Annotated in this window: 46 protein-coding genes and 2 pseudogenes (2 of these 48 cut by a window edge); 26 read left to right on the forward strand and 22 right to left on the reverse strand. The window is 60.1% G+C overall.

Annotation, left to right across the window (positions count from 1 at the left end; genetic code table 11):
- From FNU76_RS22565 to FNU76_RS22610, 10 genes are all read left to right on the forward strand, one after another.
- Positions 1-3,691, forward strand: the 3' portion of a protein-coding gene (locus tag FNU76_RS22565; protein WP_144280294.1) for a glycosyltransferase. It extends 1,055 nt beyond the left edge of the window; the window shows 3,691 of its 4,746 coding nt (coding positions 1,056-4,746); its start codon lies beyond the left edge, outside the window; its stop codon occupies positions 3,689-3,691.
- Between the two features lie 150 nt (positions 3,692-3,841).
- Positions 3,842-5,107, forward strand: coding sequence for a leucine-rich repeat domain-containing protein (locus FNU76_RS22570; RefSeq protein WP_179958250.1), 1,266 nt, complete (start codon positions 3,842-3,844; stop codon positions 5,105-5,107).
- Between the two features lie 331 nt (positions 5,108-5,438).
- Positions 5,439-7,043 (forward strand): flagellin N-terminal helical domain-containing protein, encoded by a 1,605-nt coding sequence (locus tag FNU76_RS22575; protein ID WP_144280296.1) that lies wholly within the window; start codon positions 5,439-5,441, stop codon positions 7,041-7,043.
- Positions 7,044-7,125: 82 nt separating this feature from the next.
- Positions 7,126-7,509 (forward strand): flagellar protein FlaG, encoded by a 384-nt coding sequence (locus FNU76_RS22580; RefSeq protein WP_144280297.1) that lies wholly within the window; start codon positions 7,126-7,128, stop codon positions 7,507-7,509.
- A gap of 46 nt (positions 7,510-7,555) precedes the next feature.
- Positions 7,556-9,964, forward strand: a complete 2,409-nt coding sequence (gene fliD / locus FNU76_RS22585) for a flagellar filament capping protein FliD (protein ID WP_144280298.1) — start codon at positions 7,556-7,558, stop codon at positions 9,962-9,964.
- 5 nt (positions 9,965-9,969) lie between these two features.
- Positions 9,970-10,437, forward strand: a complete 468-nt coding sequence (fliS, locus tag FNU76_RS22590) for a flagellar export chaperone FliS (protein WP_144280299.1) — start codon at positions 9,970-9,972, stop codon at positions 10,435-10,437.
- Entirely contained in the window at positions 10,430-10,768 is a 339-nt protein-coding gene (locus tag FNU76_RS22595; protein ID WP_179958251.1) for a flagellar protein FliT, read from the forward strand. The genes fliS and FNU76_RS22595 overlap by 8 nt, the downstream gene beginning before the upstream one ends.
- A 45-nt stretch (positions 10,769-10,813) precedes the next feature.
- Positions 10,814-11,176, forward strand: a complete 363-nt coding sequence (locus tag FNU76_RS22600) for a DUF2802 domain-containing protein (RefSeq protein ID WP_144280301.1) — start codon at positions 10,814-10,816, stop codon at positions 11,174-11,176.
- Positions 11,177-11,188: 12 nt separating this feature from the next.
- The gene (gene fliK / locus FNU76_RS22605) at positions 11,189-12,334 is read left to right on the forward strand and encodes a flagellar hook-length control protein FliK (RefSeq protein WP_144280302.1); all 1,146 of its coding nucleotides are present in this window, start codon (positions 11,189-11,191) and stop codon (positions 12,332-12,334) included.
- 1 nt (position 12,335) lies between these two features.
- Positions 12,336-12,647 (forward strand): EscU/YscU/HrcU family type III secretion system export apparatus switch protein, encoded by a 312-nt coding sequence (locus FNU76_RS22610; RefSeq protein ID WP_144280303.1) that lies wholly within the window; start codon positions 12,336-12,338, stop codon positions 12,645-12,647.
- A gap of 10 nt (positions 12,648-12,657) precedes the next feature.
- On the opposite strand, the gene FNU76_RS22615 is transcribed toward FNU76_RS22610, so the two are convergent.
- Positions 12,658-13,158: a hypothetical protein gene (locus FNU76_RS22615; protein ID WP_223879147.1), complete on the reverse strand. Its 501-nt coding sequence runs from the start codon at positions 13,156-13,158 to the stop codon at positions 12,658-12,660.
- A 245-nt stretch (positions 13,159-13,403) separates the two neighbouring features.
- Positions 13,404-13,946: a hypothetical protein gene (locus FNU76_RS22620; protein ID WP_144280305.1), complete on the reverse strand. Its 543-nt coding sequence runs from the start codon at positions 13,944-13,946 to the stop codon at positions 13,404-13,406.
- A 680-nt stretch (positions 13,947-14,626) separates the two neighbouring features.
- Between FNU76_RS22620 and FNU76_RS22625 the strand changes: the two genes are divergently transcribed.
- The 3 genes from FNU76_RS22625 to FNU76_RS25100 all read left to right on the forward strand — a co-directional run bounded on the left by FNU76_RS22625 (position 14,627) and on the right by FNU76_RS25100 (position 17,382).
- The gene (locus tag FNU76_RS22625; RefSeq protein ID WP_308418580.1) at positions 14,627-16,225 is read left to right on the forward strand and encodes a flagellin N-terminal helical domain-containing protein; all 1,599 of its coding nucleotides are present in this window, start codon (positions 14,627-14,629) and stop codon (positions 16,223-16,225) included.
- A gap of 303 nt (positions 16,226-16,528) precedes the next feature.
- Positions 16,529-16,807, forward strand: a complete 279-nt coding sequence (locus tag FNU76_RS22630; RefSeq protein ID WP_308418581.1) for a type II toxin-antitoxin system HigB family toxin — start codon at positions 16,529-16,531, stop codon at positions 16,805-16,807.
- 2 nt (positions 16,808-16,809) lie between these two features.
- Entirely contained in the window at positions 16,810-17,382 is a 573-nt protein-coding gene (locus FNU76_RS25100; protein WP_308418582.1) for a helix-turn-helix domain-containing protein, read from the forward strand.
- A gap of 163 nt (positions 17,383-17,545) precedes the next feature.
- Here the strand turns inward: FNU76_RS25100 and FNU76_RS22640 are convergent, their stop codons facing one another.
- Positions 17,546-18,391 (reverse strand): 23S rRNA (adenine(2030)-N(6))-methyltransferase RlmJ, encoded by an 846-nt coding sequence (locus FNU76_RS22640; RefSeq protein ID WP_144280307.1) that lies wholly within the window; start codon positions 18,389-18,391, stop codon positions 17,546-17,548.
- A 129-nt stretch (positions 18,392-18,520) separates the two neighbouring features.
- Between FNU76_RS22640 and cysD the strand changes: the two genes are divergently transcribed.
- From cysD to FNU76_RS22665, 5 genes are all read left to right on the forward strand, one after another.
- Positions 18,521-19,498: a sulfate adenylyltransferase subunit CysD gene (gene cysD / locus FNU76_RS22645; protein WP_223879385.1), complete on the forward strand. Its 978-nt coding sequence runs from the start codon at positions 18,521-18,523 to the stop codon at positions 19,496-19,498.
- Entirely contained in the window at positions 19,498-20,928 is a 1,431-nt protein-coding gene (cysN, locus tag FNU76_RS22650) for a sulfate adenylyltransferase subunit CysN (RefSeq protein WP_144280309.1), read from the forward strand. Before cysD ends, cysN begins: the two co-directional genes overlap by 1 nt.
- A gap of 274 nt (positions 20,929-21,202) precedes the next feature.
- Positions 21,203-21,493 (forward strand): type II toxin-antitoxin system Phd/YefM family antitoxin, encoded by a 291-nt coding sequence (locus FNU76_RS25345; RefSeq protein ID WP_144280310.1) that lies wholly within the window; start codon positions 21,203-21,205, stop codon positions 21,491-21,493.
- 101 nt (positions 21,494-21,594) lie between these two features.
- The gene (locus FNU76_RS22660; protein WP_144280311.1) at positions 21,595-23,673 is read left to right on the forward strand and encodes a RecQ family ATP-dependent DNA helicase; all 2,079 of its coding nucleotides are present in this window, start codon (positions 21,595-21,597) and stop codon (positions 23,671-23,673) included.
- A complete protein-coding gene (locus FNU76_RS22665; RefSeq protein WP_144280312.1) occupies positions 23,670-25,118 on the forward strand; it encodes a DNA-processing protein DprA in 1,449 nt (482 codons plus the stop codon). Before FNU76_RS22660 ends, FNU76_RS22665 begins: the two co-directional genes overlap by 4 nt.
- Before the next feature lie 154 nt (positions 25,119-25,272).
- Here FNU76_RS22665 and dnaE read toward each other — a convergent pair whose 3' ends face one another.
- From dnaE to metG, 5 genes are all read right to left on the reverse strand, one after another.
- Positions 25,273-28,701, reverse strand: a complete 3,429-nt coding sequence (dnaE, locus tag FNU76_RS22670) for a DNA polymerase III subunit alpha (protein WP_144280313.1) — start codon at positions 28,699-28,701, stop codon at positions 25,273-25,275.
- A 92-nt stretch (positions 28,702-28,793) separates the two neighbouring features.
- Positions 28,794-29,069 carry an acylphosphatase gene (locus FNU76_RS22675; protein WP_144280314.1) on the reverse strand — a complete coding sequence of 92 codons (276 nt, stop codon included), beginning with the start codon at positions 29,067-29,069 and terminating at the stop codon, positions 28,794-28,796.
- Entirely contained in the window at positions 29,066-29,743 is a 678-nt protein-coding gene (locus FNU76_RS22680; RefSeq protein ID WP_144280315.1) for an HAD family hydrolase, read from the reverse strand. The genes FNU76_RS22675 and FNU76_RS22680 overlap by 4 nt, the downstream gene beginning before the upstream one ends.
- Positions 29,740-30,336, reverse strand: coding sequence for a GNAT family N-acetyltransferase (locus FNU76_RS22685; RefSeq protein WP_144280316.1), 597 nt, complete (start codon positions 30,334-30,336; stop codon positions 29,740-29,742). The genes FNU76_RS22680 and FNU76_RS22685 overlap by 4 nt, the downstream gene beginning before the upstream one ends.
- 72 nt (positions 30,337-30,408) lie before the next feature.
- Complete coding sequence (gene metG, locus FNU76_RS22690; protein WP_144280317.1) at positions 30,409-32,451, reverse strand: methionine--tRNA ligase; 2,043 nt, start codon at positions 32,449-32,451, stop codon at positions 30,409-30,411.
- Between the two features lie 192 nt (positions 32,452-32,643).
- Between metG and FNU76_RS22695 the strand changes: the two genes are divergently transcribed.
- The 4 genes from FNU76_RS22695 (at position 32,644) to FNU76_RS22710 (ending at position 35,936) form a co-directional block, all read left to right on the forward strand.
- The gene (locus FNU76_RS22695) at positions 32,644-33,486 is read left to right on the forward strand and encodes an isopenicillin N synthase family dioxygenase (RefSeq protein ID WP_144280318.1); all 843 of its coding nucleotides are present in this window, start codon (positions 32,644-32,646) and stop codon (positions 33,484-33,486) included.
- A 39-nt stretch (positions 33,487-33,525) separates the two neighbouring features.
- Complete coding sequence (apbC, locus tag FNU76_RS22700) at positions 33,526-34,614, forward strand: iron-sulfur cluster carrier protein ApbC (protein ID WP_144280319.1); 1,089 nt, start codon at positions 33,526-33,528, stop codon at positions 34,612-34,614.
- A gap of 11 nt (positions 34,615-34,625) precedes the next feature.
- Positions 34,626-35,201 carry a dCTP deaminase gene (gene dcd / locus FNU76_RS22705; protein WP_144280320.1) on the forward strand — a complete coding sequence of 192 codons (576 nt, stop codon included), beginning with the start codon at positions 34,626-34,628 and terminating at the stop codon, positions 35,199-35,201.
- Between the two features lie 132 nt (positions 35,202-35,333).
- On the forward strand, positions 35,334-35,936 hold the full coding sequence (locus FNU76_RS22710; RefSeq protein ID WP_144280321.1) for a peroxiredoxin: 603 nt from the start codon (positions 35,334-35,336) through the stop codon (positions 35,934-35,936).
- A 289-nt stretch (positions 35,937-36,225) separates the two neighbouring features.
- Here FNU76_RS22710 and FNU76_RS22720 read toward each other — a convergent pair.
- The 9 genes from FNU76_RS22720 to FNU76_RS22760 all read right to left on the reverse strand — a co-directional run bounded on the left by FNU76_RS22720 (position 36,226) and on the right by FNU76_RS22760 (position 50,388).
- A protein-coding gene (locus FNU76_RS22720; protein ID WP_444542064.1) for an IS3 family transposase occupies positions 36,226-37,397 on the reverse strand; the annotation gives its coding sequence in 2 pieces (ribosomal slippage) (positions 36,226-37,130 and positions 37,130-37,397; 1,173 coding nt in all).
- A 21-nt stretch (positions 37,398-37,418) separates the two neighbouring features.
- Positions 37,419-38,315: a ParA family protein gene (locus FNU76_RS22725; protein WP_144280322.1), complete on the reverse strand. Its 897-nt coding sequence runs from the start codon at positions 38,313-38,315 to the stop codon at positions 37,419-37,421.
- Between the two features lie 268 nt (positions 38,316-38,583).
- Positions 38,584-39,204: an alpha/beta hydrolase gene (locus tag FNU76_RS22730; protein WP_144280323.1), complete on the reverse strand. Its 621-nt coding sequence runs from the start codon at positions 39,202-39,204 to the stop codon at positions 38,584-38,586.
- 10 nt (positions 39,205-39,214) lie between these two features.
- Complete coding sequence (locus FNU76_RS22735; RefSeq protein ID WP_144280324.1) at positions 39,215-39,523, reverse strand: (2Fe-2S) ferredoxin domain-containing protein; 309 nt, start codon at positions 39,521-39,523, stop codon at positions 39,215-39,217.
- Between the two features lie 2 nt (positions 39,524-39,525).
- Positions 39,526-40,632 (reverse strand): hypothetical protein, encoded by a 1,107-nt coding sequence (locus tag FNU76_RS22740; protein WP_144280325.1) that lies wholly within the window; start codon positions 40,630-40,632, stop codon positions 39,526-39,528.
- A gap of 198 nt (positions 40,633-40,830) precedes the next feature.
- Positions 40,831-42,429: an ATP-binding response regulator gene (locus tag FNU76_RS22745; protein WP_144280326.1), complete on the reverse strand. Its 1,599-nt coding sequence runs from the start codon at positions 42,427-42,429 to the stop codon at positions 40,831-40,833.
- Positions 42,422-43,609: a response regulator gene (locus FNU76_RS22750; RefSeq protein WP_144280327.1), complete on the reverse strand. Its 1,188-nt coding sequence runs from the start codon at positions 43,607-43,609 to the stop codon at positions 42,422-42,424. Before FNU76_RS22750 ends, FNU76_RS22745 begins: the two co-directional genes overlap by 8 nt.
- A 10-nt stretch (positions 43,610-43,619) precedes the next feature.
- Positions 43,620-48,422, reverse strand: a complete 4,803-nt coding sequence (locus FNU76_RS22755; protein WP_144280328.1) for a response regulator — start codon at positions 48,420-48,422, stop codon at positions 43,620-43,622.
- Between the two features lie 373 nt (positions 48,423-48,795).
- Positions 48,796-50,388 (reverse strand): peptide chain release factor 3, encoded by a 1,593-nt coding sequence (locus FNU76_RS22760; protein WP_144280329.1) that lies wholly within the window; start codon positions 50,386-50,388, stop codon positions 48,796-48,798.
- 243 nt (positions 50,389-50,631) lie between these two features.
- Between FNU76_RS22760 and FNU76_RS22765 the strand changes: the two genes are divergently transcribed.
- Positions 50,632-51,297 (forward strand): substrate-binding periplasmic protein, encoded by a 666-nt coding sequence (locus FNU76_RS22765; protein WP_179958252.1) that lies wholly within the window; start codon positions 50,632-50,634, stop codon positions 51,295-51,297.
- The gene (locus FNU76_RS22770) at positions 51,260-52,072 is read left to right on the forward strand and encodes a substrate-binding periplasmic protein (RefSeq protein WP_223879148.1); all 813 of its coding nucleotides are present in this window, start codon (positions 51,260-51,262) and stop codon (positions 52,070-52,072) included. The genes FNU76_RS22765 and FNU76_RS22770 overlap by 38 nt, the downstream gene beginning before the upstream one ends.
- Positions 52,073-52,115: 43 nt before the next feature.
- Here FNU76_RS22770 and FNU76_RS25400 read toward each other — a convergent pair whose 3' ends face one another.
- The 3 genes and pseudogenes from FNU76_RS25400 to FNU76_RS25410 all read right to left on the reverse strand — a co-directional run.
- Complete coding sequence (locus FNU76_RS25400; RefSeq protein ID WP_444542090.1) at positions 52,116-52,478, reverse strand: ABC transporter C-terminal domain-containing protein; 363 nt, start codon at positions 52,476-52,478, stop codon at positions 52,116-52,118.
- 201 nt (positions 52,479-52,679) lie between these two features.
- Positions 52,680-52,991, reverse strand: a pseudogene (locus FNU76_RS25445) (ATP-binding cassette domain-containing protein); the annotation flags it as partial.
- A 207-nt stretch (positions 52,992-53,198) separates the two neighbouring features.
- A pseudogene (locus tag FNU76_RS25410) lies at positions 53,199-54,020 on the reverse strand (ABC-F family ATP-binding cassette domain-containing protein); the annotation flags it as partial.
- Positions 54,021-54,373: 353 nt separating this feature from the next.
- On the opposite strand from FNU76_RS25410, the gene FNU76_RS22780 reads away from it, so the two are divergent.
- Both FNU76_RS22780 and FNU76_RS22790 read left to right on the forward strand, forming a co-directional pair.
- Positions 54,374-56,047 (forward strand): flagellar assembly protein A, encoded by a 1,674-nt coding sequence (locus tag FNU76_RS22780; RefSeq protein ID WP_144280332.1) that lies wholly within the window; start codon positions 54,374-54,376, stop codon positions 56,045-56,047.
- 149 nt (positions 56,048-56,196) lie between these two features.
- On the forward strand, positions 56,197-56,412 hold the full coding sequence (locus tag FNU76_RS22790; protein ID WP_444542074.1) for a PIN domain-containing protein: 216 nt from the start codon (positions 56,197-56,199) through the stop codon (positions 56,410-56,412).
- A gap of 50 nt (positions 56,413-56,462) precedes the next feature.
- On the opposite strand, the gene cobA is transcribed toward FNU76_RS22790, so the two are convergent.
- Positions 56,463-57,215: a uroporphyrinogen-III C-methyltransferase gene (cobA, locus tag FNU76_RS22795; protein WP_144280333.1), complete on the reverse strand. Its 753-nt coding sequence runs from the start codon at positions 57,213-57,215 to the stop codon at positions 56,463-56,465.
- Positions 57,216-57,241: 26 nt separating this feature from the next.
- Positions 57,242-57,671, reverse strand: the 3' portion of a protein-coding gene (locus FNU76_RS22800; protein ID WP_144280334.1) for a nitrate reductase. It continues 2,300 nt past the right edge of the window; 430 of the gene's 2,730 nt are visible here — the last part of the coding sequence; its start codon lies off the right edge, out of view; the stop codon is at positions 57,242-57,244.

Genomic DNA, 57,671 nt, shown 5'->3' on the forward strand with positions numbered 1-57,671 from the left:
TTGGTTTGGCTTGCGGCTGGGCCCCAGTTTCGATGCCGATTCGGGGGTGCTGGAAGCGACCGAAGAGGAGCTGGCGCCCATCCTGGCGCATCTATTGGCCTCGGCCGAGACGCGCGCCCATCTCTCCGCCAAGCTGCAGGCCGCCGCGCCGCGCTATAACGCGGGGGTGGACGGGCTGGCCGGCCAGCGTACGGCCGAGTTGATGCGGCAATTGCTGCGTCCGGTCGAAGCCTCGCAATATATCTGGCAGCAATTGCTGGATGTGGCCCATATCGATGCTACCGGTTACCACGACGGACGCCGTCCCGACCTGGTCGATATGTTCAGCAATGAACCCAGGCTGCTGCTGGATATCGGTTGTGCCGCCGGCGGTACCGGTCTGTATTTCAAACAGAAGTATCCGGATGCCAGGGTCTGGGGCATCGAAATGAACGAAGCCGCGGCAGCCAAGGCCACGACCCGGCTGGACCGGGTGCTGGTCGGCAAGTTCGAGGACTTCGACCTGGCCTTGGAAGGTATCGAGCCGGGGACGCTGGATGCGGTGATCGTAGCCGACGTGCTGGAGCATATGTACAACCCCTGGCAGGTCTTGACCGCGCTCAAGCCGCTGCTATCGCCCCGGGCCCAGATCGTTTCCAGTATTCCCAATGTGCGCAATATCGGCCTGATGGAGGACCTGGCGCAGGGCTATTGGCGCTATGACTCGTGGGGGCTGTTGGATATCACCCATATCCGCTTCTTTACCTATAAGGAAATGCTGCGCTTCTACCACGAGACCGGCTACCACGTGGTGCGTTCGGTGCCGGGCATCGACCCGCGCCTGGCCAATCTCTACCAGCTCTTCCTCAACAAGGTACCGTGCGATATCGATGCGGGGCGGATGATCCTGAAGGGCGTGACGGCGGATGAGCTGGCCGAGCTGTGCGCGTTGCAGTTCTATATGCTGGTGGAACCCGGCGCCCAGGCCCTGGATAACTACGCGCCGCCGGCCTTGCCGGCGCCGCAGCCGGCCGACCGTTATCAGCGCTTTCTGCAGGAGCATCGGTTGTCCACGCCGGAGGCCAACCTGTTCGAAGCGCGCATGGCGCAGTGGGGCAAGCACCCGCAGATCCATATCGCCATCGTCGGCACCGAAGAGACCTTGCCGGCGCTGACCACCACCATTTCCTCGCTGGCCAACCAGCTCTACTACGCGATTCGCTTTACCGTGCTGGCGCCGGTCGAGCCGCCGGCGGAATTCGTCGCCGGCGAGCGTTTCGACTGGCTACGGCACGACGGCAATGTGCATGCCGGCCTCAATCAGTTGTTCGCGAGCTCGAGTGCCGACTGGCTGACGGTGCTGCAATGTGGCGATGAGGTGGCCGGACAAGCCTTCCTTTATTTGATGGAGGCGGCCTACAGCCACCCGGACTGGCAACTGCTGTACGCCGACGAAGACCGGATCGACGCCCCGGGCCGTTACGAGGGGCCACATTTCAAACCGGATTTCAGCCCGGACTATTTTTACGAACTGCCCTATATCGGCGATTTTTATTTGATCAGTCGCCCATTGTTCGGCCAGATTGGCGGCTACGACCTGAATCTGCTGGGCGCCGGCACCGCCGATCTATTGTTACGCGCCCTGGAAGCGGTGGGGGAGCAAGGCATAGGCCATGTAGCCGATGTGCTGTATCACCGTGCGGCCAAACGCAGCCTGGATCTGTTGCCCACCGACGAATCGCTGGCCGCCGGCCGTATCGCACTGACCGACCATTTCCGCCGTACCGGCGTCGCCGCCGAGGTGGAGGCCGGCCGCTTGGCGGGCACCTACCGGGTGCGGTATCAACACCCCGATACCCCGCTGGTCAGCATCATCATCGCCACCCGCGAGCATTTGCAGGATCTGCAAAACTGTCTGGAATCGGTTTCCAAGCAGACCAGCTGGCCGCAGATGGAAATCCTGATTGTCGATACCGGCAGCCAGGACGAAGCCACCTTGGCCTATCTACTGGAGCTCGATAGCCTCAACAGCAACCAGTTGCGCGTGTTCCACCTGCCCGAGGCCCTCAATCTGGCCCATATCCGCAATCTGGCGGCGGACCAGGCGCAGGGCGACTATCTGCTCTTCCTCGATAATGACGTGCAGGCGATCAACGCCGACTGGTTGCACGAAATGATGGCGGAAGCACAGCGGCCGGAAGTGGGCGTGGTCGGTGCCAGGCTGATCAATGGCGACGAGACGATCAACGAAGCCGGCCGGATTCTGGGCTTGCACGGCGTGGCCAATACGCCTTATCGCGGCCATCGCTTCGACGCCCCCGGCTATTTCGGACGCTTGCAGACGGTGCAGAACTACTCCGCCGTCGCCGCCAGCTGCATGCTGGTCAAAAAGGCCTTGTACCAACAATTGGGCGGCATGAACGAGGCCTTCGACCTCTACCACGCCGACCACGATTTCTGCCTGCGGGTGGGCGAGGCCGGTTTGCGCGTGCTATGGACGCCCTATGCCAATCTTTATCACAAAGGCGGCAGCAGCCTGTGCGACCCCGCCCTGATCAGCGAAGCCGACCGCAGCGAACGCGAAGAGCAGAATAGGGCGCTGCTGTACGAGAAATGGTTGCCGCGTCTCAGCAACGATCCGGCCTATAACCGCAATCTGTCGCTGCAGAACGAGCCTTTCCATATCGAACCGCGCCTGCTGCTGACCAAGCAGGCCCTGAGCTGGAAGCCGTTGCCGCGCCTGCTGTCCATGCCTGGCGACAGCGCCGGTTGTGGCAACTACCGGGTCATGCAACCGCAGCGCGCCGCCTATCGCAAGGGTTTGATCGACGGCTGGTCCAGCTTCGATCACTACAGCATCACCGAAATCGGCCGGGTGGCGCCCGATACCATCGTACTGCAGCGGCAGATGATGGACCACCAGCTGCCGTTCCTGCGCGAATACAAGCGCCATTACAACGCCAAGCTGGTTTTCGAGACCGACGACCTGTTCACCGACGTGCCCAGCAAGAGCCTGCACCGGCCGGATGTCCCACGCCAGCTCGATGCCAAGCTGCGTAATGCGCTGGCCTTCTGTGACCGCTTTATCGTTTCGACCGAACCGCTCAAGCAAGCCTTCGGCGACTTCCACCCCGATATCCGGGTCGTCAAGAACAGCATGGACTTCACCATCTGGGGCGATCTCAAACCCAAGCGGCGGGCGGGTAGAAAACCGCGCGTGGGCTGGGCGGGCGGCATGAGCCATTCCGGCGACCTGGAGATCATCTACGACGTGGTGCGCGAGCTGGCGGACGAGGTGGACTGGATATTCTTCGGCATGTGTCCGGAACCCATCAAGCAATATATCAAGGAGGTGCCGCCCGGCGTCGGCTTCGACGATTATCCGGCCGCGCTGGCCAGCCTCAACCTCGACCTGGCGCTGGCGCCGTTGGAATACAACGCGTTCAACGAGTGCAAGAGCAATTTGCGCATCCTGGAGTACGGCATCCTCGGCTATCCCATGGTGGCGACCGATATCCTGCCCTATCAGGGTGACTATCCCATCACCTTGGTACCGAATGATCCGGCCCGCTGGGTCGCGGCCATCCGCGAACACCTGGCCGATCTCGACGCTACCGCCAGGCAGGGCGACAAGCTGCGGCAGTACGTCATCGACCATTGGCTACTGGATGACCATTTGCCGGAATGGATGGCGGCCTGGTTCGAGTTCTGACGAAATAGGGTGGCTGTTGCCGGCCACCCTATGGACAGAAAATCCATAAATCCTTAAACAAGGAGAAGCGTCCCAAGTTTTCGTCCATGCATGTTCGCAGAGCCAGATGGCCGCCACCCGGCGGCTATTTCGGATTTTGGAGGGCATATCATGGAAAATATCAATCCGGTTCGTGGTTCCGACTTCTCGACAACGCCAAACGAACCGCCGGCGGACGATAGCGTCCCGACGCACTGCGAGGTGCTTCTTGAAAATCTGATGAACAACGACCCCGGGCTGGTAGGGCTCCATCTGAGCGGGCCGCAATTTACCGATGCCATGGTGCAGGACTTGGCCGCGGTATTGGTGCTGAATAATCAACTCACGTCATTGAAGCTGGCGGACAACGTGATCAGCCCAGCTACGACGGAGGCTTTATTCTACATGCTGATCGCCAACGTCACGCTTAAAGAGCTTTGTTTGCTCAATAATCAGCTCGACATCATCGGCACATACAATATTTGTACGGGCGCTGCTGCAAATCTATCCCTGCAATCGCTCGAACTGAGCAATAACAGGCTCGGTCTGGCGGGGGCGACGCAAATAGGCGTATTGCTGCAAAGGGAGAATGTGCGGCTGAGAGAACTCAGCTTGAATGAATGTCAATTGGACTTCCCCGCCACGCGCTTTCTCGCCAAGGGGCTTGCCGTGAATACGAGCCTGGTCAAACTCGAACTGCGTGCCAATTCCATAGACGACAACGGAGCGGAGGAATTGGCGGATGTGCTTCATTACAATAGTACGCTGACCGCGCTGGATTTAAGCGACAATCCGATCGGTGACCGGGGACGAAGCGTGCTGCTGGGCGCCGTGCAGAAGAATCGTCACTTATGCTACCTTGCCTTGAGTGAAACCCCTGCCCCCAATGCATCGCAAAGACGGACGATGGCCGCAATGGCAGCTGCATTGGAGAGCAATCAGCTATTGGCGCAGGCTGGCGCGGTGGAAGATGAGGCCAGCGGTGACGAAACCCGGACACGGCAATTTTACGAAGACGCCTGTCAACAATTTGCCCGCGGCAATTTCGAGAGAGCCAGAAACCTGTTCAATGCAGCCACGATGAATGGGGAAGAACAAGCTATGCGGTCCTTGGGTGGTTGGAAATACGCGAGTTTCGGCACCATGGCGACGCAGTCCCAGCGCGTTATAGATTCTGCCAAGGTACGGTTGGATGGCGGTATGGCTCTGGTAGCCCAAGGTGACCTCATGCAGGCTCAGGAAGCGTTCGTGACGGCCCTCGTGCTCTGCCCCGATCTCGGCTCCGCATGGGAAGGGCTGGGGGTGGTTCATTTGGGTATACCACCGTCGGCCAGGAAATTACCTGCCGCGCCCCTTGTGCCCGCAATCACCCGGCATTGCGCATGCAACCTGGTCTAGCACAGCCGGCATGACTGTCTCTATCCCGAGGTCTTCCCTCGTATTGCGCGAGGGAACCCCCTGGCTGTCGGTAAGGCTACTCACCACGCTTTTCCGCGCGTACACTGTCCGACTTGGCTAGGTACTTGTTTCTTAAGGTGGCCAGGTGGCGCGGATGGGTACGCCACGCTGCCAGCGCACCAGGTTCCAGGCCCAGGCCGGGATGATTCGAGCACCAGCATGAGAATTTCCTGATTGACCCCTAAAGTTTTGAAAACGGTCGCCGATAAGTAATCCAGAGGCGTTGATCGCCTAGCGTTGAACGTATTTTAAATCTGACAAGGAGTCGATCATGGCGTCCGTTATCAACACCAACATTCCGTCGCTGAATGCCCAACGGAATCTCAACAAGTCGCAGGACAGCCTGTCGACTTCGCTGCAACGGCTCTCTTCCGGCCTGCGCATCAACTCCGCCAAGGACGATGCGGCCGGCCTGGCCATCTCCGAGCGTTTCACCGCGCAGATCCGCGGCCTGGACCAAGCCCGCCGCAATGCCAACGACGGCGTGTCGCTGTCGCAGGTCGGCGAAGGCGCGCTGTCCCAGGTCAGCGATATCCTGCAGCGTATTCGTGAGCTGTCGGTACAGTCGATCAATGCCACCAATTCCTCGTCGGACCGCAGCGCGATCAACTCCGAAGTACAGCAGCTGACTTCCGAGCTCGACCGCTATGCGCAAAGCACCGACTTCAACGGTTCCAAGCTGTTCAACGGCTCGTTCGGCACCTCGATCTACCAGATCGGCGCCAATGCCAACGAAGTCCTGACGGCGACCACCGCGAACTTCCGTACCACCAACTACGGTACCTTCCAGCAAGGTAACAATGCCAACGCCGTGTACGCGACCACCGGTGTCGGCCTTGGCCTCAATACCTCCACCACGGCCGGTATCGTCGCCACCTCCGGTACCACCTACTCCGGTACCACCAGCGGTACGCTGACCATCAACGGCGGTAATGGCGTCGGTACGGTAACCACCCTGAATTCCGGTTCCACCGCCCGCAACCTCGCCGATGCGATCAACGGCGTGGGCCAGACCGGCGTGCGTGCCATCGCGCGTACCACGGCAACCATCACCTTTACCGGTGTGACCGGCCAGACCTATTCCTTGAATGTGTCGGGCTCGAACTCCAACACCGTCAACATCAACTTTACCGTGTCCAATGCGACCACCGCCGACGGCCTGGCGGATGCAGTCAGCGCTTTCAATAACAACTCTTCGCAGACCGGTATCACCGCGCGCCTCAACGCCACCAACAATGGCCTGATCCTGAGCAACGACGGCGGCGACGACATCATCCTGCAAGCGGCGGCCAATGCAGCCAGCGGCGGCTTTACCCTGTCGGGCGCCAACGGTACCAACTTCGCGGTCTCGGCTGCGGCTACCGGTACCAATGGCACCACCACCTTCTCGGGCAACGTGATAAGGGTCGCCGGCCAGGTCACCCTGGACTCGGACAAGAGCTACTCGATCTCCACCAGCGGCTTCAATTTCGCCTCGGGTATCATCGGCACCAGCGGCCAGCCCGGCGCGGTATCCGGCGTATCGCTGGCTTCCGGTGTGGTGCAAGGTTCGACCTTGCAGGCGGTCGCGACCTTGGACGTCAGCACCAGCGACAACGCGACCCGCGCACTGCGCATCATCGATAGCGCGCTGGCCACGGTCAACGGTCAACGTGCCGCCTTCGGTGCCTTGCAGAGCCGCTTCACCGCGACCATCGCCAATCTGCAGACCGCCGGCGAAAACATCACGGCCTCGCGCTCGCGGATCCGGGATGCGGACTTCGCTTCGGAAACGGCTAATCTGACCCGCTCGCAGATTCTGCAGCAGGCCGGTACCGCGATCCTGGCGCAGGCCAATGCCTTGCCGAACCAAGTGCTGTCGCTACTGCGTGGCTAAGCGCAAAGCGAGTTGATTGCATAGCAGCACGCCCCGGCAACGCCAGCAGGCCTGCCGGGGCTTTTGCCAAGGAGAAGCCAACATGCCAGTTCAGGCCCTTAACAACAGCTTGGTCGCGCCAAGCACCAGCCAGATCGATCCGAATTTGGCACGTTCCTTGCTGCAGAGTGAACCTGCGGCCAAAGCGGTCGATGGTGGGCAACAGCTTGCCGCCACCGCCAAAACCACCCAGACGGAACAGAAACAACCCAGCGTGGAAGATTCGGTACGCAAGCTGAACCAGGCGATTTCCGCCTCCGGTCGCAGCATTCAATTCAGTATCGACGATGACACTAAGCTGAAGATAGTCAAAGTGGTGGATCTGGAGTCGAAAGCGGTCATTCGGCAGATACCCACCGAAGACGTGGTCGAAATCGCCCGCGCGATCGACAAGCTGCAAGGTTTGCTGATTCGCGACAAGGCATGAAGACCGTGCCCGGCAAGTGTTGCCGGTCACGGTGGAGGAGTTTGCAATGGCACTCACATCTACTGGCCTCGGTTCGGGGCTGAACGTCGAGGATCTGGTTTCCAAGCTGGTCGCCGCCGAGCGGGAGCAACCACAGAGACAGATTACCCAGAAGGCCGCCTCCGCGACCGCCAAGTTGACCGCATTGGGCACCCTGCGCGGCGCGCTGGCCAATTTCCAATCGGCTGCCCGCGCACTCAATTCCACCGGCCAGTTCCTGCAACCCGTCGCCAGTTCCTCCGACGCCAGCTCGGTCACCGCCAGTGCATCGCCCATCGCCGGCATCGGTAGCCAGTCGATCGAAGTATCGCAACTGGCACAGAGCCAGCGTATCAAGACCGGGGTGTACAGCAGTGTCGATGCGGTGATCGGCACCGGCACCCTGCTGATCGACTTTGGCAGCATCACCGATAATACCGGCGGCGTGATCAATGCCGACGCGAACGGTGTCTATAGTGGCGCCAAGTTCACCACCAACCCGAAGAAATCGGCGACATCCATCACCATCGATGCCCAGCACAACACGCTCAACGGCGTGCGTGATGCCGTCAACAGCGCCAATGCCGGGGTGACCGCCTCCATCATCAACGACGGCTCCGGCTATCGGCTGGTACTGTCGTCCAACGATACCGGCGCGTCCAACGCCATGCGTATCACCGTGGCCGACGGCGACGGCGCCAGTTCGGATACCACAGGCTTGTCCAGTCTCGCCTACAATCCGGCGCAAGCTGCCGGTGCCGGCCAGAACCTCACCGAAGTACAGGCGGGCAAGAGCGCCAAACTGAAGGTCAACGGCATTGCCGTGACCAATGAATCCAATACCGCTTCCGATATCGTTACCGGCCTGAGTTTCAATCTGCTCAAGGTCACCACTGCACCCGTTACCATCAATGTCGGGCGTGATTCGACCAACGCCGGCAAGAACATGGAAGCTTTTGTAAAATCCTATAATGAACTTAAGCAAAACCTGACAGATCTGTCGTTCTACGATCCTGCCAGCAAGCAAGCCGGCGTATTGCAGGGCGAGGCCATCGTCCGCACGGTCCAGTCGCAACTGCGCGGCGTGATGAATGGCGTGCTCAGCGGCGGCTTTACCCGCTTGGCGGATGTCGGGGTCGGCTTCGCCAAGAGCGGCGCCATGACCTATGACAGCACCAAGTTCGCGGCAGCTGTCAGCAGCAATGCCGGCGCGGTTGCCAGCCTGTTCGGCTCCTACGGTGTCAGTACCGATAGCCAGGTACGGTATTTCAGCGCCACCACCGGCACCCAACCCGGCAACTACGCGGTCCAGATCAGCCAGATCGCCACCCAGGCCAGCCTGGCCGGCAGCGCTGCCGTGCCGGTGTCCAATATCGTGGTGGATAGCAATAACGACAGCCTGACGGTCAATGTGGACGGCACCGCCTCGGGCGCCATCACCCTGACCGCCGGCACCTACGCCACGCCGGCGGCCATGGCCGCGGAGCTGCAGAGCAAGATCAACGCCGATGCCACCCTGAGCGGGGCAGGCGTCAGCGTGGCGGTCAGCTACGACAATGGTGCACGCAAGTTTATCGTGACCTCCAACAGTACCGGCGTCAGCTCGAATGTCTCGGTATTGTCGGTCGACACCAATACCGCCTCCACCTTGGGCTTGACGGTTGCCAGCGGCACGGCGGGTTCGCCTGGCGTGTCCGGCGCCCTGACCGCCGCCCAGCCGCTTACCGGCTCCGTGCTGATCGATGCCGACAACGACACCTTCACCATCAAGGTCGACGGGATCTCCTCGGCAGCCATCAGCCTGAACCAGGGCACGTATGCCTCGCCCAGCGAGCTGGCCAACGCCATGCAGTCGAAGATCAACGGGGATGTCACCCTGAAGGCTGCAGGCGCAGCGGTGTCGGTGGTCTACGATAGCGCCACCGGCAAGTTCCAGATCAATTCCAGCCGCTACGGGGCCGCTTCGACCGTGGCCATGACTTCGGTGGATACCAATAGCGCCGCAACGCTGGGCCTGGATGTCGCCACCGGTACCGCCGGACTGGACGTGGCCGGTTCCATCGGCATGACGGCGGCGGTCGGCAACGGTCAATACCTGACCGGCGCCGGTGCTGCCAATGGCCTGAAAATGCTGATCAATGGCGGCTCGGTCGGCAATCGCGGCAGCGTTGCCTTCAATCGCGGCTTCGCCTTCCAGCTCGATGGCGCCCTGGATACCATGCTGTCCGCCAACGGCTCGCTGACCACCCGCACCAATAGCCTCAATACCGGGCTAAAGGACCTGGAAGGGCAGATGACCAAGCTCAACAAGCGGCTTGGCGACGTGGAAAAGCGCTATCGGACCCAGTTCACTTCACTGGACGTGACCATTTCGCGTTTGCAGCAGACCAGTAATTTCCTGACTCAACAATTGTCGGCATTGTCCGCCCAAAGCTGATCGATATGGCCAGCAATATCAAGAACGCATTGAACGCCTACGGGCAGAGCAGCATCGAGCTGGAGGTGGAGCATGCCTCGCCGCACAAGCTGATCAGCATGTTGTACGAAGGCGCCTTGAAAGCGATATTCCTGGCCAAGGCGCATATGCAGAATCGAGAAATCGGTCCGAAAGGGGTGGCGATCTCCAAGGCAATTGCCATAATTGAAGAGGGACTGCGGGTCAGCCTGGACGTGGGCAAGAGCGGCGAGATCGCCGGCAACCTCGACACCCTCTACGACTATATGAGCCGCCGCTTGTTCGATGCTAATCTGAACAATGACCTAGCGGCCCTGGAAGAAGTACAGGGGCTGCTGTCGCAATTGAGGGAAGCCTGGGAGTCGATAGAGAAGCCGCAAGCGACGCTCGGTACGCCCACCGAAGAACCAACACAGCACGCTGATCGGAAGCCCCTGAGTTATGGCCGTGTCTGAACTCGCACAGTGGCAGGAATTGCATGTGGCGCTGCATAAGATCACCTTGGCGCTGTTACAGCTTGCCAGGCAGGAAGCCTGGGATGAATTGCTCGAAGCGGTACCCCAGCAGCAGGCTGCATTGCAAAGGCTGGAGTCCAGCCCGGTGCCCGTTGGCGTGGAGACCGAGCTGGCCAAGCAAATGGTCGCGCTGATTCAGGAAACCGATGGTGCCAATCAAGAAGTCGTGGCGCGTTTGGCCGCATGGCGAGGCGAAGTTTCGACTATTCTGGAGGAAATCGACCAAACCCGGGTCAATGGCAAAAAATTGGTCCGAGCTTATGGTGCTTAGCGCGTTTCACTAAGCAGCAGCAAGCTATCGTAGAGGCTTTCAGACATGAATGGCTTATTGATGCAAGGCTGGCAGTGGCTGCTGCCGGTTTCCCTCACCCTGGTGGCGCTCGCATTGATACTGCTTTGGCGGCAAGCCCGCCAGTTCAAGTCCGGCGATGAGCTGTCGCAGCGGCTGGAATTGCTGGAAGACCAGTTGTCCGCCTTGCGACGGGAGTTGGCCGGCCTGCGCGAGACGGAACCGAAAATCCGTCCGCCCGAACAAGCCCCTCAAGAAACAGCTTATTCCCAAGCCATGCGGCTGGCGCAGCAAGGTTTGGACTCATCGGCCGTGGCGCTCGGCTGCGGCATTTCCCGTGGCGAGGCCGAGCTGATCGTAGCGCTGTACCGGGCCGCGCCGCGCCTGTGAGGCGGACCGGCAATGATCCCAGCCAACGCACTCGTCGCCCAGCTACAAAGCTATGTCAAACCCAGCGATCTGCCCTTGGTCCAGGTGGTCGATGCGGTCCAGGAGATCCAGCAGCTTTTCACGGTGGGCGAGCAGGTAAGGGCGACCGTTACCGGTCAACTAACCAGCGGCCGATTCGCCGTGCTGGTCAAGGAACAGCTGCTCGATCTCAACCTGCCTCGCAATACCCAGCCCGGCGAATCCTTCGATATGCGGGTGCTGGGCAACACCCCCCGCCTGACATTTTTGTTGCCGCGCCAGCAGGGCATGGGCGACGTGCCCTTGCCGCCACCGCCCAAGGATGGCTCCACCGCTGTCGAACTGAGCGAAACGGCTCGTTTTCTGGGCGGCTTGCTGGCCGAGGCCGCCGAAGAACCCGCCCAGGCTAGTTTATTGACGCGTAACGCTGCATTGCTGAGCGCGGGCGAAGGCATCAACACACCCAAATTGGCCGATACCCTCAAGCAGGTGCTGAGTGAAAGCGGGCTGTTCTATGAGTCGCACCTGGCCGAATGGACCGATGGCGAGCGGACCTTGGCACAGCTGTTGAAGGAGCCGCCGGCCAATTGGAGCGACCCGGCAAGAACCGGCAAGGCGGCCAATTCTGCCGGTGCCTTGCCGCGTGAGCGGCTGGATGGCGGCGTCGGCCAGAATATGCAAATGGCGGCCGGGACGGATGAAACCGAAGCGGTGCGGACGGAGCAGTTGGCGGTTGAACGAAGCCTGCGAGAGCTGGAGAATATGCCTAGCTCGGCACGGCAACTGGTACAGCAGCAGCTGCAGTTGCTGGATCAGCGGCACCTGGTCTGGATGGGCCAGGCCTGGCCGGGCCAACCCTTGCGCTGGGAGGTGGAGGAGGAAGGCCGTCGCGACAGCGAAGAACCCGATGCCCCTACCGTCTGGCGCACACGCCTGCGGCTGACCCTGCCGAACCTGGGCGAAGTGGATGTGCTGGTGAGCCTGATGGACCGTAAACAGGTCGATGTGGGCTTTCGCGTGACCGACCCGGAAACGGCCGACCGCATCAGGACGGAACAGCACCGTCTGCAAGCCCAGCTGGATGCCGCCGGCCTGCAGCTGAGCGGCAACCAGGTCGCCGTCGTGAGCGGGAAGGGCTGATATGGCCGCCCCGCCACGGCGTCCGCCCCAGCCGCAAGCCGTTGCCCTGGCCTATCGCGAGGGGGCCAACGCGCCTACCGTGGTAGCGAAGGGGCGTGGACTGGTGGCCGGGACCATTATCGAAAAAGCCCGCGAAGCCGGCGTATTCGTGCACGAGTCGCCCGAATTGGTCGCCCTGTTGATGCAGGTGGATCTGGATCAGCATATTCCGCCTGAACTCTATCGTGCGGTGGCGGAGCTGCTGGCCTTTATACACTTCCTGGAACAGGGCGCGGAGGCGCAGGCGCCGGTGTTTGAATTGCCGCGTGCGTGAGCACTATGGCTTAAACAATATGCGCACTCAGGTTTCTGGCGTGACGTTTCGCATTATAGAGCGTCTCCAATTTTGTCATGTATTGATTGTGAGACCTGTTTTCCTCCTCAACTGCCGCGTTGAAATCCACTTCATTTTGTATATATTGCTTTTCCAGCCTATCTATATTCGCATTCAACCGTGCGACTTGCTCTTTCAGTGATTCGCAGTCTTCTTGCAGGGACTTCTCAAGTACATCTGCTTGTTTTGGCTCTTTTTCAAGTTTTTCCCAGTCCGGGGAAGGCCGCTTCCCCAGGCTGGGAGTGGGAGTGGCTGCAGCCGAAGGATTGAAAATATTCCTTGGTTTGGGTATATAATTTGGATTTTCACGAAATGCCATCACGTTATTATATGTCAGTGTGATGTATTTCTCGGTCGGGCCGTGGTCATGCACCCTTTTAACTAATCTTAAAGGTTGATTGCAATAATTGGTTGGGCTGCAAGAGTTTGTTGAAATAGAGGCAATGTTCATTATTAAAACCTTTAAAAATAAATTAATATAAAATAAAATTGGCACTATTGAATTTTTCAGCAAGCGCCAGTTTCATTGGTCCACTGATATGCGGCGAAGTTCCCGGTAGGCGTTGGGTTTCGTAGCGTCCCGCCGGATGACCGCGAAGCCGATGTATTCGTGCACGAGTCGCCAAGCGGGCCACTTTTGATATGAGTGGATATGGAATAGTATATTCCGCCTGAACGCCACCGTGCCCGGCGGAACTACTGGCCTTTTTCCGTTACCGGATGAAGGCGCCAATGCGCACGCTCTGGTGATTGATTTGCCGGACGGCTGAGCGTCGTGCGTTTATCCTCCTTCTGTATGGGGCGATATTCTTGCTGCAGCAGCCCGGACACAACCGTGAGATGCTGCGCGTGTATCTTCTTAAGCTGCTGAAGCTGCGTGTGATAATCAGATTTATTTTCTTCACGGCGGTTTCGTGATTTTTTTTCTGCCTCGGTCAATGCCCCAACTTGCTTTTTTAGTGCGTCCAATTTTTCTTTTAGCCGCTTCACCGCATTTTCTTGCTCTTGCTTGTCCATTTTTTCAACATTTGCCGGAGCTTGGTCCGGCGGAGTGCCAGGCTCGCCGGTACCGGCTGCGGGGTTGGCAGCGATTGTGTTAATTGGCAGAGGTGTTTCGACCGAACTGATTTTACCTATCGATACTTCAAACACTTCCAGTCCGCCGGGGTCGTGATTATTTTTTTTAAAAGGATCTTCGGGAAATTTGTTAGGGTCGAATTTGGTTGTGGTGGTTTCCATTGTCAGGTCCTTCCATGATATAGAATCATGCATTTAAATTAATAGGATGCAAAAAAACTGAAAAATACTGGCGCCCATTTTTCTCGCATAAGCGCCAGTTTGCTTGGGCCGACCCCATGAGCTTCGGTTCCCAGCAAGCGATCGATTCCGTGGTGTCCCGCCGGGTGACCGGCAATCCCTGCCACGATGCTTGCCGGTCACCCTGCGCGATGGGCAGTCCTTGCCGCTTGCGCGGCGATCCGGGTGAATTTCTCTCTTTTTCTCTGCCGAATCAGGCTGTTCTGACCAATTTCCACCGCTTACGCGCCATTTTTCGCGCTGGCACACCCTTTGCATATAGTCACCCGTCCCAACCGTCTAGCGGACTCCGGCAATCGCAGTAGGCCGGAACGCAAGACCGAAACGATTACAGGCGTTTCGCCACCGGGCCGCAGCGTCGGCCAGGCAGGGATGGGACAGGGATACGCAGAAGGATGGGCCAAATCTACGCGAAAGCGAACGGCTCCTCCCGTGCCGGATGGAGAGAATCCACGGCGTGCGGTCTTTGGCAGTCGGTTTGTTGCCCGGGGGCATGGGTGGCAACCGTGGGGAAGCGCAGGCGATCGACGCGACGCTTCCATTCGGTGATCGAGTTTGACCGCGTCCTGCTACCCAGGGCACACGGCAAAAGGAGAGTAATCATGCAAGTCATCAACACCAATATTCCGTCGCTGAACGCGCAACGGAACCTGGACAACTCGGCCCAGGGCCTGTCCACTTCCCTGCAGCGCCTTTCATCCGGGCTGCGCATCAATTCCGCCAAGGACGATGCCGCCGGGCTGGCCATCTCGGAGCGCTTCAGCGCCCAGATTCGCGGCGGCCAACAAGCCTTGCGCAATGCCAACGACGGCGTTTCGCTGGCTCAGGTGGGTGAGGGTGCCTTGCAGCAGATGGGCGACATCCTGCAACGGGTGCGCGAACTGTCGGTGCAATCGGCCAATGCCACCAACTCCGCCGGCGACCGGGCGGCACTGAACTCGGAAGTGACCCAGTTGGTCGCCGAGCTGGACCGTTTCGCCGTCTCGACCGACTTCAACGGCCTCAAACTGTTCGATGGCACCTTCGGCACCTCGATCTACCAGATCGGCGCCAATGCCAACCAGACCATTACCGCGACCACCCACAATCTGCGCACCACCAACTACGGTACGCAGCAGGTCGGCAATTTCCAGACCGCGACCTATGCGACCACCGGTACCGGCCTGACCACCGCCGGCATCCAGATGACCAGCGGCACGGTGGTGTCGGGCATCCTGGCCAATCCCGTGCTGTCCATCAATGGCGGCAACGGCTCGGCGGCCATCAACACCATCAATAGCGGATCGTCGGCGCGCGATGTGGCGGCAGCCATCAATGGCGTCGGCAATACCGGCGTGCGGGCGACGGCGCGCACGGTGGCCACCATCGCCTTTACCGGCGTGACCGGCCAGTCCTATTCCCTGAATGTGACGGGCGCCAACACCAATACAGTCAATATCAACTTCACGATCTCCGATCCGCGCACGGCCCAAGGCTTGTCGGATGTGCTGACCGCGTTCAATGACAAGGCTTCCCAGACCGGCATCACCGCCCGCCTGAACAGTGACAACACCGGGATCGTGCTGACCGCCGATGACGGTAGCGACATCCTGCTGCAGACAGCGGCCAATACGGTCAGCGGCGGTATCAGCCTGTCGGGTGCGAACGGCAATACCATTTCGATTTCGGCGCAGGGTTCGGGCGCCGGCACCACGGCGGGCGCGGGGGCTTCGGGCAATATCCTGCGCATAGGCGGCCAGGTGACGCTGGATTCGGATAAGTCGTACTCGATGATCACCAGCGGCTTCAGCTTTACCAGCGGGACGGTGGCGACCTCGGGTTCGGGCATAGCCGGTACATCCGGTCTGGCGGTGGTGTCCGGCGCGGTCGTCGCATCCACGCTGCAATCGGTCTCCACGCTGGATATCAGCACCTTCGACAACGCCACCCGGGCCTTGCGCATCATCGATAGCGCGCTGACGACGGTAACCAGCCAGCGCGCCGCCTTCGGTGCCCTGCAAAGCCGCTTCGCCGCCACCATCGCCAACTTGCAGGTCAACACCGAAAACCTCACGGCCTCGCGCTCCCGCATCCGTGACGCGGACTTCGCCCAGGAAACCGCCAACCTGACCCGGGCGCAAATTCTTCAACAAGCGGGAACGGCCATGCTGGCGCAAGCCAATGCCCTTCCCAATCAGGTCCTGTCACTGCTGCGTAGTTAAGCCCCCGGATACTGTGCAGCAGTCTTTCAAGCCAGCGGCTCGCGCCGCTGGTTTTTTTGCGTGTACACCCAGCATGGGCAACTCCTGCGGGTACGAATATCGCCGTATCACGACACGCATATCATTAACTACTTGCACCACTCGGTACGGATCCGCATGTAGCGTGGTCTTGCCGGGGTCGGACAATCTGGCCGCTCCAATGCTGACTCCCGGAATGGGACTATTTACTGGGGTAGCGGCTAGGACTTGTCCCAAATTGGGACTATGATTCAACTTATGCGAGTCATCAAACGCCCTCCGCTTATGCAATTCGGACAACGTCACCCCGCCGCCAAGCAGCCCCTACTGGCGTGGTACGAGGAAGTCAGCAAGGCAGCGTGGCAATCGCCGCAGGACATCAAGAATAGCTACGCCTCGGCTAGCTTCGTAGGCAACAACCGGGTGGTGTTCAACATCAAAGGAAATGACTACCGACTGATTGTTGCTGTGGCTTACCGAATCAGTGCGGTCTACATCAAGTTCATCGGCACCCATGCCGAGTACGACAAGATCGACGCCGCTACTGTAGATATGGAGTATTGAACATGGATATCCGACCGATCCGTACCGATGCGGACTATCAAGCAGCGATCAAGCTGGTTTCGGCCTACTTCGACGCAGAGCCCGAGCCGGGCACGGAAGAGGCCGATCACTTCGAGGTGCTGGTGACCTTGGTACATGCCTATGAAGATGTCCACTTCCCGGTAGAGTCGCCTGATCCCATCGAAGCTATAAAGTTCCGGATGGATCAGCTCGGCATGTCGAACAAGGATCTGGAGCCGTTCATTGGCAAGCCAAACCGTGTTTCCGAGGTGCTCAATCGTAGGCGAGGCCTCAGCCTGAACATGATCCGGAAGCTGCGCGATGCACTGAGAATTCCAGCTGATAGCCTGCTAGGTACGGTTGTTTGCTGCAGCGCGACCAAGACGGCAAGCGCCAAGGGCGCCTTGGCCCATTCCAAGACCAAGAAGGTCAGTGCCGATACCAAAGTTAAGATTGCCCGCTTCAAGGCAAAGAAGGGCCGTTTCAATTCCAATTCCAAGTCAGCAGCAGATGCAACAGGAGAGGCGGCCGTAAGTACCGAGGCGCCCCGAAAACTAAGTCGAGCTACAGGGTAGGCGCTGTTTGAAGCAAACAGCGGGGCGCTGATGACACCCTATTCAATACACATCCTATCCAGTCCTGCCAACGGCCGGACAACCTGACGGCAAAGCACAATGCTTAACCGCGCTTCCGTACCGTTGCCCCGATTTTCTCGGCGAATTGTCCCGCCAATTCGCGTTAACCTGCCATTTGCTCCAATTGAAAGCTGGCACCTGCATCGAGAGCCAATGCATCGCACAAGTAGGGCAGGGTGTCCTGCAGTTCCAGGTGCAGCAACCAGGGTGGGTTGAGGATAAACAAACCACTGCCGTGCATGCCGAACCCATCCGCGCTGGGGCTCTGCACCGTGAGGCTGACATGCATCCAGCTCTTCACCGGCAATTGCTTGAGCATTTGCGGCAATTGGCGCGATTCGGCCCTTTGCAGAATGGGGTACCAGACCGCGTAGACACCGGTTGCAAAGCGGACCAAGGCATCGTCCAGCGAATCGACCACGCGTTGATAATCCTGCTTGTCTTCGTAGGGCGGGTCGATCAGGGTCAGGGCGCGCCGCGGCGGTGGCGGCAGCAAGGCCTTGAGGCCGGCGAAGGCGTCGCCCTTGGCCACCTTGGCGCGGCGGCCGGCGCGGGCCATATTCTGTTCCAGCAGCGGAAAGTCGGTCGGGTGCAGCTCGAACAGGCGCAGCCTGTCCTCGGCCCGCAACAGCGGCAGGGCGACCAGCGGCGAACCCGGGTAGAGGCGCATTTGTCCATCCGGATTCAAGGCCTTTACCAGGTCCACGTAGGCGGCCAAGCCTTCCGGCAAGTCCTGCCGATGCCACAGGCGGCCAATGCCGTTGAGGTATTCGGCATTCTTGGCCGCATAGCCGATATCCAGCTGGTAGCAGCCGGCGCCGGCATGGGTATCGATATACCAGTAGGGCTTATCCTTCTGGTTGAGGTAATCGAGTAGGCGGGTCAGCACATAGTGCTTGAGTACGTCGGCGTGATTGCCGGCGTGGAAGGCGTGACGATAGCTGAGCATGGCGGGTCGCGTATTGGCGTAAGCCTGGATTTTACCCGTTGCCGGTCCAGTGCGCCCGGTCCATATGCTAGCTAACTATCCATATAGCGATTCGGTTTTTCTACCGGCACGGGGCATCTGGTAAAACGTCTGTCTGCCGGGGACTTTTCCTGCCGGCATTTACCGACATCAAGCGACCGAAGAATGACCCAGCCTTCCGATTTCCGGCTCACGCACCTCAAGCAGCTTGAAGCCGAGTCCATCCATATCATCCGCGAAGTGGCGGCCGAGTTCGACAATCCGGTGATGTTGTACTCCATCGGCAAGGATTCGGCGGTGATGTTGCACCTGGCGCTCAAGGCCTTTGCCCCCGGCAAGCTGCCTTTTCCGCTGCTGCATGTCGATACCACCTGGAAATTCCAGGAGATGATCCGTTTTCGCGACCAGATGGCGCGCAAGTACGGTTTCGACCTGCTGGTGCATATCAATGAGCAAGGGGTGGCAGCCGGCATCAACCCCTTCGACTCGGGCAGCGCCAAGCATACCGACGTGATGAAGACCGAGGGGCTGAAGCAGGCGCTGAACAAATGGCAGTTCGATGCCGCTTTCGGCGGCGCGCGCCGCGACGAGGAAAAATCCCGAGCCAAGGAACGGGTCTATTCCTTCCGCGACCGCAATCATCGCTGGGACCCCAAGAGCCAGCGCCCCGAGCTGTGGAATATCTACAACGCCCGTATCGACAAGGGCGAGAGCATACGGGTGTTTCCGCTGTCGAACTGGACCGAGCTGGATATCTGGCAGTACATCTATCTGGAGAATATCGAGATCGTGCCGCTTTACTTCGCCGCCGAACGGCCGGTGGTGGAACGGGACGGCACCCTGCTGATGGTGGATGACGATCGGATACTCAAACACCTGCGCCCCGGCGAAAAGGTCGAAAACCGCCGGGTACGTTTCCGCACCCTGGGTTGCTACCCCCTGACCGGCGCGGTCGAGTCGGCGGCGGCCACCTTGCCGGAAATCATTCAGGAAATGTTGTTGACCAAGACCAGCGAGCGGCAAGGCCGCATGATCGACCACGACTCGTCCGGTTCGATGGAAAAGAAGAAGATGGAAGGGTATTTCTGATGTCGCACCAATCCGAACTGATCGCCGGCGACATCCTGGGCTATCTGAAACAGCACGAGAACAAGGATCTGCTGCGCTTTATCACCTGCGGCAATGTCGATGACGGCAAGTCCACCCTGATCGGCCGCCTGCTGCACGACTCCAAGCTGATCTTCGAAGACCAGTTGGCCGCCATCCAGCGCGATTCGAAGAAGTACAACACCACTGACGAAGAGATCGATCTGGCGCTGCTGGTCGACGGCCTGCAAGCCGAGCGCGAGCAGGGCATTACCATCGATGTCGCTTATCGCTACTTCAGCACCGACAGGCGCAAATTCATCATTGCCGATTGCCCGGGCCATGAGCAGTACACGCGCAATATGGCGACCGGTGCATCCACCTGCAACCTGGCCATTATCCTGATCGATGCCCGCCGCGGCGTGCAGACGCAGACCAAGCGGCACAGCTTTATCGTCAGCCTGCTGGGCATACGCCACGTTATCGTGGCCATCAACAAGATGGACCTGGTGGATTTCGACGAGGGCGTCTACGAGCGGATCCGCGAAGAGTACCTGGGCTTTGCCGGGCAATTGGCGATCCCCGATATCCGCTTCGTGCCGATCTCGGCCTTGCGCGGCGACAATGTCGTCAGCGCCAGCGAACGCGCCGGCTGGTACGGCGGCCCAACCTTGATGGAATTGCTGGAAACCATCGAAGTCGACCACGATGTGCCGCTCAATGCCTTCCGCCTGCCGGTGCAATACGTGAACCGGCCCAATCTGGATTTCCGTGGCTTTTGCGGCACGATTGCCGCCGGCTCGATCAAGCCGGGCGACAGCGTGCTGGTCTTGCCTTCCGGCAAGCAAAGCCGGGTCAAGGCCATCGTCGATTTCTCCGGCGAGCAGCCGCGCGCCCAGGCCGGCCAAGCGATTACGCTGACGCTGGAAGACGAAATCGATATTTCGCGCGGCGATATGCTGGTCAAGCCGAGCGAGCCGGCGCCGCATGTATCGTCGGTGCTCGATGCCCATATCGTCTGGATGAACGAGCAGCCGCTGCTGCCAGGCAAGGAATACGCGTTCAAGCTGGCCGGCAAGCAGGTGTTCGGCCGCGTCGAGCGCATTCTGCACCGCGTCGATGTGAATTCGCTGGCCGAATCGGAAGCGGCGCAATTGGGGCTGAACGAGATTGGACTGTGCCGCATCGCCTTGAATGCGCCGGTGGTATTCGACGCTTATCGCGATTGCAGAGGCAGTGGCAATTTCATCGTTATCGATCGGCTCAGCAATGCTACCGCCGGCGCGGGCATGATACAGGCGGCCGCTGCGGCGGATGGCAGGCAGACGGATGCCGATGAACTGGCGCGGCTACGGGGCTTCGAACTGGAACTGAATGCGCTGGTGCGGAAGTATTTCCCGCATTGGGAGGCGCGGGACGTAGGGCGGGAGTAACACTGTGTCGGAGTGAAGGGGACTTCTAGTCCTGCCAACCTAAAGATCATTTGCCTGAAATATTGGGCATTAAGCCTTTATATGGCCAGTGCTGACAAGTGCAGTGGTCACGAAGAGGCCGCGGCTTAGCTACTGGTTAACGGCGGTCTGTTTTCCCAACCCGTAAAGCGCCTGTTCTAAGCACGGAAGGTAAGGAAAACGCAGCACTTCCTCTTGAAGGCATGAGTCCAAGCGACTATTCCAGTCAGGCTGACTGGAATTTCCGAGGTGGCGCATGGACAAAACAAGATCGGACACATCTCCACAGCAAGGCTACTGGGTACTACAGGAAGCCAAAGAACGTTTCAGTGAGCTGGTGCGCCGCGTGCATAGTGAAGGGCCCCAGCGTGTCATTGTGCATGGTCGCGATGAGGTAGTTGTCGTTGCTGCCGAGGAATACCGCCGCCTGCAATACGGTCGGACGGGAGGTGACCTGATCGAGGCCATCCAGGCCTCTCCTTACCGCGACCTGGAGCTCAACCTGCCACATGCACCATCTATGCTTGTTAGGGGTAGAGAACTGTGATTGGCTACCTTCTCTACACCATGTCATCTCGGAGCTAAGAAGACTTCATCCTGATTAGCATGAGTCGCAGCCCAGCCGCCTACGACACAGGGAGGCATGACATGAACAGTAAAGCTACGCGAGCACTGGAATTACTCCGGATTGGGTCCGGCCGCATTGACGCCGCATTCCGTGAGGGCCAGCAGGAAGCGATTCAGCACGTCGTCGAAGGACGAGGTCGCCTTCTGGTCGTCCAGAAAACTGGCTGGGGCAAGAGCTTTGTGTATTTCATTGCTACCAAGCTTTTGCGTGAGGGCGGGAATGGTCCTACGTTATTGATTTCCCCTCTATTAGCGCTAATGAGAAACCAGATCGCTGCAGCAGAGCGCATGGGTGTTCGCGCTGCAACTATCAATTCCGACAATATTGAAGATTGGACCCTGGTCGAGGAAAAGCTTGCCGGAGGGGCAGTCGACATCCTCTTGATCTCACCCGAGCGCCTGGCTAACGAGCATTTTCGCACGCAAGTCCTGGCCGGCATCGCCGCACAGATCTCGATGCTGGTCATTGACGAGGCCCACTGTATTTCAGACTGGGGTCACGACTTCCGCCCTCACTATCGGTTGCTGGAACGGATTGTCAAAACGCTACCACCTAATCTCCGACTTCTTGCCACCACGGCGACGGCAAACAATCGCGTGATGGATGACCTCAAAGCCGTGCTTGGTCCTAAGTTGGATGTCTTTCGCGGTGACTTGAATCGAACCTCGCTTTCCCTACAAACTATCCGACTGCCGAGTCAGGCGGAGCGTCTTGCTTGGCTGGCAGAGCAGCTTGCCACGCTGCAAGGAAACGGCATCATCTATACGCTGACAGTGCGCGACGCTTACCAAGTCGCTGACTGGCTTAAGACCAAGGGTTTCAATGTGGAACCTTACACCGGGGAAAGTGGCGACCGTCGGGAAGCGCTCGAGCAGGCTCTGCTAAACAACGAGGTCAAGGCGCTAGTAGCCACGACGGCGTTGGGCATGGGTTATGACAAACCCGATCTGGCGTTCGTCGTTCATTACCAAATGCCGGGTTCCGTAGTTGCGTACTACCAGCAAGTTGGACGTGCCGGGCGCGCACTTGACTCCGCCTATGGAGTACTGCTGAGCGGCCAGGAAGATTCCAACATTACGGATTGGTTCATCCGCACTGCTTTTCCTACCCGCCAGGAAGTTAACGTCGTCTTGGCTGCGCTTGAAGAAGAGGAATGCGGCCTATCCGTTCCAGAGTTGCTCAGCCGCGTCAACCTGAGCAAAGGGCGCATTGAGAAGACGATTGCGCTGCTCTCCCTGGAAACACCTGCACCGATCGCCAAGCAGGGCACCAGATGGCAGCTTACTGCGGCCTCATTGAGTGACGGCTTCTGGATGCGAGCCGAGCGGCTCACTACCCTGCGGCGCGAAGAGCACCAGCAAATGCAGGACTACATAAGACTGCCCTTTGGTCAACACATGGGCTTCCTGATTAGTGCGCTGGATGGTGATCCTGATATTGTCACGCAACCTGCGCTTCCCCCGCTGCCTACCGGTGTAAATGAAGCTTTGGTCCGGGATGCGATTGGATTTTTACAGCGTACCAGCTTGCCCATCGAACCCCGAAAAAAGTGGCCTGACGGGGGGATGCCCCAGTATGGTATTAAGGGAATTCTCGCCGCCAACCATCAATCGCAGCCCGGCAAAGCGCTGTGCGTGTGGGGTGACGCCGGTTGGGGTAGCCTTGTCAGGCAAGGCAAGTATGAGGACGGCAAGTTTTCTGATGAATTGGTTGTAGCGTGTAGGAATATGGTTCGAGAATGGAATCCCCAACCCAATCCAACCTGGGTAACATGCATTCCATCGTTGCGTCACCCCGATCTCGTGCCCGGATTTGCGAAGCGCTGGGCTGAAGCGATGGGGCTGCCGTTTCATATGGTCATAATAAAGACAGACAACAGACCCGAACAAAAAACGATGGCGAACAGTACACAGCAAGCCCGCAACATCGATGGTTCGCTGGCATATAATGGTCAGCCTATTCCGCCTGGGCCGGTGATTTTGATTGATGATATGGTAGATTCACGCTGGACGCTAACCGTGGCAGCGTGGTTGCTGCGCCAGAACGGAAGCGGAGAAGTCTGGCCAATGGCACTCTCTCAAGCAGGGCACGACGAATGATGCCCGCCCTGTCACCCAATACCCAGGCAATCTTGCTGCTGACGGCGCCATTGATCGCAGGGCGAAACCCATCCTCTCCGGAGCTCCTGTCGCCCGGTGAGTACAAGCGCCTCGCCCGGCACCTAAGGGAAATACAGCGCCAGCCAGCGGACCTCGTTTTGCCAGATGCGACAGACCTCTTGCACGCCTGCCAGCCAGTGATCGACCATGCTCGGCTGCAGCGGCTATTAGGGCGTGGCTTCCTGCTAAGCCAAGCCATCGAGCGCTGGCAAGCACGAGCAATCTGGGTGATCAGTCGCGCTGATGCAGCGTATCCACGCCGCTTTAAGATGCGTCTGCGCGAAGACGCACCAGCCGTGATCTACGGTTGCGGTGACATCAGCTTGCTGGAATTGGGTGGTCTTGCCGTTGTTGGATCTCGGCATGTGGACGATTCGTTGATCGACCATACCATGGCAGTGGGCCGAATGACCGCCCAGGCTGGACGTGTCCTAGTGTCGGGTGGCGCAAAAGGTGTCGATCAAGCAGCCATGCGCGGCGCGCTGGTAGCGGGTGGCAAAGTCTGTGGCGTCCTGGCAGATAGCCTGGAAAAGACAGTCATGAACCGCGAGCATCGCAACTTACTGCTCGATAGACAACTGGTGCTGATTTCTCCTTACGACCCCAGCGCAGGTTTCAACGTTGGTAATGCTATGCAGCGCAACAAGCTGATCTATGCGCTGGCTGACGCTTCCCTGGTTGTCAGCTCCGATTTGAACAAGGGTGGAACTTGGGCCGGCGCTATCGAGCAGTTAGATAAGCTTAAGTTCGTTCCTGTCTATGTGAGATCAGAGGGTGTGCTTTCTGCCGGTCTCGACGCCCTTCGTGGGCGGGGAGCTTTACTCTGGCCCAATTCGCCAGGTGTCGATGCCTTTGAAAGCGTATTTAACGCCATCACGCTCGCACCGATGTCGCCGCAGTCAGACCTTACGCTGGATTTTAGCAACGAGCCGTCTGACGTTTCGCCCACGCCGCAAGCATGTCCGAAATCACTAGAGGTGGTGGAGAAGCCGAGCGAGGCAGTTTCACCACCAGTCGCTGCTGGAAAGTCGTCAAACTCCCTGCCAACGTATGTCCAGCCCCCGGTAGACGTAACCAATTCGGACGGCGACGTGGCGAAGATTACGTCAACACCCGCCGACACGCTGTTTGCGGCAGTCCGGGAGTTGATCCAAATACTGCTGAAGGCGCCGATGAAAGAAGCAGAGGTGGCGGCTGTGCTGGAAGTCTCGAATGTACAAGCCAAGGTTTGGCTGCAGCGACTCCTTGAAGAAGGGCTAATCGAGAAACAGAAGCAACCAGCAGGCTATGTCATCCGTCATTCCAGTCTCTTTTCGAGCGACCAGGCTGCCATCCCACATCTTGAAAAGTCCGGGCGTAAATCCTCTGATCTGCAACGATGCTGAACAGGTCAGTTGTCAGTGCAGCCCAAGCGCCATGACTTCAAATGTTGTGGAGGCCATGGGAATCGAACCCACACCAGCAAGGTCTGCCACTAGACCGGATTGTATCGATCTTGCGGTTGGATTCGATCAACCCCTATAAGGATTCGGCCCGCTCTTAAAACTGTATCCGCACCGCCTCCTCCCCCAGCCAGCCACGCAACTCCGTCAGCAGCTCATCCCGCAACGTCACCTGCCAGCGTTCACCCAATTGCATCGCGCAACTGGCCCGGGCATTTCGGTACTCCACCCGCACCGGGCAATCACCGCCCGCGTAGGGTTCCAGCAGGTTCTTCAAGCGAATGGCATCGGCCGTGCCGTTGATGCCCAGCGCCAGCGCGCGGGCAAAGCGGCTGCGTGCTTCGGCCAGGTCGAGAATGCGTTCGGCGATGATGCGTAGACCGCCGGCGCCGCTATAGCTGTCTTCGCTGACCTTGGCTTCGATCACCAGCAGGGCGTCGTCGCGCAGCTTGTTGCGGGCGGCTTCGAAGGTTTCGGCATAGACCATGACATCGCGTTTGCAACTGGCGTCGTCCAGGGTGACGAAGGCGATCTTGCCGCGTTGGCTGAGCTTGGTCCTTACCTCCAGCACGACGCCGGTGATCCACTGCGGCTCCTTGCGCGGCGTGATGCGCGCCAGGTCGGTCTTGACGAAGCCCCGTACGAACTTGGCCTGGGCGGTAAAGGGGTGGCCGGACAGAAAGAAGCCGATGGCGAGCTTCTCTTCCGTCAATTGCACGGTCTCGTTCCAGCGCGGCACGTCGGCCAACTGCATCTGGTGCTCCGGTTCCGGCTCGAAGGCATCGAACAGGCCGCCCTGGTTGGCATTGGCGGCCGCCTGTTCGGCCGCCTCCATGGCCAGGCTGACGGTGGCCAGCAGGCTGGCGCGATGGTCGCACAGCGTATCGAACGCACCGGCACGTATCAGCGCTTCGATCACACGGCGGTTGACCAGTCGTTTATCGGTGCGCATGCAGAAGTCGAACAGGTCGCGATAGGGACCGTCCTTCTCGCGCACGGCGACGATATGGTCCACCGCCGCTTCACCGGTGCCCTTGATGGCACCCAAGGCGTAACGGATTTCCCCGCGCGATACCGGCAGGAAGCGGTAAACACTGTGGTTGACGTCGGGCGCCAGGAATACCAGCTTGTTGAGCACGCAGTCGTCGTAGAAGACCTTTAGCTGGTCGGTATTGTCCAATTCGGTGGACATCACCGCCGCCATGTACGCGGAGCAGTGATGGGCCTTGAGCCAGGCGGTATGGTAGGACAGCAGGGCGTAAGCGGCGGCGTGCGATTTGTTGAAGCCGTAGCCGGCGAACTTCTCCATATAGTCGAAGATTTCGTTGGCCTTGGCCTCGCTCAGGCCCTTGCCGCCGGCGCCCTCCACGAACATGGCCCGCTGCTGGACCATTTCGGACAGCAATTTCTTACCCATGGCCCGCCGCAGCAAGTCTGCGCCGCCCAGCGAGTAGCCGCCGCAGACCTGGGCGGCCTGCATCACCTGTTCCTGGTACACCATGATGCCGTAGGTGGGTGCCAGCACCGATTCCAGCAGCGGGTGCAGGTATTCGAAACGTTCGCCATGCATACGGCGGATAAAGTCCGGGATCAGGTCCATCGGACCTGGCCGGTACAGCGCCACGAAGGCGATAATTTCCTCGAACTTGCTGGGCTTGGCCTCCACCAGCATCTTCTTCATGCCGCTGGATTCAAACTGGAACACGGCAGTGGTATTGCCGGCCGCGAACACCTTGTAGGCCAGCTTGTCGTCCAGCGGCAACTTGGCGACATCGACCTCCTCGCCGCTGACCTGCTTGATATAGCGCTGGGCCAGTTCGATGATGGTCAGGTTGCGCAGGCCCAGGAAGTCGAACTTCACCAGGCCGGCCGACTCCACGTCCTTCATATCGTATTGCGAGACCGGCGAGGCATCCTCGCCGCTGGCGATATAGAGCGGGCAGAAATCGGTCAGTTTGCCGGGTGCGATCAGTACGCCGCCGGCATGCATGCCGACGCCCCGGGTCAGGTCCTCCAGCTTTTGTGCCAGTTCGATCAGTTCGCCGGCATCTTCCGCCGCGATCAGCTCGCCGATCTGCGGTTCCATCTCCATCGCCTTGCTCAGCGACAGCGGCTTGTTGGCCTCCAGCGGAATCAGCTTGGAGAGCCGGTCGCACAGGAAGAAGGGCAGGTCCAGCACCCGGCCCACGTCGCGTATCACCGCCTTGGACGACATGGTGCCGAAGGTGACGATCTGGCTGACCGCCTCTTCGCCGTACTTCTTGCGCACGTAGGCAATCACCCGCCAGCGGTTTTCCTGGCAGAAGTCCACGTCGAAGTCGGGCATGGAGACCCGCTCCGGATTGAGGAAGCGCTCGAACAGCAAGGCATAGCGCAGCGGATCGAGATCGGTGATCTTGAGCGAGTAGGCCACCAGCGAGCCGGCACCCGACCCCCGGCCGGGGCCGACCGGACAGCCGTTGGCCTTACCCCAGTTGATAAAGTCCGCCACGATCAGGAAGTAGCCGGGGAAGCCCATCTGGATGATGGTGTCGCATTCGAACTTGAGGCGGGCATCGTACTCGGGCCGCCGTGCCAGGCGTTCCTGCTCGTCGGGAAACAGCTGTATCAAGCGTTCTTCCAGGCCGGTTCGTGCTTCGGCGACCAGGAAGTCGTCCAGCGTCATGCCGTCCGGGGTGGGGAACAACGGCAGGAAGTTCTTGCCCAGCTGGATGGTGACATTGCAGCGCTGGGCAATGCCCACGCTATTGGCCAGAGCTTCCGGAATATCGTGGAACAGGCTGGCCATCTCGTCCGGCGACTTGAAGTATTGCTCCTCGGTATAGAGCTTGGGGCGGCGTTTATCCGCCAGTACATAGCCTTCGGCGATGCAGGTGCGGGCCTCGTGGGCCTTGAAGTCGTCTCGGTCGAAAAACTGGATAGGGTGGGTGGCCACCACCGGCAGATCCAGGCCGGCGGCCAGATCGAGCGCGCCCTGCACGGCGATTTCGCAGCGGGGATCGCCGGTACGCTGCAGCTCCAGGTAGAAGCTGTCGGGAAACTGCTCGGCCCACCAGCCGGCCAGGTTGCTGGCGGCATCGGTATTGCCGTTGAGGATGGCCTGGCCGATATCGCCCAAATGGGCGCCCGAGAGGGCGATCAGCTGGCTGTTGTCGCCATTGGCCAACCATTCGCGCTTGATCTCGGCGCGACCGCGGTATTGGTTGCGGCGGTAGGCCTCGGTGATCAGCTCGCACAGGCGGCCGTAGCCGGCACGGTTCTTGGCGATCAGCAGGGCGCGATAAGGCTTGTCGCGGTCTTCCTCGTTTTCCAGCCAGATGTCCACGCCGGCAATGGGCTTGATGCCACTGCCGCGCGCGGTCTTGTAGTGCTTGATCAGGCCGAACAGATTCATCAGGTCGCTGATGCCCAGCGCGGGCATCTGGTACTGCTTGGCACGCTGCACGGCGGCATCGATCAGCACGATGCCGTCGGTTACGGAATATTCGGTATGGAGGCGAAGATGGATAAAGGCAGGAGACGTCATGGGGCGAATTTTACCCGTCACGGGAGGCGTGCGGGCTGGAAGGAGGAAAATTCAAGCGGAAGCGACGTGTTTCGCGGGGAGGACCGTAGTGGCTACGCCGTTGGCAGTCGGGCGAAGGAGGCGGCGCCGCTGGCGGTGCAGGTTTGCTCGGCGATGTCGTCCACCCGAGCAAAAGCCGGCCCTTGCCTGGCCCAGGCAAGCAAATCCTGCACCGCTTGCGCCTCGCCTTCGAGCTGCGCTTCCACCGAACCATCCCGGCGATTGCGTACCCAGCCGGCCACGCCCAGTTGCTGCGCGCGTTCCGCCATGGCGTTACGGTAGCCGACGCCTTGGACGCGGCCGCGTATCGACAGATGAAGGGCAATCATGGCTTGTCCCTGCCCAAAACCTCGCGCAACAGCGCGTGCGCGTCGTCCAGCGAGGAAAGGATGCGATGCCCGAGCGCGACCACCTCGGCCGACGGCTTGCTCAGATCGGGAATCTGGATCGGCGTCATCCCGGCGGCCAGGGCTGCGCGCACGCCCGGCTCGGAATCTTCCAGTACCAGGCAGCGAGCCGGCTCGACGCCTAGCCTTCGTGCGGCCAGCAGGTAGATGTCCGGCGCTGGCTTGGGATGCTCGACGTCACTGCCGGTGACCACGACCTGGAAATGCCGAATCAGGCCGGTTTGGCGCAGCTTCTGCTCCGCGCGCTCGCGCCGGGTCGAGGTGGCGACCGCCTTGGGCAGGCCCAGTTCGTCCAGCCAGCCGAGCAAGGGCAGGATGCCGGCCTTGAGCGGCAGGCCCTGTTCAACCCGGGCGGAATAGCGCTTGTCGGTGGCCAGGGCAATAGCGTCGATATCCAGTTCGGGAAAGCGTTGCCGCAAGATGGCGTGACAAAGCTTTTCATGCAGGCCCACCATGGACATCAGCAGGCTATCGTCGAAATGGACGCCGTGATCCAGCGAAGCCAGGCGCCAGCAGTCGAGCACGGCGCTTTCGCTGTCTATCATCAGGCCGTCCATATCGAACAGGATGGCGGCGGGTAAGAAGTCGAGTTTCATGGGGCAAGTTGGCCGGCGCCGACCGGGCGCGCGGATTCCTGGAGGTTTGGCCAATCCTGCGCCAGCAGGCTGTAACAGTCGAGGTCGTGGAACTGGCCAGCCCAGTAGCCTTGCTGGCGGTGGCGGCCTTCCCGTTGGAAGCCAAGCCGCTCCACCAGCAACTGCGAGGCGGTATTGTCCGGATGGATCTCGGCCTGGATGCGATTCAACTGCATCTGGTCGAAACCGTAGCGCAGGATGCCGCGCAAGGCTTCGCTCATCAACCCTTGGCCCCAATGCGGGCGGCCCAGTTCATAGCCCAGCAGGCAATTGCGATAGACCTTGTTCCAGCGGAACAGGCCGCAACTGCCCAACAACTGGCCATCGCCATTGCGGACGATTGCCCAGCGGATGCCAGGCAGGGCGGCTTTGCGCGACTCGGCGAACATTTCTATCATGCGCTGGGCCTGGGCGCGCTCGGTAATGGGATCGGCGCCGAACCAGCGCATCGCATCGGTATCGCGATGGATGGCGAAAATCGCGTCGGTATCGGCGGGTTTCAGCTCGCGCAATACCAGCCGTGCGGTGGTCAAGGTAGGAAAAGCCGGCAGCATCGTGGCCTTATCGATTCGCGTCCTTTCCGTCGTCAGCTGGCAACGGAAAGGACGGGCTTGGGAAAGGCCGGACTAGCCGACGCGCATGCCGGGCTGGGCGCCGCTATCGGGGTTCAACAGATAGATGCCGGCCCCCTCGCCGCTGGCGGACAGGACCATGCCTTCGGACAGGCCGAACTTCATCTTGCGCGGTGCCAGGTTGGCCACCATCACGGTCAGCTTGCCGACCAGGTCTTCCGGCTTATAGGCCGACTTGATGCCGGAAAAGACATTGCGGGTCTCGCTGCCGAGATCGAGGGTCAGCTGCAACAGCTTCTCGGCGCCCGCCACATGCTGGCAATCGATGATGCGCGCCACCCGCAGATCGATCTTGCCGAAATCATCGATATTGATGGTCGGCGCAATCGCTTCGATACTGGGCTCGGTCGGGGCGGCCGGCGCCAGGCTCTGCTTGTTCGCTTCCACCAGCGCTTCCACCTGCTTGGGATCGATACGGGTCATCAGGTGCGAATAGGGCTTGATGGTGTGGTTCAGCAGCAGGCTGTCGGCATCCGACCATTGCAGGGGGCCGATATTCAGGAAGGCCTCCACATCGCCGGTCAATTTGGGCAGGACCGGCTTGAGATAGATGCTCAGCAGGCGGAACAGGTTGATCAGCAAGGAGCAGGCGGCGTGCAGCTCGCCATCGCGGCCTTCCTGCTTGGCCAGCTCCCACGGCTTGACCTGGTCGACATACTGGTTGACCTCGTCGGTCAGCGCCATGACATCGCGTAATACGCGGCTGAACTCACGCGCTTCATAGCCTTCGGCGATACTGCCCGCGGCGGCTTGCAGCTTGCTGACCAGCGGGCTATCGGGCAACTGGGCGGCCAGCTTGCCGTCGAAGCGCTTGCTGATGAAGCCGGCGGCGCGGCTGGCGATATTGATGTACTTGCCGACCAGATCGCTATTCACGCGGGCCACGAAATCGCTCAGCGACAGGTCGGCGTCCTCGATGCCGCTCCCCAGCTTGGCCGCGTAGTAATAGCGCAGCCATTCCGGATTCAGGCCGACATCCAGATAGCTCTTGGCGGTGATAAAGGTACCGCGCGACTTGGACATCTTCTGGCCGTCCACGGTCAGGAAGCCATTCACATTGATGCCGGTCGGAGTGCGGTGGCCGGAGTGTTCCAGTACGGCCGGCCAGAACAGGGCATGGAAATAGAGAATGTCCTTGCCGATAAAGTGGTACAGCTCGGTATCCGAGCCGGCCCGCCAGTAATCCTCGTAGTTCTCGCCGATACGGTCGAACAGGTGTTTGGTGGCGGCGATATAACCGATCGGCGCATCCAGCCAGACGTAGAAATACTTGCCCGGTGCATCGGGAATCTCGAAGCCGAAGTAAGGCGCATCACGGCTGATATCCCAGTCCTGCAGGCCTGCTTCGAACCATTCGCCCATCTTGTTGGCGGCCTGGGCCTGCAGGCGCGGGCGTGCTTGCCCTTCCACCTGTACGCTGGCGCGCGTCCAGTCGGCCAGGAATTCGCCGCATTCCGACAGTTTGAAGAAGTAGTGCTCCGAATCGCGCAGCTCGGGCGTGGCGCCGGAAACCGCCGAAAATGGATTCTTCAGTTCGGTCGGCGCATAGGTGGCGCCGCAAACTTCGCAATTGTCGCCGTACTGGTCCTTGGCGCTGCACTTGGGACACTCGCCCTTGACGAAGCGATCGGGCAGGAACATCTGCTTTTGCGGGTCGTAGAGCTGGCTGATGGTCTTGACCGCGATCTTGTCGGCCGTCCGCAGACGCCGATAGATGCTGCTGGCCAGTTCCTTGTTCTCGGGCGAGTTGGTGGTATAGAACTCGTCGAAACCGATATGGAAACCGGCGAAATCGGCGACATGCTCATCATACATGCGGGCGATAAAGGCCTCGGGCGCCAGGCCGAGCTTCTCCGCATTGATCATGATGGGCGTGCCGTGGGTGTCGTCGCCGCAGACATAGTGCACGGTATGGCCCCGCATCTTCTGGAACCGAACCCAGATATCGGCTTGTACATAGCCGACCAGGTGGCCGAGGTGGATGGCGCCGTTGGCGTAGGGGAGGGCGTTGGTGACAAGTATCTTGCGGGCGGACACGGTGGGTTCCTGTCTCGTGGAGGTTAAGCGGAGCTGCCGATTATAGCCGAAGGGCTCGCAATGGCGCGGGTCTGAAGCTGGGTTTGACGCTGAAGGCAAGGCGGAGGCGGGAAGGTTCCTCCTATAGCAAGCTTTTTCCGCGCGCACGCTTTAGAATGCTGGCCCGCCATGTAAACCTACCGGCTCCGACCTATGCACGTTCAGACTGTAGACTACCGCTCCAATGACGCCCCCGGCCACTTCGTCACATCGCTGCGCGAGACCGGTTTTGCCGTCCTGGTCAATCATCCCCTGCCTACGGCGCTGATCGGCGATATCTATCGCGATTGGCTGGACTTCTTCAACGGCGAAGCAAAGCAGGACTATCGATTCGATCCGGAGCGCCAGGACGGCTGGTTTTCCACCGCCGTGTCCGAAACCGCCAAAGGCAGCAGCATCCGCGATCTGAAAGAGTTCTACCATGTCTTTACCTGGGGGCGTATCCCCACCGAACTTCGCGACAATGCCCTGGCCTACCAGGAAGTCGCCAGCACCTTGGCGGCCGAGCTGCTGGGCTGGATCGAACAGTGCCTGCCGGCCGAAGTGACGGCGGGGCTGAGCGAGCCCCTGTCCGGCATGATCACGGCCAGTCCCAATAACCTGCTGCGGGTGCTGCGCTACCCACCGCTGTCCGGCGACGAAGCGCCAGGCAGCTTGCGGGCCGCCGCGCATGAGGATATCAATCTGATCACGCTGCTGCCGGCCGCCAATGCGCCCGGCCTGGAAGTGCGCGACCGGCAGGGAAACTGGCATGCGGTTTCGTGCGAACCCGGTACGATGGTGGTCAATGTCGGCGATATGCTGCAGGAAGCGACCGCCGGCTGGCTGCCGTCCACCTCGCATCGCGTCACCAATCCCACCGGCGAGGACGCCCGTCAATCGCGCATCTCGCTGCCGCTTTTCCTGCACCCGCGCAGCGAGGTGGTCCTGTCCGAGCGGCATACCGCCGACAGCTATCTGAATGAGCGCCTGCGCGAGTTGGGCATCAAGAAATAATCGACGGCTGGCCAAGGCCAGGCGCCATGGAGAATCCGTATGGCTACCCTGAATGAACTGAATACGGCCCTGGCCGCCTGCGTGGACCGCGACACTGGCCGCGACTATGTCGCCATGAAGGCGGTGCGCGACTTGTCGCAGGATGGCGAGCTTGTCAGCCTTACCCTGGCCCTGCCGTATCCGGCACAAAGCCGCCATGCCGAGATCGGCGCCCAGCTGGAGCAAGCCTTGTTGGCGCTGGAGGGGGTGAGCCGCGTCAACGTCAAGGTCGAGACGCGCATCGAAGCCCATACGGTACAGCGCGGCCTGACCCCCTTGCCTGGCGTCAAGAATGTGATTGCCATCGCCAGCGGCAAAGGCGGCGTGGGCAAATCCACCACGGCGGTCAATCTGGCGTTGGCGCTGTCGGCAGAAGGCGCCCGGGTGGGCATATTGGACGCCGATATCTACGGCCCCTCGCAGCCCTTGATGCTGGGCTTGCAAGGCCAGCGGCCGGAGTCGCCGGACGGCAAGTCCATTATTCCGCTAAGCGCGCATGGCATCCAGGCCATGTCGATCGGCTTCCTGATCGATGCCGAACAGCCCATGGTATGGCGTGGCCCCATGGTCACCCAGGCGCTGATGCAGCTATTGAACGATAGCCGCTGGGACGACCTGGATTACCTGCTGATCGATCTGCCGCCCGGCACCGGGGATATCCAGCTGACGCTATCGCAGAAAGTGCCGCTTACCGGCGCGGTGATCGTCACCACCCCGCAGGACATCGCCCTGCTCGACGCCCGCAAGGGCCTGAAGATGTTCGAGAAGGTCGGCGTGCCGGTCACCGGCGTGGTGGAGAATATGGCCATGCACATCTGTTCCAATTGCGGCCATGCCGAAGCCATTTTCGGCGAGGGTGGCGGCGGGCGCATGGCGCAGGAATACGGGGTGGAATTGCTGGGCCAACTGCCCTTGGAGATGTCGATCCGCCTGGCGACCGATACCGGCGCGCCCTCCGTGGCAGCGGAGCCGGATGGCGCGGTGGCGGCACTTTACAAGGCTATCGCCCGCAAGGTTGCCGTCAAGATCGGCGAGAAGGCCAAGGATTTCTCGGCTAAGCTGCCGAAAATCGTGATCCAGAATACTTAGAAGGAAGCATCATGAGCATTAAATCCGACCGCTGGATTCGGAAGATGGCCGAACAACACGGCATGATCGAGCCCTTCGAAGCGGGCCAGGTCAAGCATGTCAACGGTGAACGCATCGTTTCCTACGGTACGTCCAGCTACGGCTACGATATTCGCTGCGCCGATGAATTCAAGTTGTTCACCAACCTGAATTCGACCGTGGTGGACCCGAAGAATTTCGATGAAGCCAGCTTTGTCGATGTGTCCGGCAAAGGCTACTGCATCATCCCGCCGAATAGCTTCGCGCTGGCCCGCACCGTCGAGTACTTCCGTATTCCGCGCAATGTGCTGACCATCTGCCTGGGCAAGTCCACCTATGCCCGTTGCGGCATCATCGTCAATGTCACCCCCTTCGAGCCGGAGTGGGAAGGGTATGTGACGCTGGAGTTTTCCAACACCACGCCTTTGCCGGCCAAGATCTATGCACATGAAGGCTGTGCTCAGGTGTTGTTCCTGGAAGCCGATGCCGATGACATCTGCGAAGTGTCGTATAAGGACCGTGGCGGCAAGTATCAGGGTCAAGTCGGCGTGACCTTGCCGAAGACTTGAAGGTAAAATAAACGAGAATGACTGAATCGATAGTCAATTGCTATCGATTCGGTGCAGTTTTTAAATTGGACGGCCGGCCTCGCCGAGCCTACATTCTCATGTCTTTGTTAAAACCGCATCAGGAGAAAAACCATGGCCGTTCTCGTCAATAAGAAAGCCCCCGACTTTACCGCCGCCGCCGTTCTGGGCACCGGTGAGATCGTCGAAAACTACAGCTTCAGCGCCGCCACCAAGGGCAAATACGCCGTGGTGTTCTTCTATCCGCTGGATTTCACCTTTGTCTGCCCGTCCGAACTGATCGCCTTCGATCATCGCCTGGCCGAGTTCAAGTCCCGCAACGTGGAAGTGATCGGCGTGTCCATCGACAGCCAGTTCAGCCACAGCGCCTGGCGCAACACCCCGGTGGACAAGGGCGGTATCGGCCCGGTCGGCTACACCCTGGTAGCCGACATCAAGCATGAAATCTGCCAGGCATTCGACGTCGAGCACGGCGATGGCGTGGCCCTGCGCGGCTCCTTCCTGATCGACCGCGACGGCGTGGTGCAACACCAGGTGGTGAACAACCTGCCGCTGGGTCGCGATATCGATGAAATGCTGCGCGTGGTCGACGCCCTGCAATTCACCGAAGAGCACGGCGAAGTCTGCCCGGCCGGTTGGAACAAGGGCAAGGCCGGCATGAAGGCCGACGCTGCCGGCGTGGCCAAGTACCTGGCTGAGAACGCTGGTCAGCTGTAATCGCTGACTGCTGTTCGTAGCCAACAAAAAACCCGCAACTGCGGGTTTTTTGTTGGCTTCTTCGGGGATATCCATCATTCATCGTCATGAGCTGAATAAGCTATTCCGCTTGGATCGATGCGGGCGTCTATCTCAAGCGCGAGAGCCTTAAAGTCCCGTTTCGCATCCTGAACCGCTTGCATATGGCTACCAATGGCACCATCAGCAGAAGTCAGGTGAAAGATGGGCTTACGAACTTCTTGGGCCATTGGATGAGGTTGGGCGCGGTTTCCGGATACCAACGTAGCAACTAAGCTGCCATTTTCTGCTCTGCCATCGACTCAGCGTATCGCTGCGCCGGAGTTTGATAGCCAATGGACGAATGGCGCCGTTTGCGATTGTAAAACACCTCGATGTAATCAAAGAGGTCCTTGCGCGCTTCAATACGCGTCACGTAGCTTCGATGGAAGACGCGCTCGTTCTTCAAGCTATTGAAGAAGCTTTCCATCGGCGCGTTGTCCCAGCAATTGCCCTTCCGGCTCATCGACGCTTGCATGCCGTACTCCGCCAACAGGGCTCGGTAATCATGGCTGCAGTATTGGCTACCTCGGTCGGAATGATGAAGTAGTCCTGGCTTCGGTTTGCGTCGGAAACGCGCCATTTGCAGGGCACGGATGACCAGCTCCCGTGTCATTCGCTCGTCCATGGCCCACCCGACGATGGCCCGCGTGTGCAGATCCATGACGACCGCCAGATACAGCCAGCCCTCGCGGGTGGGAATGTAGGTAATGTCCGCATTCCACACGGTGTCCGGTGCCCTCGTGCTGAACTGTCGATCCAGCACGTTGGATGCAAACGGTAGGGAGTGCTTACTGTTGGTTGTCGCTTTATAACGCCGCTTGTGGCGCGCACGAATGCCGTGTTTTTGCATCAAGCGCTGGATGCGGGTTTTGCTGACTGGATGCCCTCGGGATTTGAGTTCCTGGAAGATGCGCGGTGAACCATAAGCCCCCTGGCATTCAGCATGCACGCTACGAATCAGCGCAAGCAACTGCATGTCAGAAAGCCAGTGGGTCGGGCCACCACAGGCCTGCCAATCGGCGAAGCCGCTCGTGCTGACGGACAGCACTTTGCAGAGCGACTGCAAGGGATAGTGTTTGCGCATCTGGTCAATCACGGCGTACTTCACTGCGACTTTTTCGCGAAATACGCCGTGGCTTTTTCCAGAATTTCGAGCTCCATCTTCAGGCGGGAATTCTCGGCACGCAGGCGTGACAATTCCATTTGCTCTGGTGTGACGGGCTTGCCGGAACCTGTCGCCATCTTCCCGGCCTTGTGGGCCTTGCGCCAGTTGGCAAGCGTCTGCTCGGATATGCCCAAGTCGCGCGCTACTTGAGCAGGGGTCTTGCCTTCGACTTCGACCAGGCGGACGGCTTCTTGCTTGAATTCGGTGGTGTAGCTTTGTCGTGGAATTTTGTACATTCGGAACCTCTGTAGACCAGTTTACCCGGCTACGGTTGGTATCCGAAATCCACACCCAAGCTCAGGAATCAGACTACGGAAATGCCTAATACTTGCAAGTCGATTGGCATCATGACCGTCGATCTGAGTAGTACTTGGACGATTCATTACGTTATCCCGGTAGGTAATTGGGATGCGATCTACCCACTTTTTATATGCTTTGGCGGGGCGCGACAAGCGCTCCATATGTTGCATAAGAATATAGCCTGCTGGTGTCATTGCGCCCGCAGGTAAGTCAAACTCGGGTTGCTCCCAGTTTTTGATGCGTTTATCCCAATCCGTACGCCAACGGGTCAATGTAGGTCCAAGGTTGCGCAGACCTTGTAAGGAAAAAAGATCGGCTGCCAATGGTATGGCAACGTGGTCGCTGCCAATGAGCGCGGAACGATTGATGGCGCCCAGATTTGGGCCTACGTCAGCCAGGATCAGGTCGGCCTGGTGCGCATCAGCAGCCATTTGGGCCACTTGCCAGAAAGCGGTAAGTAAGCGAAAAGGACGGTACAGATTGCTGGACCCCATAGCCTCCGACCATGCGCTGGAAAGTTGATCTTCGAAACCTGCCAGCGCAAGATCACCCGGCACCAGGAACAGCTTATCGGTTATCCGTTGCGTAATGGGCGGTTTGATATCTCCCACCCTGGTTAAAGGTTCGATGCAGCGGAAGATAGTGGTGCCGCCTAGAGGTGGTTCAGATGGATCCCACAATTGCTCTTGGATATCCTCAGCCAGAAACGCCGAAGTCAGGTTGGCTTGAGGGTCGAGATCGATAGCGACGACGCGCTTGCCCAGTTCGTTAAACATCCAAGCCAAATGGAATACCAGCGAAGTCTTCCCGACGCCGCCTTTATTATTGAAGAAGGTCAGTACGGGTGTACTCATGATGCCTTCCACATGGTTGCAAGCACCATCGTAGCTTCCACTACGAATTTGGCTGGTGGATTGCCGTTGGCTCGCAGCGCATTCTGCGCTTCGGCAATACCAAATCAGGACATCAATTGATGTGCTGTGCAAAAGGAATTTAGATACATTTCGCTCCCCATATACAACATGTGGCTAGAAGCTAGACTTCTGGTTTTACTTGCTAAGTTTTTGTAAACCAGCATCTGCCATCAGTGAAGGCATAGTTTGCGCGGGCGGGACAACGTGTCTACAACGTGCGATTCACGATATCCGCCAGCAGCGGGAGCTTGCCGTGGAAGAAATGCCCAGCGCCCGGTACGACCACGATAGGCAGGCCTTGCGGCCTGGCCCAGTCGAATACAGCCCCGATTGGGGCGACATCGTCTTCTTCGCCATGCACTACCAAGGTATCGCCCGGCACGGTAGGAAAGGTCCATTTCGCGGTGGCCGGCGCAACCAGGACAAGACGTTCGATTTCATCCTCGCCCAAACGTGCGCGCAACTGGCTTTGCACAAAAGTACCGAACGAAAAACCAGCCAGGCTGACCGGCAGGCCAGGGTGGCTGGCGCGGGCATGGTCCAATACGGCGGCCATATCGTCCACTTCGCCGCCACCAAAGTCATGCTCGCCCTCGCTCTTGCCCACCCCGCGCAGATTGGGGCAGTAGGCGATATAGCCTTGGCGTGAAAATACCTTCGCCAGTGTCTGCACCACCTTGTTGGTGTTGCTGCCACCCTGGGTAGGATTGGGATGGGCGACCAGGACGATACCGCGTGGCGCGCTGTCCAGCGCGCTATCTAGTTGCAGCGTCTCCAGCTGGCCGACCGGGCCGGCTATGGTGATAGGCAGGAATTGGGGCGTCTTCATGACAGAAGGCTCAGATTTTCAGGCGCGCAACTTCGCGGCCATTTACCAGATGCTCCTGGATGATCTCTTCCACGTCGTCCTGGTCCACATACTGGTACCAGACATTGTCGGGATAAACCACCAGCACCGGCCCTTGCGCGCATCGGTCCAGGCAGCCGGCCTTATTGGTGCGGATTTTTCCTTCGCCGGCCAGGCCCAGCTCCTTTACCCGCTTCTTGGCATAGGCATGCACCTCGTTGGCGCCGAAATCGGCACAGCAGCTCTCGCCGTTGGGGCGCTGGTTGGTACAGAAAAATACATGGTGCTTGAAGTAGCTCATGATCAATGCCTCGTTGCGCTGACCGGCAATTCGGTGGGCAGCGGGAAGTAGGGTAGATTGTCCTTCACCGTCGGCAGGATCTCGCCGACGATGCGGATATCGTCGTGATGGCATTCCCGCAGCAGCATGCTCATCATGCCCTGCAGGGCGTCTACCCGATCCAGGGGACCCAGCGGCCAGATAAAGCCAGCCCATTCCTCGCCATTCTTTTCGGCACCCAAGGTCACGCGTAGTTCACCATTATCGTGGCAGGACAGCACCGCGACCGGCGTCTCGCCCGCTTCGCGCAGCTTGCGCAGGGTATTGCTGGCAAAGACCTGGAAACGGATCTCTTGCTGGGCTACCCGGCCGTCGTCCAATGCGGCCAGCCAAGCCTGCGGTGCACGCGGCAACGGGAAGAAGGTCATGGCATCGTGCTTGAGTTGTTCGCTCAGCAGCTTGCTGAAGGCCATGGCCCATTGGCCCGGCGTGGCATTCAACTGCACCACCGCGGGCGCATCGGCCGGCTGCATCGCCACGCCCACCAGATAGCGCAGGAAAACGCCATCGCCATCCACCTTGATCGGCGACTCCTTGAATTCGTGCGGCAGTCCGCCGCTGGCGTATTGCAGGGCATCGCGCCAGCGCAGCAATTGACTGGGTTGGATGGCCAACAGCTGCTCTCGATCCAGCAACTTGCCCGCCAGCTGGATATCGCTACCGCGCTGAAAAATTCCATGCTCGGTCAAAAGGGTCTGCAAGACCGCCACATCGGGCAGCTTGCCAGGGATCTCATGCTGGCCACGTACGCCGGCTACCATGACCACGGGGATGGCAAAGACCACCGCATGTTGCGCGCTACCGGCCAATGGCTGCTCTATCGCTACCCTTAGCCGCTCGGACAGCAAGCGTACGACGGCTGGATTTGGTGCGGTGGAAATTGCCTTGGCAATGTCCGCGTCTCCGCCATGGCGCAGCTGCGCAGCCAGTTCGGCGTCGAGCGCCGCCTCGGCGGCAACCAGGCGACCCAGATTGTTTTCACTCAACAATTGCGTGGCCAGTGCGTGCAGGGGGGACTGGTCGATACCGCTGTAAGGGCGTGGATCGGGGAGGACAGCAGTTTCGGACATATGCGGGAAGGGAGTTCGGTAAAACCGCAATTATACCGGATGCCGGCACTGGTACCGCTTGCTGCTTGGGGCTACGGCGTGACGGACTCCATCCGTACCCCCAACGGCACCCCAAAAAAAGTGAGCAGGCCGCACGTGCTATTGGGCGATGCTTGATTGGGTTAGGTTTACGCTGCGGATTGGCGAGCGCTACTCAAATTAAGTTGATAAGGGTCGTGGCAAAGTCAGGACCAGGGTGGTTATCTTAGGGTCATCGTCTGCAGCCATGGCCAGTTCGCCGCCTTGGGCTTCGGCCAATAAGCGAGCCGAGTAGGCAGCCAGGCCATTACCTTCGCGCCTGCCCGCGCCACCGAATTTATCAAAAAAACCGGGACGCAAATCGGTGCGTACCGTACCTGGATAGCTGATGATGACCTTGAGCGGCGTTTCATCGAACAGTTGAAGGTCGATACGGCTACCGGCCGTGGCGGAATCGCAGGCGAGTTGGAGCAGGCTCTGGATGATAGCCTGACATAGCCGGGGGTCGCCCAGCGCGGTGGGTGGGGGCTGATCGACATCGACCTCGGCATCAACCGCGATGATCAGATGCTGGCCTTGACTGGTGGCGCGGGCTGAGGCGGCATGATCGTGCAGCAGTTGCGCGATAGTGACGGGCTCAGGCTTCATTTGATACTGACCATTTTCGATGTCCAGCATAAGGGCCGAAAGATCGGCCGTCTGCAGCGCGCTTTGAGCACCCTGCTCGATCAGCCGCAGCAGCTCACGCTGACGGCTGGACAGATTGCTGCCGCCCTTTGCCAATTCCTCGATCAGGCCGCTGATGCCCTCCAGCGGCGCTTTCAACTCATGTCGCAGCGTCTGTTCGATATCTTCACGCAAGCGGGCAGCGACGAGTTGGGCGTCCATCTCCGCCTGGCGCTGTTTGTACAGTTGCAGATAGCGCATGAAATTGCCGACCCGTAGCTGGAGCAGGTCCGGGTCGATCGGTTTGGTGACGAAGTCCACAGCGCCCAATTCCCGACCACGGCGCATGGTGGTGTCGTCGGTCATGGCGGTGACGAAAATGACCGGAATATGCTGGCTGATCGGGTGGTCCCGCAATCGTCGCGCCACTTCGAAACCGTCCAGGCCCGGCATCATGATGTCCAGCAGCACCAGATCCGGCGGGCTATCGGAAGTACACAGCGCCAGTGCCTTCTCGCCGTTATGAGCTATCCGCACCCGATAGTCTGCTTCAAACAGGCCCGCCATCAGGCGCAGGTTATCCGGGGTGTCGTCGACGACCAGCAAGGTAGGCCGCTCCGGTGCGGCAGTCGGCGTGGTGGCTTGGGCATTTGCTGCCGCGGCATCGATCCGGGGATTTCCCGGCGCGGCCATGCGCAGCCGGTTGCGGCGGCGACAGGCGTTGGCGAGCTTGATCTCCAGGGTGCCCACCGTAAATGGCTTGGCCAGCAGCTCCCACACGCCAGCATCTATGGCCTGCTGGATCATGCTGCGGCTGGTATGCGCGGTAAACAGGATGAAAGGGATATCGCGGAACCGCTCTTCCTGGCGCATGGCATGCAGCAACTCCAGTCCGTTCATCACCGGCATGTCCCAGTCCGACAGCACAAAATCAAAGCGCTGCTGTCGCAGCTGCAAGAGGGCCTCCGCGCCGTTGACGGCGCTCTGTACCTGTTCGATGCCGAGCGAGCGCAACTGGCTCGCCATGACCTGGCGCATGGTGGCCTGGTCGTCCACTACCAGCGCGCGCGGCTGTTTCGAGCGCTCGGTGCTATGCAGGTGAGATTCAATCATTACCGGCTCCTTGCGGGTGCTGAACGACTTCCTCAGCGATCCAGCCTAGTCTTTCCTTCTCTGCATGTAGATCGGATTCACTGTCGGTGAATCGCATGGCAATCGCGTGGAACTGATCGACCAGGAGCGCGAACGCTTCCACCAGGACCGGATCGAAATGGCTACCGCTGCCGGCAAGGATGATCCCGACCGCCTGTGCGTGCGGCATGCTGGCCTTGTAGACGCGGCGGCTGATCAAGGCATCGTAGACATCGGCGACGGCCATCAGCCGCGCCGAAAGCGGAATGGCCTCGCCGACAAGGCCGTCCGGATAGCCGCTGCCATCCCATTTTTCTTGATGACTGTAGGCAATTTCCTTGGCTAGCCGCAGAAAAGGCACGCGCTTGCCCAGCCGTTCCTCGGCGCGGACGATGGCATCCCTGCCTAGCGCAGGGTGGGTCTTCATGATCTCGAACTCTTCCGGTGTCAGCTTGCCGGGCTTGAGCAGGATGCGGTCGGGGATACCCACCTTGCCGATGTCGTGCAGCGGGGCGGACTTGAACAGCAACTCGATCTCCGCTTCGGTCAGCACGTCGGCGAAGCGTGGTTGGCGGGCCAGGTACTCGGCCAGCAGCTTCACGTAATGCTGGGTACGCAGGATATGGTTGCCGGTTTCGTTGTCGCGGGTTTCGGCCAGGGAAGCAACGGCCAGGATCGCGACTTCCTGCACGGCATGGACTTCTTCGGTACGTCGGTTGACCTCTTGCTCCAGGAAGGCATTGTTGTCGCGCAGGAAATCGCTGGCGGCTTTCAGGCGCAACTGGGCTTGCACCCTGGCCCGCAGGATAGGGGGACTGACCGGTTTGGCGATGTAGTCGGTGGCGCCCAGGTCGAAACCATGCTGCTCATCCGCCTCGGCTGACATGGCGGTAAGAAATATCACCGGAATGTCGCAGGTTCGCGGGTCGGCTTTCAGCTGGCGGCACACTTCGTAACCGTCCATTTCCGGCATCATCACGTCCAGCAGGATCAGGTCGGGGCAGGGCTGGTTATGGGCAATGCGTAAGGCCTTCTCGCCGCAGTGGGCGACCTTGACCACGTAATTGTCCATCAATAACTCCCCAATCAGCGACAGGTTCTGGGGAACGTCGTCCACGACCAGGATGGTGGGGCGGATGGCAATCACGGTGTCGGTCGGCATGCAGGACTCCTCACGGTAGGGGCGTGGCTTCGCTGGCGGATAGCAGGGCCAGGGCAGTCTCGTAGTCAAATTGACGGATAGCCGTATGGATAGCCGGGAAAGCCTCGGGCAGCGCGGCGGACAGCAAGGCCTCGTGCTCGCGTAGCAGCCTATCGGCGCGTGCGTCGTCGGCAGCCAGCAGATCCATCAATTGTTTGCGTACGGCCAGGAATGCGAGGGGATCGAACGAGCCGATCGTGGCCGAGGGAGATGCCGGCACAGGCAATATCGCTTCGATGGCATCGATCTGAGTAGCCAAGCCCTTGCTCAGCTCGGCCTGCTCGGCCTCGGCGGATTGACCAGCGCGCAGGGCGGTCTCGACCGCAGCCGCCTGACGGCTTAACAGGCCGGCACCGATATTGCCGGCCAGGCCCTTGAGGGTGTGTGCTACCCGTTGGGCTGTTGCAGCGTCACCCTGCTGCAAGGCCGCGTCAATTTGCTTCATCGCATCGGCCTGGCTGGTCACAAAGCCCCGTAGCAGGTCGATATAGCGATCCGGCTTGCCCAGTACCCGCCTCAGTCCAGCCTGCATGTCCAGTCCAGGGATGCTATCCGGCAAGATACCCGTCGCCACCGGTTCCGTCGGCGCTGCCTGCGCGTCGTCGGCGGGCTTGAGCCAGCGCCGCAGCACTTGCCATAGCGTGGCCGGCTCGATCGGCTTGCTCAGGTAGTCGTTCATCCCTGCCTGCCGGCAGCGTTCTCGGTCGGCAGGCTGGGCATTGGCGGTAAGGGCAATGATGGGTAGCGTGGCGAGCGCAGGCAGGGTCCGCAACTGGCGGGTAGCAGCCAGGCCATCGAGTACCGGCATCTGCATGTCCATCAAGATAAGATCGTAGGGCTGGGTTTGCGCCATCGCCACACCCTCGGCGCCATCGCTGGCGATATCGACTTGCAGGCCGGTCTCCTGCAGCAGGTCACGCGCCAGTTGCTGATTCAGGAGGTTGTCTTCCACCAGCAGCAACCGTTTGCCGTGTAGTGCCGGCGGAGCGTCGTTGTCATTGGGTTGGGAGTGCCGGGATAGCGGGTGTGCCCCGCCCAGTAGACGGCTCAGTACGTCATACAAGGTCGCGGCGGTAACAGGCTTGGCCAACACCGCACGGTATCCCGCCGCCTCGGCAACCGCTTGGGCATCGCTGCGGCCATGGGCCGTGACCAGTACCAGTTGGGGCGGGCGGGGCTGGGCCAATGCGGCAATTGCTTCGGCGGTTTCGATGCCGTCCAGCTCCGGCATCTGCCAATCGATCAGCGCTACATCATAGGGCTGGCCCTGTACCGCCGCTTGGGTAATCGCGTGGATCGCCTGGTTACCCGATGCAGCAACATCAACCTGTATGTCCAGGCTATCGAGCAAATGGCTCAGGACCGCGCGGGCGGCGGCATGATCATCGACCACCAGCATGCGGCGCCCCTGCAGGGCCACGGTCGGGGGCGGCATGAGCGCATCGGCCGGCGCTGGCTGGAGTTGGGCGGTGAACCAGAACGTCGAACCTTCGCCGAGTTGGCTGGCGACGCCGACCTCCCCGCCCATCAGTTCGGCCAGTCGCTTGGAGATGGCCAGGCCAAGGCCGGTACCACCGAACTTGCGCGAAATGGAACCGTCGGCCTGTTGAAAGCTCTGGAACAACTTGGCCTGTTGTTCCTCGGTCAAACCGATGCCTGTATCGCGCACCGCAAAACGGAGCTGTATGACTTCCGCGCGGGCACTGACGAGGCGGATGCCGATTTCGACCTCGCCCGCTTCCGTGAATTTGACCGCATTGCTGACGTAGTTGACCAGAATCTGGCCCAGTCGCAGCGGATCGCCGATCAGGTAGCGCGGCACGTCGGCCGCGACATCGAACAGGAGTTCCAGCCCTTTCTCATGGGCCTTGCTGGCAATCAGGTTGGCGACATTGTCGAGCACATTGTCCAGTTCGAACAGATTCGCTTCTACCGCCAGCTTGCCCGACTCGATCTTCGAAAAGTCGAGAATATCGTTGATGATGCCCAGAAGGTGCTGGCCAGCCTGGCCGATTTTTTCGACATAGTCCCGTTGGTGCGGGTCCAGCCCGGTACGCAGCGCCAGGCTGCTGAACCCGATGATGGCGTTCATCGGCGTGCGGATTTCGTGGCTCATATTGGCCAGGAAATCAGATTTCAGCTGGGTCGATTGCTCGGCCAGTTCCTTGGCTTCGCGCATGGCAGCCTGGGCTTGCTTGATTTCGGTGATATCGGACGATACCCCGCCGATGGCGATAACCTGACCGTTGTTATCGCGTACCGGGAATTTATAGGACAGATAGGTATGCATCGTCCCGTCGGCTTGCGGGATATGCTCCTCGCTGGATTGGCTGGTGCCGCTGGTGATGACCTGGCGGTCGTTGGCGACCAGTTCCACTGCCGTTGCAGCCGGCAACAATTCAAAATCGCTCGCGCCGATGGCTTGCTCGATGGACAAACCGGTAACCTGGCACCAGACGTGGTTGACCAGCTTGTAGCGCCCAGCTGTATCCTTGATATAAATAACGGCAGGGGAGTAGTCGAGCAAGGACTGCAATAGCTTGCGGTACTCGTCCAGAGCAGCCTTATCGCGCAGCTGCTCGGTCATGTCGACCTCGGTGCCGACCAGCCGGCGGACGCGGCCGTCTTCATCGCACTCGACCTTGGCCATGATCAACAAGGTGCGCTGCTCGCCATCGGCCAGGGTCAGCGTGCATAGCCCGTTGAAATCCCGTCCATCTCGCTCGATCAGGTCGAGCAGGCGCACCTGGCTGCCTTGGCCGATTGGCATCGACGGCGGCATGGCCCGCATATGCTCGACCGTACCGCCGAACTCACCCACTTTCAGCCCGTGGATCAATTCCATCTGGGGTGACCAAAAGGCAGCACCGGTTTCCAGATTGATATCGAATACACCAATGCCGCTGACCTCCTGTGCCACCGTCAGCCGCTCCCTATCGATCTGGGCTTCGGCAAGCGTGTCCTTTAGCGCGGCTTCTGCTTGGCGCTGCTCGGTAATGTCGGCGATATAACCATCCCAGATGATGGCATCGTTGGCACGTTGGTTGGGAAGCGCTTCGAAGCGCAAGTACTGGCGGCGGTGGGTGCGGCTGTGCTGGATGGTGAATTCCTGATGCAGTGCGTCGGCCGACTCGGCCAAGGTATTGAATACGCCAAGCAAGCTTGTCTTTGCTTCGGGCTCGACCAGCGCCAGCAAGCATCGTGCATCGGCCATGACCTGCATGGCCGTCAGGCCGGTCAGCTCCTCGATCACAGGGCCCATGAACAGGAAGCGGCCATTGCCGTTTGCTTCCTGCCGATACTGGAATACCGCTACCGGCAGGTGGTTGGCCATGCCACGCAGGTCTGACCGGGCTTGCTCCAGTGCCTGAGCCTGCTGCCGCTGTTCGGTAATGTCGCGACCGGTTACCAGTACGCTGTGCACCTTACCGCCGCTATCGACCTCCGGCGCCAGCCGCCATTCCGACCAGCGGCCATCGACATTTTCCAGGGTGACCTGCAATGGCTGGCCGTCTTGAAATACTTGCCGCACGGCGTCTTCACGCTGTTTCACACGCTCGTCGGGCATGACACCCAGTTCACCCAACCGGTATCCGACGACCCAATCGGGCGGGAGACAGATCCGATCGTTCTGAAAGGGCTTATTGCAATAACGGAGCTTGAGATCGAGATCGAATCGCAGGATCAGATCGGGCGAATTCTCGGCCAAGGCACGGAAAGCCTGCTTGCGTTCGTTGACGGCGCCCAAAGCCTTGACCAATTTCTCTTCCGCCTGGCGACGCAAGGTAATTTGCCGACGCAGCAATAGATTGGACAGCAGCATCAGAAGCACGATGACGGTGACCAGGGTCAGCACGAGCCAGTAGCGTTTGAGTAACTCGATCCAATCGAAATGTGTAAGGCCAGGCAACCAGTAGCGGGTGATCTGGCGATGCTGGTCATCGCCGATAGCCTGCAGCGCGCGATTGAACATCAGCTGCAAAGGCTGCAGTTCCTTCCGGAACATGAAGCGAACCTGATAGGGCGGCAATCCAACCCGGCTGATCGGCTGGAGATTGACCAGGTGCAACTGGTCTATCAGGTAGTAGGCGGTGATTTGGTCGGCGATGCAGGCGTCGGTTTCTCCGGCGGCCACGGAGCGCACGACATCGCTCATCGAGGGTAGCTCGATGATTGTGGAGTGCTGCAGTTGAGCGAGCACGGGCGCGAGATTGGCACGCAACGCCCCACCCTGCACCACCGCCACGCGCCGGCCGCTCAGGTCGGACAAGCGGCGAATGCCTTGCTCATCCTTGCGGATAAAGAGCATGGCTTCACTGCTTATATAGCCGTCGCTGAATAGCGCATAGTCCTTGCGCTCGGGCGTTTCGAGGACCGACATGGCGATATCGATCCTTCCTTCGCGCAGGGCTTGCAATACATCGTTGCGGCCGGGAAAGGCGAGGTGTTGCAGCTGTGGTTCGATACCTAGCTGACGGACGACCAATTGCAGGTAGTCAAGACTGATCCCACGGTAACCGCCATCCGGCGTGGTCAGCTCAAATGGGGGAAAGCCCGACTCAATATGCCCGACTCGCAAGGGGCCATGGGACTGCAGCCAGTTACGCTCGGCCGGGGTCAAGGTGAGCGCGTCTTCCTCGGCCAATAGGGGTAGGCCTACCAACAAATAGATACATATCAGCAAGCAGCGCAGCCATGCCTTAGGGTTTCGGGAGGCGCCAAGGCGAGTATTTTGCTGCCACTGCACGATGACGGCCAAATAGGGTATCAACATCAGAAATCCTGAAATTGGTACTTCTATTTAGCATGGCGGGCGGGCCGCTGCCCAACCTTGTAGGGTAACCCTTAACGTCGCGACAAAGCTTTGGTATCTCGATGCGCTGGAACTGTAATTATACGGCTTTAGAATCCCAACCGGCCCGGCCATGTTTTGGTCGGCTCGACCTAGCCGAGTTGACTGGGAGATAGTCGTTGAATTGACCCATTGGCCGCATTTATAAGAAGATCGCGCGATCGACCGGTGTGATAGCGCCGAATCGATGTTTTTCCTCTGTTTCAATCCGTAAATGTTAACGGCCCGACCATTGCTGGTCGGGCCGTCTTTTCGACTGAATCAGTCACCCTGCATCTGATGGGCTGAATGCGGATTACAGCTTGGCCGAATGCTCTCGCGTCGCGTGGAAGCGCACCTTTGGCCAGCGCTCTTCCGCCAACTGCAGGTTGACCCGGTTCGGGGCCAGGTAGGTGAGGTTGTCGGCTGCATCGCGGGCCAGGTTGAGGATCAGGTTCTTTTCGAAGTCGGCCAGCATGCGGCTGTCTTCACAACTGACCCAGCGGGCAGAGTGGATCACGCAGTTTTCAAATACGGCATCCACACCGTATTCGTTCTCCAGGCGGCTCTTGACCACTTCGTACTGCAGCACGCCCACCGCGCCCAGGATCATATCGGCGCCCGACAGGGGCTTGAATACCTGCACCGCGCCTTCTTCGCCCAGCTGTTGCAAGCCTTTGAGCAATTGTTTGACCTTAAGCGGATTCTTGATGCGCACGGTACGGAATAGTTCGGGCGCGAAGTAGGGAATGCCGGTGAAGGCCAGCTTCTCGCCTTCGCTGAAGCTGTCGCCGATCTGGATATTGCCGTGATTCGGTACGCCGATGATATCGCCGGCATAGGCTTCCTCGACCTGCTCGCGGCTGGAGGCCATGAAGGTCACCACCGAGTTGGCTGCCACATCGCGGTCGAGCCGCAGATGTTTCATCTTCATGCCGCGCTCGAACTTGCCGGAGCAAACGCGTAGGAAAGCGATGCGGTCACGGTGCTTCGGATCCATATTGGCCTGGATCTTGAACACGAAGCCGGAGAATTTTTCTTCGTCTGGTTTCACGTCGCGTGCCGTGGCGTCGCGGTGCTGCGGTGCCGGGGCCCAGTCGATCAGGGCGTTGAGGATTTCGCGCACGCCAAAGTTGTTGATGGCCGAGCCGAAGAAGACCGGCGTCTGGGTACCGGCCAGGAAGGCTTGCAGATCGAAGGGGTGCGAGGCGCCGCGGACCAGCTCCAGCTCCATGCGGGTCTGTTCGATCTCAAGCGGGAACAGCTCGTCCAGGCGCGGGTTATCGATGCCCTTGATGACTTCGACGTCGTCCACATTCTTGTCTTCGCCCGGCGAGAACAGCAGGATTTCGTCGTTGAGGATGTGATAGACGCCACGGAAGGTCTTGCCCATGCCGATCGGCCAGGTAATCGGCGCGCACTGGATCTTCAACACGTCCTCCACCTCGTCCAGCAACTCCAGCGAGTCGCGCACCTCGCGGTCGTACTTGTTCATGAAGGTGACGATAGGGGTGGCGCGCAAGCGGCAAACGTTGAGCAGCTTGATGGTCTGCTCTTCCACGCCCTTGGCCGCGTCGATCACCATCAAGGCGCTATCGACCGCGGTCAGCACGCGGTAGGTGTCTTCCGAGAAGTCCTTGTGGCCCGGGGTGTCGAGCAGATTGATCACGTGCTCGCGGTAGTCGAACTGCATCACCGAGGAGGCAACCGAGATACCGCGCTGCTTTTCGATTTCCATCCAGTCCGAGGTAGCGAACTTGCCGGTTTTCTTGCCCTTTACCGTGCCGGCCATCTGAATGGCGCCCGAAAAATACAGCAGTTTTTCGGTCAGGGTGGTCTTACCCGCATCGGGGTGGGAGATGATGCCGAATGTGCGCCGGCGGGCGACTTCCTGGGCGATGGACGACATGGCTAGCAGCCTGAATTCAAATAGGAAAAGGGCGCGATTGTAGGCCAGTGGCGCCGCAAAGTCGATGCGCAAGCGTCGAGTTTGCCCTGGTGACGGCCTCCAGGCGCTTGTCGGTGGCGGCTGACGTGGTGAAGCGTGTAAGCTAGCCTTCATACCATGCTTACCCGTCCAGTTCGCTTAGCGCTCCATCTGTTATTTTGCCTGCCGTGGCTTGGCATCGCCGGGGCAAATGAGCGCTTGCAGTTGATCACCACTGAATACCCACCCTACTGCGCCAGTGATCTGCCGGAGCAGGGGGTATTTACCGCCTTGACCCAGGCCGCTTTCAAGGCGGCCGGTTATGATAGCACCGTCCTGTTCCGTCCATGGGCTCGTGCCTTGGCGGAGGCGCGGACGGGGCAGCATGATGCCTTGCTGGCGGTCTGGTACCAGGCCGAGCGGGAGAAGTACCTGGTTTTTACCGATCCGCTCTGGACCAATCAGATCGGCTTTTTTGGCCGGGTTGAACAAGCCGGCTTGGCCGTACAACCATTATCCGGGCTGAAGCGTTATCGTATTGGGGTGGTGCGCGGCTATGCCAATCCGCCCGAGTTCGATGCGGCCGATCTGACGACGGATCTGTCGGTCGACGATTTGTTCAATCTGAAGAAGTTGTTGGCGGGCCGCGTCGATCTGGCCTTGATCGATAAAACACTGGCGGATTACCTGATACGCAGCAAATTACCGGAAGCGGCCGGCAAGTTGATCTGGCGGGAACCACCGGTGGCAACCATGCCGCTCTATGTCGCAATTCCACGCAGCCGGCCCGATTATCGGAAGCGTCTAGCCGATTTCAATCGCGGCTTGGCCGAAATTCGCCGGAATGGTGAGTATGACCGTATCGTCAAACGCCATGCGGCCGCCCAATAACGAAGGACGATTCGCTGCGGCCATGCGGCGTCTGCGGGCGTCGCTCTTTCTGCTGGCTCTTCTCGGCCCGGCGGTTCACGCCGATGACGTGCTGACCCTGGTTTCCACCGACTATCCTCCGTACTTCTCCAGCAAGCTGCCGGAGCAGGGCACCTTGTCCGCGCTTGTCCGCGCGGCTTTCCTCTCTTCAGGGCATCAGATCAAGCTGGAGTTTCGACCCTGGGCACGGTTGATGGCGGAGGTCCAGGCCGGGAAATACCACGGGGTGGTGGCGGTCTGGTATTCGGACGAGCGCGCCGCCTTTCTGGCGTACTCCGACCCGCTGGTGGATACCCATATCGGCTTCTACGGCCGCAATGACCAAAACCTGAAAGTCGATAACCTGGCTACCTTGCGCGACAAGTTGGTCGGCACCGTGCGCGGCTATGCCAATCCCGCCCAGATAGCGGCCAATCAGCTGCGCACCGAAGACGCCGTGGACGACCTGACCAATTTGAAGAAACTGGCCGCCGGCCGGCTCGATCTGGTGGTGATCGACCGCGCCTTGGCCGACTGGCTGCTGCGCGAGAATTTGCCCGGCGCGCTGACGCATCTGGCGTGGCGGGACCCGCCCTTGCAGACCATGCCGCTTTATATTGGCTTTGCCCGGAAAAACCCCGGCTACCAGCGTTTGCTGGCCGATTTCAACCGTGGGCTGGCCGAAATCCGCCGCAATGGCGAATATGCCCGGATCATGAAGCGACTGCCGCTGGTGCGAGGTGCGCGGCCGATGTAGTCACCGGCTGGCGCCGCCTCCGCCTTCGCGGGAACACCCGGCCCTACTCGCCCAGCCGCTTCTGCTCCAGCGCTTCCCACTGCCCCATCTTTTCCAGGACCTGCTGATCGATGGCTTCAATACGCGCCTGCCATACGGCCGCATCGGTGGGGGCGTTGCGATAGACGTTGGGGTCCAGCAACTTTTCCTGCAATCCGCGCTGCTCGGCTTCCAACGCCTCGATTTCCTTGGGCAGCCGTTCCAGGTCGCGCGTTTCGTTGTAGCTCATCTTCACCGCACGGGTATTGCGCGGTGCGGCCGCGACGGCGCCCGCCTTGGTCTCCGCCTTGGCGGGCGACGACTTGGCCATGGCTTGCATGCGGGTCTTGGTGGCGATCCAATCGTCGAAGCCGCCCGGGTTTTCCATCAGCTTGCCGTCTTCTTCGAAGGCAATGACCTGGGTGACCACATTGTCGAGGAAGGTCCGGTCATGGCTGACCAGGAAGACGGTGCCGGTGTAATTGGCCAGCAGCTCTTCCAGCAGCTCCAGGGTGTCGATATCCAGATCGTTGGTCGGTTCGTCCAGTACCAGGATATTGGCCGGCTGGGTGAACAGGCGCGCCAACAGCAGGCGTGCGCGCTCGCCGCCCGACAGGGATTTGACCGGACTGCGCGCCCGTTGCGGGGCGAACAGGAAGTCTTCCAGATAGCTGATCACGTGCTTCTTTTCCGTACCGATCTGGACGAAATCGCTACCTGGGCTGATCACGTCGCAAATCGCCATATCCTCCGGCAGCGCCGAACGGAACTGGTCCAGATAGGCGATTTCCTGCTTGCTGCCTTGTTGCACGGTGCCGCTGTCGGGCGCGAGTTCGCCCAGGATCAACTTCAGCAGGGTGGTCTTGCCGGCGCCATTGGGGCCGATCAGGCCGATCTTGTCGCCGCGCAGGATGCGGGTGGTGAAATCGCGGATCAGGGTGCGGCCGCCGTAAGCCTTGCTGACGTTTTCCAGCTCGGCCACCAGCTTGCCGGAGCGCTCGCCCGGATCCAGCAGGAAGTTGACGTTGCCGACACGGTCGCGCCGGGCCGAACGATCGCGCCGCAACTGTTCCAGGCGGCGCACCCGGCCTTCATTGCGGGTGCGGCGGGCCTTGATGCCCTGGCGTACCCATACTTCCTCTTGCGCCAGGTACTTGTCGAACTTGGCGTTCTCGACCGCTTCGGCGGCCAGCATATCGGCCTTGCGGGCTTGATAGGTGCTGAAGTTGCCGGGATAGCTGGTCAGCTTGCCGCGATCCAGTTCGATGATGCGGGTGGACACATTGTCGAGGAAGCGCCGGTCGTGGGTGATCAGCAGTACCGCGCCCTGGAAGTTGCGGATCAGGCCCTCGAGCCATTCGATCGCGGCCAGGTCCAGGTGGTTGGTCGGTTCGTCCAGCAGCAGCAGCTCAGGCTCGGATACCAGTGCCCGGGCCAGCGCCACGCGCTTCTTCCAACCGCCGGACAATTCGCCGACTTTCTTGTCGGCCGGCAGGCCCAGATGCGTCAACGTGCCTTGCACCAGGGAGTCGAGCCGCCAACCATCGCGTGCTTCCAATTCATGCTGCAAGTCCATCATGCGGTCCAGCGCGGCCGGATCGTGCTCGGCGTCGTGGGCGGCGGCATGGTAGTCGGTCAGCAGCTGGCGCAGATCACCCAAGCCTTCGGCGACCGCTTCGAACACCGTCGCTTCCGGATCGAGCGGCGGTTCCTGCGGGACATAGGCAACCCGCTCCGAATTGGAAACGCGGATCTGGCCGTCATCCAGCTTGGAGGTGCCGGCAATGGCCTTCAGCAGAGACGATTTGCCCGCCCCATTTCTGCCGATCAGGCCGACCCGTTCACCAGGCTCCAGCACGAAGTCGGCGTGGTCGAGCAGGGGCACGTGGCCAAAGGCAAGGCAGGCATTTTCAACGATCAGAACGGGCATGGCGGCTTCTAGTGGGGCATAAAGGAAGCAATTATACCGGGACCGGAGCTTTAGCCGGGCTGCATTGCATGTTTACACGCGTGAGGGGAGTTGAAATGCCCATAATTTTAACGCGCAAACGAGCGATAGCGAGGCTCCCTCGCGGCGGCGAGGGCGGGGGGAGTCGGACTAAATCAAGCGAGGGGCGTTTCAGATGCCACAGACCGTTAACGCCCGGCTTTGCCGGGTGCTGAGCTGCAATTTGAGTACGCGCAATATTTCAGTGCGTCCATGAGCAAGTGTTTATAAGTGTTTGAACTAAAAGCTTCATCAGCGAGCTATGATAGATAAAAATACCCCCAGCGGAGCGCAAGATGGCCGAAATCGCAGTTAGCCTTACCATTCAGTTGGACGGCAACACGCGCCAGCTCACCTGCCGCTACGTTCCTCCGGTCGAGACGCCGGCGGAGGAGGGGGCCGAGGCGGAAGAGGCGCCGGCGCGCGCCACCCCGCCGGACCGGCAGGCCATCCTGAATCTGCTGCAAGCCCAAGGCCAGGCCGAATGCGCGCTGGACGAAGCCGCCATTCGCGCCTTTGTCGAAAAGGCCAGGGCTGCTACCGATCCGCTAGAGGCGGTGATAGGAACCCAGCAGGACGGCAGCTACGAGATCAATGTGTCGCCTACCCGGCTGTGTGCCTGGCTGAACCTGATAGCGCCGCGCGGTGGCAAGGCGGTTACGCCGGAACAGATCAAATCCGCGATCGCGGCGCGCAATATTTCCCATGGTCTCAAGGAAGCGGAATTGGCTACCGCCTTAGCCGCCGGCCATTGCAAGGAAATGTTGCTGGCCGAAGGGGTCGAGCCGGAAGCGGGTCAGCCCGCGCGCTTCGAAGGCTTGCTCGAGGCGCTGAGAACGCAGCGGCACGAGAGCGATGACGGCGATATCGTCGATTACCGCGACCTGGGCGCCTTGGTACTGGTTGATCCGGGCACGCCCTTGATGCGGCGGACACCGGCCGTGCAGGGCAAGGACGGCACCGATATCTTCGGCCGGCCGGTGGCCGCCAAGCTGCTGCCCGATCCGCCTTTCAGCAATAGCCTGGCGGGCTCCACGCCCGACGAGAACGATCCGGATCTGCTGGTGGCGACCATCTCCGGCGCGCCGACCCTGACCGCCAACGGCGTATCGGTAAACCCCTTGGTGGATGTACAGGATGTCGATCTTTCCACCGGCAATATCACCTTCGACGGCACCCTGCAGGTCAAGGGCGATATCCGTGCCGGCATGTCGGTGCGGGTAGCCGGCGACGTGGTGGTGGGCGGCACCATCGAGGCGGCCGAGGTGGTGGCGGGCGGCAACGTCGTGGTCAAGGGGGGCATTATCGGCAAATCGGAGAACGCCCCCGGAGCGCGCGAAGGCGAGCAGGAAACCGCCCGTATCAGCTGCAGCGGCACGGTCCAGGCAAAGTTCATCGAGCATGCGGTGATCGAAGCGGGCAAGGCCATCCAGGCCGAAGGCGGCGTCAGGCAGAGCGAGCTGACGGCGGGCGAGACGGTGGTGGTAGGCAAGCCCGGCGGCAACACCGGCAGCCTGATCGGCGGCCACACCCGCGCCCGCCTGCTGGTCCGCGCCCCGGTGCTGGGCTCGCCTTCCGGGGTGCCCACCCTGGTGCAGGTCGGCTTCAACCCCTATCTCAATGCGGAACGGACCAGTACCGAGCAACAACGCAAACGCCGCGTCGAGGAATTGACCAAGCTACGGCAGCTGATCAGCTTTTTCGACCAAAACCCGGCCAAAGCGGTCGGCAGCATGCGCGAAAAAGCGGAAAACACCCGCGACCTGTATGAAGCCGAGGTCAAGGCGCTGGACGTCAAGCTATCCGAGCTGGCCGAACAGATGGAATTCGCCGAAGGCGCCACCGTGGAAGCCCCCAAATGCATCCACGGCGGGGTGAACCTGCAGATCGGTCCCAAGTTGCTGCAGGTGATAGACGACAAACCCGGCGGCAAGGTGCATTTGGTGGATGACCAGGTGGTGTTGAGTTAGGGATGCACGGAAATATTGCACCCCGTGATCGTTTGGCGGACATCGGTGGCAAGGTGCAACTTTGTCGGCCTGCTCGCCGGCAGAACGCAGAAGGTTGCCACCATCGAAGAAATCAATGAGGCGACCACGCAAGGCTGGGCAGGCAAGAAATGAAGGTCGCGGTCGATACCAACGTCCTTGTGCGTGCCGTTGTGCGCGACGATCCCGCTCAAGCGGACCTTGCTGCCGCCGTGTTGACCAACGCCGAGCTGATCACGGTTGCGCTGCCGTGCCTATGTGAATTTGTGTGGGTTATCTCCCCGCACATGCAACAGCTTGCCGATCCCATGCGGCTGAAGCTGGCTTGCTCCTTGATTGCCTCATGATTTGTAGAGAAATTTTGTTAGCGGCTCTAAATCATTGTTTCCTTAGCTTCTTATGCCGATAGGCGGCGGGCTCGCGTAGCGACGGCAAGCTCGGCTGCTTCCGCGATGGCTTTGCCCACCAGGATGATGGCGGGGCTGCCCAATCCGGCGGCCTGGGCTTGGGCGGCGATGCCGGCCAGCGTCCCGACAAGCCGGCGTTCGCGGGGGGTGCTGGCCCATTGCACCACGGCGGCGGGCGTATCGGCCGGCAGGCTTGTCAGCAAGGCCTGGCTGATGCGGGCCAGGCGGCTCATGCCCATATAGATCACCAGGGTCGTGCCGGTGGCGGCCAGCAGGCGCCAGTCTGGATCGCCATCGTCCTGGGCGTGGGCGGTGACAAAGGTGACGCCCTGGCAATGGTCGCGATGGGTCAGCGAAATACCCAGGCTGCCGGCGGCGGCCAATCCCGCGCTGATGCCGTTGATGATTTCGACCTCGAGGCCCGCATCCCGTAGAAAGGCGATTTCTTCGCCGGCTCGGCCGAATAGCAGTACCTCACCGCCCTTGACCCGCACCACCCGTTTGCCTTGGCGGGCATAGCGCCGCATCAGGCGCTGGATAAAGGCTTGCGGGGTGGACTTGCAACCGCCGCGCTTGCCGACCGGGATCACCCGTGCCTGCGGCGCAAGCTCGGCGATGCCGGGATTGGCCAATTCGTCCAGCAGCAGGATATCGGCTTGGGCCAGGGCCCGCACTGCTTTGAGCGTAAGCATGTCGAGATCGCCGGGACCGGCGCCGAGTAGCGTGACCTTGCTTGGCAACATGTTCTATTTCCTTCGGTTCGTACTATTCATGCCGGGGCACGGTGGGGGACAGGAAACATCGCCAATGGAGCGCACAGGCGCTTGACTTCCGGCAGGCAGGAGCCGCATACCGTGCCGCAACCCAGCGTCGCCTGGACGCCATCGAAATCGACACCTGCTTGTACCAATCCAGCGATCTGCGAGTTTTTCACCTGCTTGCAACTGCATATCAGCGGGTCGCGTAGCGCGCTCGCCGCCTGACGGGGGGAGAGCGCGGCCAGGCGCGGCCCCTGCCAGGCTTGGCCGGCGAGCAGCTCATCCAATAGCGGCTCACCCCCTTGCAGATCGCCTGCGAAGACAAAGCCGGCCAACACGCCATCCTGCCAACCGACCCGCTTGAACAATCCCCTGCGGGCATCGCGGTATTCCAATACATCGACGCCGGGCGGCAAGTCGATCAGCGCGAGTAGACGGCCC

Source organism: Chitinimonas arctica (assembly GCF_007431345.1).
Lineage (GTDB): Bacteria > Pseudomonadota > Gammaproteobacteria > Burkholderiales > Chitinimonadaceae > Chitinimonas > Chitinimonas arctica.

Coding starts and splice junctions, on each gene's coding strand:
- FNU76_RS22570 (WP_179958250.1), top strand. CDS start 3,842: ATGGAAAATATCAATCCGGTTCGTGGTTCCGACTTCTCGACAACGCCA.
- FNU76_RS22575 (WP_144280296.1), top strand. CDS start 5,439: ATGGCGTCCGTTATCAACACCAACATTCCGTCGCTGAATGCCCAACGG.
- FNU76_RS22580 (WP_144280297.1), top strand. CDS start 7,126: ATGCCAGTTCAGGCCCTTAACAACAGCTTGGTCGCGCCAAGCACCAGC.
- fliD (WP_144280298.1), top strand. CDS start 7,556: ATGGCACTCACATCTACTGGCCTCGGTTCGGGGCTGAACGTCGAGGAT.
- fliS (WP_144280299.1), top strand. CDS start 9,970: ATGGCCAGCAATATCAAGAACGCATTGAACGCCTACGGGCAGAGCAGC.
- FNU76_RS22600 (WP_144280301.1), top strand. CDS start 10,814: ATGAATGGCTTATTGATGCAAGGCTGGCAGTGGCTGCTGCCGGTTTCC.
- fliK (WP_144280302.1), top strand. CDS start 11,189: ATGATCCCAGCCAACGCACTCGTCGCCCAGCTACAAAGCTATGTCAAA.
- FNU76_RS22610 (WP_144280303.1), top strand. CDS start 12,336: ATGGCCGCCCCGCCACGGCGTCCGCCCCAGCCGCAAGCCGTTGCCCTG.
- FNU76_RS22615 (WP_223879147.1), bottom strand. CDS start 13,158: ATGAACATTGCCTCTATTTCAACAAACTCTTGCAGCCCAACCAATTAT.
- FNU76_RS22620 (WP_144280305.1), bottom strand. CDS start 13,946: ATGGAAACCACCACAACCAAATTCGACCCTAACAAATTTCCCGAAGAT.
- FNU76_RS22625 (WP_308418580.1), top strand. CDS start 14,627: ATGCAAGTCATCAACACCAATATTCCGTCGCTGAACGCGCAACGGAAC.
- FNU76_RS22630 (WP_308418581.1), top strand. CDS start 16,529: ATGCAATTCGGACAACGTCACCCCGCCGCCAAGCAGCCCCTACTGGCG.
- FNU76_RS25100 (WP_308418582.1), top strand. CDS start 16,810: ATGGATATCCGACCGATCCGTACCGATGCGGACTATCAAGCAGCGATC.
- FNU76_RS22640 (WP_144280307.1), bottom strand. CDS start 18,391: ATGCTCAGCTATCGTCACGCCTTCCACGCCGGCAATCACGCCGACGTA.
- cysN (WP_144280309.1), top strand. CDS start 19,498: ATGTCGCACCAATCCGAACTGATCGCCGGCGACATCCTGGGCTATCTG.
- FNU76_RS25345 (WP_144280310.1), top strand. CDS start 21,203: ATGGACAAAACAAGATCGGACACATCTCCACAGCAAGGCTACTGGGTA.
- FNU76_RS22660 (WP_144280311.1), top strand. CDS start 21,595: ATGAACAGTAAAGCTACGCGAGCACTGGAATTACTCCGGATTGGGTCC.
- FNU76_RS22665 (WP_144280312.1), top strand. CDS start 23,670: ATGATGCCCGCCCTGTCACCCAATACCCAGGCAATCTTGCTGCTGACG.
- dnaE (WP_144280313.1), bottom strand. CDS start 28,701: ATGACGTCTCCTGCCTTTATCCATCTTCGCCTCCATACCGAATATTCC.
- FNU76_RS22675 (WP_144280314.1), bottom strand. CDS start 29,069: ATGATTGCCCTTCATCTGTCGATACGCGGCCGCGTCCAAGGCGTCGGC.
- FNU76_RS22680 (WP_144280315.1), bottom strand. CDS start 29,743: ATGAAACTCGACTTCTTACCCGCCGCCATCCTGTTCGATATGGACGGC.
- FNU76_RS22685 (WP_144280316.1), bottom strand. CDS start 30,336: ATGCTGCCGGCTTTTCCTACCTTGACCACCGCACGGCTGGTATTGCGC.
- FNU76_RS22695 (WP_144280318.1), top strand. CDS start 32,644: ATGCACGTTCAGACTGTAGACTACCGCTCCAATGACGCCCCCGGCCAC.
- apbC (WP_144280319.1), top strand. CDS start 33,526: ATGGCTACCCTGAATGAACTGAATACGGCCCTGGCCGCCTGCGTGGAC.
- dcd (WP_144280320.1), top strand. CDS start 34,626: ATGAGCATTAAATCCGACCGCTGGATTCGGAAGATGGCCGAACAACAC.
- FNU76_RS22710 (WP_144280321.1), top strand. CDS start 35,334: ATGGCCGTTCTCGTCAATAAGAAAGCCCCCGACTTTACCGCCGCCGCC.
- FNU76_RS22725 (WP_144280322.1), bottom strand. CDS start 38,315: ATGAGTACACCCGTACTGACCTTCTTCAATAATAAAGGCGGCGTCGGG.
- FNU76_RS22730 (WP_144280323.1), bottom strand. CDS start 39,204: ATGAAGACGCCCCAATTCCTGCCTATCACCATAGCCGGCCCGGTCGGC.
- FNU76_RS22735 (WP_144280324.1), bottom strand. CDS start 39,523: ATGAGCTACTTCAAGCACCATGTATTTTTCTGTACCAACCAGCGCCCC.
- FNU76_RS22740 (WP_144280325.1), bottom strand. CDS start 40,632: ATGTCCGAAACTGCTGTCCTCCCCGATCCACGCCCTTACAGCGGTATC.
- FNU76_RS22745 (WP_144280326.1), bottom strand. CDS start 42,429: ATGATTGAATCTCACCTGCATAGCACCGAGCGCTCGAAACAGCCGCGC.
- FNU76_RS22750 (WP_144280327.1), bottom strand. CDS start 43,609: ATGCCGACCGACACCGTGATTGCCATCCGCCCCACCATCCTGGTCGTG.
- FNU76_RS22755 (WP_144280328.1), bottom strand. CDS start 48,422: ATGTTGATACCCTATTTGGCCGTCATCGTGCAGTGGCAGCAAAATACT.
- FNU76_RS22760 (WP_144280329.1), bottom strand. CDS start 50,388: ATGTCGTCCATCGCCCAGGAAGTCGCCCGCCGGCGCACATTCGGCATC.
- FNU76_RS22770 (WP_223879148.1), top strand. CDS start 51,260: ATGACCGTATCGTCAAACGCCATGCGGCCGCCCAATAACGAAGGACGA.
- FNU76_RS25400 (WP_444542090.1), bottom strand. CDS start 52,478: ATGGAAAACCCGGGCGGCTTCGACGATTGGATCGCCACCAAGACCCGC.
- FNU76_RS22780 (WP_144280332.1), top strand. CDS start 54,374: ATGGCCGAAATCGCAGTTAGCCTTACCATTCAGTTGGACGGCAACACG.
- FNU76_RS22790 (WP_444542074.1), top strand. CDS start 56,197: ATGAAGGTCGCGGTCGATACCAACGTCCTTGTGCGTGCCGTTGTGCGC.
- cobA (WP_144280333.1), bottom strand. CDS start 57,215: ATGTTGCCAAGCAAGGTCACGCTACTCGGCGCCGGTCCCGGCGATCTC.